This window comes from Dactylosporangium cerinum (assembly GCF_042653625.1).
GTDB classification, from domain to species: Bacteria; Actinomycetota; Actinomycetes; order Mycobacteriales; family Micromonosporaceae; genus Dactylosporangium; species Dactylosporangium cerinum.
Window position 1 is genome coordinate 235,856 of sequence record NZ_JBHSIU010000086.1, and the last position, 47,491, is coordinate 283,346.

At 71.4% G+C, this 47,491-nt stretch carries 44 protein-coding genes and 1 pseudogene (1 of these 45 only partly in view); 28 read left to right on the forward strand and 17 right to left on the reverse strand.

Annotated elements, in window-relative coordinates:
- Nucleotides 1–1,001, forward strand: partial view of a cystathionine beta-synthase gene (locus ACFPIJ_RS50080; RefSeq protein WP_380126545.1) — the 3' portion only. Its footprint begins 364 nt before the window's first position; the window shows 1,001 of its 1,365 coding nt (coding positions 365–1,365); its start codon lies off the left edge, out of view; the stop codon is at nt 999–1,001.
- A 21-nt stretch (nt 1,002–1,022) separates the two neighbouring features.
- On the opposite strand, the gene ACFPIJ_RS50085 is transcribed toward ACFPIJ_RS50080, so the two are convergent.
- Both ACFPIJ_RS50085 and ACFPIJ_RS50090 read right to left on the reverse strand, forming a co-directional pair.
- A complete protein-coding gene (locus ACFPIJ_RS50085) occupies nt 1,023–1,952 on the reverse strand; it encodes a S1C family serine protease (RefSeq protein WP_380126546.1) in 930 nt (309 codons plus the stop codon).
- 38 nt (nt 1,953–1,990) lie between these two features.
- Entirely contained in the window at nt 1,991–3,664 is a 1,674-nt protein-coding gene (locus tag ACFPIJ_RS50090; RefSeq protein ID WP_380126547.1) for an aminotransferase class V-fold PLP-dependent enzyme, read from the reverse strand.
- A 151-nt stretch (nt 3,665–3,815) separates the two neighbouring features.
- Between ACFPIJ_RS50090 and ACFPIJ_RS50095 the strand changes: the two genes are divergently transcribed.
- Nucleotides 3,816–4,139: a hypothetical protein gene (locus tag ACFPIJ_RS50095; protein WP_380126548.1), complete on the forward strand. Its 324-nt coding sequence runs from the start codon at nt 3,816–3,818 to the stop codon at nt 4,137–4,139.
- A gap of 292 nt (nt 4,140–4,431) precedes the next feature.
- On the opposite strand, the gene ACFPIJ_RS50100 is transcribed toward ACFPIJ_RS50095, so the two are convergent.
- Entirely contained in the window at nt 4,432–5,628 is a 1,197-nt protein-coding gene (locus ACFPIJ_RS50100) for an IPT/TIG domain-containing protein (protein ID WP_380126549.1), read from the reverse strand.
- 279 nt (nt 5,629–5,907) lie between these two features.
- Between ACFPIJ_RS50100 and ACFPIJ_RS50105 the strand changes: the two genes are divergently transcribed.
- Together ACFPIJ_RS50105 and ACFPIJ_RS50110 are read left to right on the forward strand one after the other, a co-directional pair.
- On the forward strand, nt 5,908–7,563 hold the full coding sequence (locus ACFPIJ_RS50105; RefSeq protein ID WP_380126550.1) for an IPT/TIG domain-containing protein: 1,656 nt from the start codon (nt 5,908–5,910) through the stop codon (nt 7,561–7,563).
- Nucleotides 7,564–7,688: 125 nt separating this feature from the next.
- Nucleotides 7,689–9,476, forward strand: a complete 1,788-nt coding sequence (locus ACFPIJ_RS50110) for a phosphate ABC transporter substrate-binding protein PstS (RefSeq protein ID WP_380126551.1) — start codon at nt 7,689–7,691, stop codon at nt 9,474–9,476.
- A gap of 41 nt (nt 9,477–9,517) precedes the next feature.
- On the opposite strand, the gene msrA is transcribed toward ACFPIJ_RS50110, so the two are convergent.
- Complete coding sequence (gene msrA, locus ACFPIJ_RS50115) at nt 9,518–10,114, reverse strand: peptide-methionine (S)-S-oxide reductase MsrA (RefSeq protein ID WP_380126586.1); 597 nt, start codon at nt 10,112–10,114, stop codon at nt 9,518–9,520.
- A gap of 258 nt (nt 10,115–10,372) precedes the next feature.
- On the opposite strand from msrA, the gene ACFPIJ_RS50120 reads away from it, so the two are divergent.
- Genes ACFPIJ_RS50120 through ACFPIJ_RS50140 form a run of 5 tightly spaced genes read left to right on the forward strand, consistent with a single transcriptional unit; the run spans nt 10,373 to nt 16,020 of the window.
- Nucleotides 10,373–11,515, forward strand: a complete 1,143-nt coding sequence (locus tag ACFPIJ_RS50120; RefSeq protein ID WP_380126552.1) for a cystathionine gamma-synthase — start codon at nt 10,373–10,375, stop codon at nt 11,513–11,515.
- A gap of 37 nt (nt 11,516–11,552) precedes the next feature.
- The gene (locus ACFPIJ_RS50125; protein WP_380126553.1) at nt 11,553–12,938 is read left to right on the forward strand and encodes an amidase; all 1,386 of its coding nucleotides are present in this window, start codon (nt 11,553–11,555) and stop codon (nt 12,936–12,938) included.
- Between the two features lie 2 nt (nt 12,939–12,940).
- Nucleotides 12,941–13,654 (forward strand): hypothetical protein, encoded by a 714-nt coding sequence (locus ACFPIJ_RS50130; RefSeq protein WP_380126554.1) that lies wholly within the window; start codon nt 12,941–12,943, stop codon nt 13,652–13,654.
- Between the two features lie 8 nt (nt 13,655–13,662).
- The gene (gene ilvA / locus ACFPIJ_RS50135; RefSeq protein WP_380126587.1) at nt 13,663–14,877 is read left to right on the forward strand and encodes a threonine ammonia-lyase; all 1,215 of its coding nucleotides are present in this window, start codon (nt 13,663–13,665) and stop codon (nt 14,875–14,877) included.
- Nucleotides 14,878–14,886: 9 nt separating this feature from the next.
- Entirely contained in the window at nt 14,887–16,020 is a 1,134-nt protein-coding gene (locus ACFPIJ_RS50140; RefSeq protein WP_380126555.1) for a M48 family metalloprotease, read from the forward strand.
- Nucleotides 16,021–16,023: 3 nt separating this feature from the next.
- Here ACFPIJ_RS50140 and greA read toward each other — a convergent pair whose 3' ends face one another.
- Together greA and ACFPIJ_RS50150 are read right to left on the reverse strand one after the other, a co-directional pair.
- Nucleotides 16,024–16,524 carry a transcription elongation factor GreA gene (gene greA / locus ACFPIJ_RS50145; protein WP_345003526.1) on the reverse strand — a complete coding sequence of 167 codons (501 nt, stop codon included), beginning with the start codon at nt 16,522–16,524 and terminating at the stop codon, nt 16,024–16,026.
- A gap of 108 nt (nt 16,525–16,632) precedes the next feature.
- Nucleotides 16,633–17,049 carry a DUF4307 domain-containing protein gene (locus ACFPIJ_RS50150; protein WP_380126556.1) on the reverse strand — a complete coding sequence of 139 codons (417 nt, stop codon included), beginning with the start codon at nt 17,047–17,049 and terminating at the stop codon, nt 16,633–16,635.
- A gap of 123 nt (nt 17,050–17,172) precedes the next feature.
- Between ACFPIJ_RS50150 and mca the strand changes: the two genes are divergently transcribed.
- The 8 genes from mca (at nt 17,173) to ACFPIJ_RS50190 (ending at nt 25,005) form a co-directional block, all read left to right on the forward strand.
- Nucleotides 17,173–18,018: a mycothiol conjugate amidase Mca gene (mca, locus tag ACFPIJ_RS50155; RefSeq protein ID WP_380126588.1), complete on the forward strand. Its 846-nt coding sequence runs from the start codon at nt 17,173–17,175 to the stop codon at nt 18,016–18,018.
- Nucleotides 18,019–18,022: 4 nt separating this feature from the next.
- Nucleotides 18,023–18,262 (forward strand): hypothetical protein, encoded by a 240-nt coding sequence (locus ACFPIJ_RS50160; RefSeq protein WP_380126557.1) that lies wholly within the window; start codon nt 18,023–18,025, stop codon nt 18,260–18,262.
- A gap of 186 nt (nt 18,263–18,448) precedes the next feature.
- Entirely contained in the window at nt 18,449–20,884 is a 2,436-nt protein-coding gene (locus ACFPIJ_RS50165) for a putative bifunctional diguanylate cyclase/phosphodiesterase (RefSeq protein ID WP_380126558.1), read from the forward strand.
- Nucleotides 20,885–20,970: 86 nt separating this feature from the next.
- Nucleotides 20,971–21,936: an ABC transporter ATP-binding protein gene (locus ACFPIJ_RS50170; protein WP_380126559.1), complete on the forward strand. Its 966-nt coding sequence runs from the start codon at nt 20,971–20,973 to the stop codon at nt 21,934–21,936.
- A gap of 28 nt (nt 21,937–21,964) precedes the next feature.
- Nucleotides 21,965–22,738, forward strand: a complete 774-nt coding sequence (locus tag ACFPIJ_RS50175; RefSeq protein WP_380126560.1) for an ABC transporter permease — start codon at nt 21,965–21,967, stop codon at nt 22,736–22,738.
- Nucleotides 22,739–22,823: 85 nt separating this feature from the next.
- Nucleotides 22,824–23,609: an ABC transporter permease gene (locus ACFPIJ_RS50180; protein WP_380126561.1), complete on the forward strand. Its 786-nt coding sequence runs from the start codon at nt 22,824–22,826 to the stop codon at nt 23,607–23,609.
- Between the two features lie 98 nt (nt 23,610–23,707).
- Entirely contained in the window at nt 23,708–24,286 is a 579-nt protein-coding gene (locus tag ACFPIJ_RS50185; protein WP_380126562.1) for a TIGR03086 family metal-binding protein, read from the forward strand.
- A gap of 56 nt (nt 24,287–24,342) precedes the next feature.
- Nucleotides 24,343–25,005: a hypothetical protein gene (locus tag ACFPIJ_RS50190; RefSeq protein WP_380126563.1), complete on the forward strand. Its 663-nt coding sequence runs from the start codon at nt 24,343–24,345 to the stop codon at nt 25,003–25,005.
- Between the two features lie 458 nt (nt 25,006–25,463).
- On the opposite strand, the gene ACFPIJ_RS50195 is transcribed toward ACFPIJ_RS50190, so the two are convergent.
- From ACFPIJ_RS50195 to trpB, 3 genes are read right to left on the reverse strand one after another with little or no spacing between them, the layout of a single operon-like run.
- Nucleotides 25,464–26,240, reverse strand: coding sequence for a GntR family transcriptional regulator (locus ACFPIJ_RS50195; protein ID WP_380126589.1), 777 nt, complete (start codon nt 26,238–26,240; stop codon nt 25,464–25,466).
- The gene (gene trpA / locus ACFPIJ_RS50200; protein ID WP_380126564.1) at nt 26,203–26,934 is read right to left on the reverse strand and encodes a tryptophan synthase subunit alpha; all 732 of its coding nucleotides are present in this window, start codon (nt 26,932–26,934) and stop codon (nt 26,203–26,205) included. The genes ACFPIJ_RS50195 and trpA overlap by 38 nt, the downstream gene beginning before the upstream one ends.
- Nucleotides 26,931–28,088: a tryptophan synthase subunit beta gene (gene trpB / locus ACFPIJ_RS50205; protein ID WP_380126590.1), complete on the reverse strand. Its 1,158-nt coding sequence runs from the start codon at nt 28,086–28,088 to the stop codon at nt 26,931–26,933. The genes trpA and trpB overlap by 4 nt, the downstream gene beginning before the upstream one ends.
- Nucleotides 28,089–28,294: 206 nt before the next feature.
- On the opposite strand from trpB, the gene ACFPIJ_RS50210 reads away from it, so the two are divergent.
- A complete protein-coding gene (locus tag ACFPIJ_RS50210) occupies nt 28,295–29,773 on the forward strand; it encodes a hypothetical protein (protein WP_380126565.1) in 1,479 nt (492 codons plus the stop codon).
- Between the two features lie 2 nt (nt 29,774–29,775).
- On the opposite strand, the gene ACFPIJ_RS50215 is transcribed toward ACFPIJ_RS50210, so the two are convergent.
- Nucleotides 29,776–31,251 carry an AAA family ATPase gene (locus tag ACFPIJ_RS50215; RefSeq protein WP_380126566.1) on the reverse strand — a complete coding sequence of 492 codons (1,476 nt, stop codon included), beginning with the start codon at nt 31,249–31,251 and terminating at the stop codon, nt 29,776–29,778.
- Between the two features lie 120 nt (nt 31,252–31,371).
- Between ACFPIJ_RS50215 and ACFPIJ_RS50220 the strand changes: the two genes are divergently transcribed.
- The 4 genes from ACFPIJ_RS50220 to purE all read left to right on the forward strand — a co-directional run bounded on the left by ACFPIJ_RS50220 (nt 31,372) and on the right by purE (nt 35,726).
- Entirely contained in the window at nt 31,372–33,339 is a 1,968-nt protein-coding gene (locus tag ACFPIJ_RS50220; RefSeq protein WP_380126567.1) for a thioredoxin domain-containing protein, read from the forward strand.
- A 130-nt stretch (nt 33,340–33,469) separates the two neighbouring features.
- Nucleotides 33,470–34,018: a hypothetical protein gene (locus ACFPIJ_RS50225; RefSeq protein ID WP_380126568.1), complete on the forward strand. Its 549-nt coding sequence runs from the start codon at nt 33,470–33,472 to the stop codon at nt 34,016–34,018.
- A gap of 65 nt (nt 34,019–34,083) precedes the next feature.
- A complete protein-coding gene (locus ACFPIJ_RS50230; RefSeq protein ID WP_380126569.1) occupies nt 34,084–35,214 on the forward strand; it encodes a 5-(carboxyamino)imidazole ribonucleotide synthase in 1,131 nt (376 codons plus the stop codon).
- A complete protein-coding gene (gene purE, locus ACFPIJ_RS50235; protein ID WP_380126570.1) occupies nt 35,211–35,726 on the forward strand; it encodes a 5-(carboxyamino)imidazole ribonucleotide mutase in 516 nt (171 codons plus the stop codon). Before ACFPIJ_RS50230 ends, purE begins: the two co-directional genes overlap by 4 nt.
- Here the strand turns inward: purE and ACFPIJ_RS50240 are convergent.
- From ACFPIJ_RS50240 to ACFPIJ_RS50255, 4 genes and pseudogenes are all read right to left on the reverse strand, one after another.
- Nucleotides 35,695–36,180 (reverse strand): AbfB domain-containing protein, encoded by a 486-nt coding sequence (locus ACFPIJ_RS50240; RefSeq protein WP_380126591.1) that lies wholly within the window; start codon nt 36,178–36,180, stop codon nt 35,695–35,697. The genes purE and ACFPIJ_RS50240 overlap by 32 nt on opposite strands.
- A 90-nt stretch (nt 36,181–36,270) precedes the next feature.
- Nucleotides 36,271–36,327: pseudogene (locus ACFPIJ_RS50245) on the reverse strand (hypothetical protein); the annotation flags it as partial.
- Complete coding sequence (locus tag ACFPIJ_RS50250; RefSeq protein WP_380126571.1) at nt 36,324–36,995, reverse strand: sugar-binding domain-containing protein; 672 nt, start codon at nt 36,993–36,995, stop codon at nt 36,324–36,326. The pseudogene ACFPIJ_RS50245 and the gene ACFPIJ_RS50250, both read right to left, overlap by 4 nt.
- A gap of 112 nt (nt 36,996–37,107) precedes the next feature.
- Nucleotides 37,108–37,311 carry a cold-shock protein gene (locus ACFPIJ_RS50255; protein WP_203845255.1) on the reverse strand — a complete coding sequence of 68 codons (204 nt, stop codon included), beginning with the start codon at nt 37,309–37,311 and terminating at the stop codon, nt 37,108–37,110.
- A 310-nt stretch (nt 37,312–37,621) separates the two neighbouring features.
- Between ACFPIJ_RS50255 and ACFPIJ_RS50260 the strand changes: the two genes are divergently transcribed.
- Nucleotides 37,622–38,749, forward strand: coding sequence for a glycosyltransferase (locus ACFPIJ_RS50260; RefSeq protein WP_380126572.1), 1,128 nt, complete (start codon nt 37,622–37,624; stop codon nt 38,747–38,749).
- A gap of 154 nt (nt 38,750–38,903) precedes the next feature.
- Entirely contained in the window at nt 38,904–40,016 is a 1,113-nt protein-coding gene (locus ACFPIJ_RS50265; RefSeq protein WP_380126573.1) for a glycoside hydrolase family 53 protein, read from the forward strand.
- Here ACFPIJ_RS50265 and ACFPIJ_RS50270 read toward each other — a convergent pair.
- Nucleotides 39,988–40,719, reverse strand: coding sequence for a DeoR family transcriptional regulator (locus ACFPIJ_RS50270; protein ID WP_380126574.1), 732 nt, complete (start codon nt 40,717–40,719; stop codon nt 39,988–39,990). The genes ACFPIJ_RS50265 and ACFPIJ_RS50270 overlap by 29 nt on opposite strands.
- Nucleotide 40,720: 1 nt before the next feature.
- On the reverse strand, nt 40,721–42,688 hold the full coding sequence (locus tag ACFPIJ_RS50275; RefSeq protein ID WP_380126575.1) for a beta-galactosidase: 1,968 nt from the start codon (nt 42,686–42,688) through the stop codon (nt 40,721–40,723).
- Between the two features lie 188 nt (nt 42,689–42,876).
- Here ACFPIJ_RS50275 and ACFPIJ_RS50280 point away from each other — a divergent pair, with 188 nt between their 5' ends.
- The 4 genes from ACFPIJ_RS50280 to ACFPIJ_RS50295 are packed head-to-tail and all read left to right on the forward strand — an operon-like array spanning nt 42,877 to nt 46,962.
- Complete coding sequence (locus ACFPIJ_RS50280) at nt 42,877–44,178, forward strand: ABC transporter substrate-binding protein (protein ID WP_380126576.1); 1,302 nt, start codon at nt 42,877–42,879, stop codon at nt 44,176–44,178.
- On the forward strand, nt 44,175–45,092 hold the full coding sequence (locus ACFPIJ_RS50285; protein WP_380126577.1) for a carbohydrate ABC transporter permease: 918 nt from the start codon (nt 44,175–44,177) through the stop codon (nt 45,090–45,092). The genes ACFPIJ_RS50280 and ACFPIJ_RS50285 overlap by 4 nt, the downstream gene beginning before the upstream one ends.
- On the forward strand, nt 45,089–45,925 hold the full coding sequence (locus ACFPIJ_RS50290; RefSeq protein WP_380126578.1) for a carbohydrate ABC transporter permease: 837 nt from the start codon (nt 45,089–45,091) through the stop codon (nt 45,923–45,925). The genes ACFPIJ_RS50285 and ACFPIJ_RS50290 overlap by 4 nt, the downstream gene beginning before the upstream one ends.
- A gap of 20 nt (nt 45,926–45,945) precedes the next feature.
- A complete protein-coding gene (locus tag ACFPIJ_RS50295; protein WP_380126579.1) occupies nt 45,946–46,962 on the forward strand; it encodes a LacI family DNA-binding transcriptional regulator in 1,017 nt (338 codons plus the stop codon).
- Here ACFPIJ_RS50295 and ACFPIJ_RS50300 read toward each other — a convergent pair.
- Complete coding sequence (locus tag ACFPIJ_RS50300) at nt 46,959–47,351, reverse strand: SRPBCC family protein (RefSeq protein ID WP_380126580.1); 393 nt, start codon at nt 47,349–47,351, stop codon at nt 46,959–46,961. The two genes, ACFPIJ_RS50295 and ACFPIJ_RS50300, sit on opposite strands and share 4 nt — an antisense overlap.
- Nucleotides 47,352–47,491: the final 140 nt, after the last annotated feature.

The following is a 47,491-nucleotide window of genomic DNA, read 5'->3' on the forward strand; positions in this document are numbered from 1 at the left end:
CCGAGGACCCCCGGTCCTACTACAACGTCTCCGACCGGCTCGCCCGGGACATCCCGGGCGCCTGGAAGCCCGACCAGTATGCCAACCCGGCCAACCCCCGCTCGCACTACGAGACCACGGGACCCGAGGTCTGGGACCAGACGGCCGGCAAGGTGACGCACTTCGTCGCCGGCGTCGGCACCGGCGGCACGATCTCCGGCGTGGGCCGTTACCTCAAGGAGGTCTCCGGCGGCGCGGTCCGTATCGTCGGCGCCGACCCCGAGGGCTCCGTCTACTCGGGCGGCACCGGCCGGCCGTACCTCGTCGAAGGCGTCGGCGAGGACTTCTGGCCCACCACGTATGACCGCGACGTCTGCGACGAGATCGTCGAGGTGTCCGACAAGGAGTCCTTCGACCTGACCCGCCGCCTCGCCCGCGAGGAGGGCCTGCTCGTCGGCGGTTCCTGCGGCATGGCGGTCGCCGCGGCACTGAAGGTCGCCCGCGCGGCCGGCCCCGACGACGTCGTGGTCGTCCTGCTGCCCGACGGCGGCCGTGGCTACCTCAGCAAGATCTTCAACGACGGCTGGATGGCCCGCTACGGCTTCCTGCGCACCGCCGCTGAGCTGCCGACCGTCGCCGACGTGCTGGTCGGCAAGGACGGCGGCCTGCCGCAGCTGGTGCACGTGCACCCCAACGAGACGGTCCGCGACGCCATCGACTACATGCGCGAGTACGGCGTCTCCCAGCTGCCCGTCCTCAAGGCCGAGCCGCCCGTCGTGACCGGCGAGGTGGCCGGCTCGATCGCGGAGCGTGACCTCCTCGACGCGCTGTTCACCGGCCAGGCCCACCTCCACGACATCGTGGAGCGGCACATGGGCGACCCGCTGCCGATGATCGGCGGCGGCCAGCCGGTGAGCGAGGCCGTCGCCCTGCTCGAGAAGGCCGACGCCGCGGTGGTCCTCGTCGACGGCAAGCCCGCCGGCGTCATCACCCGGCAGGACCTCCTGGCCCACCTGAGCTGAGCCACCCCGGGCCGGAACCTCTTATGACAGGGGTTCCGGCACGGCCACCACGTCCACCAGGGCTGCCTTGCGCAGGACGGTGATCTGCAGGCGCTGCCCGATGGCCGGGCCGAGCATGAGCCGCTGCACGTCCTGGACCCCCAGGATCGGCCGGCCGCCGGCGGACAGCATCACGTCGCCCACGTAGAGGCCGGCCTGGCCCGCGGGGCTGCCCGGCACCACCTCGACCAGCCGCAGGCCCTTGCGCTGCCCGGCCCGGTCCGCGACGGGCTGGGGGAGCGTCACCGGGGTGCCGGCGACGCCGAGCCAGGCGCGGCGGACCTTCCCGGTCGACATGAGCTCCGACATGATCAGGCGGGTCGTGCTGTTGACCGGCACGGCGAGGCCGAGCCCGATGCCGGCGACGGCGGTGTTGATGCCGACGACCTTGCCGGTCGAGTCGGCCAGGGCGCCGCCGGAGTTGCCGGGGTTGAGCGCGGCGTCGGTCTGCACCACGTCGTCGATGAGCCGGACGTGCCGGCCGTCGCGGACCGGCAGCGACCGGCCGAGGGCGCTGACGACGCCGGCGGTGATCGAGCCGGCCAGGCCGAGCGGGTTGCCGACGGCCACGACGAGCTGGCCGATGCGCAGGTCGTCGGCGTTGCCGAGGGTCGCCGGCGGCACCCCGGTGTCGTGGATGCGCAGCACCGCCAGGTCGGCGAGGGGATCGGCGCCGACGACGTCGAAGCGGCTGGAGGTGCCGTTGGTGAATTCGGCGACGCCGCCGTCCGCGCCCGCCACGACGTGGGCGCTGGTCAGCACGAAGCCGTCCGGGGTGTAGACGACGGCCGAGCCGGCGCCCTCGCCGCGGTGGCTGCGCACGGTCAGGCTGGCGACACTGGGCAGCAGGGCCGCCGCCACGCTGGTGACGACCCGGCTGTACGCGTCGAGCGCGTCGGTTTCGGGTTCCATGTCGCTGGCAACACCACGCCCGCGACATCCATACCCGGTTATGCCGTCAGCGATATCGCGGGCAGGTCGAACCAGCGCAGGGCCTCGAAGTTCGTGGAGACCACGCCGTCGGGCTGCTCCTGCTGCTCGACCGCCTCGACGATGCGGGCCGCCTCGAGCAGGTAGCCGGCGAGGGCCGACTCCGACGCCCGTTCGTGGCGGGCCGGCCAGCGCAACTCGCCGTCGGCGTCGTAGTGCAGCTCCGACAGCCGCAGGGGCGGCTCCACCAGGCCGTCGCGATGCTTCCAGAGTCCGGTGTACGGGTCGAAGCGGTACTGCGGCAGCAACGACCAGCCGTGGGTGGCCACGAAGTGCACGGCGTCGACGATGTAGCGCAGCACCGCGTCGGAGATGAAGTAGTTGAAGCTGACCCGCACCCACCCGGGCTTGATCCCCTCGCAGCCGGCGATGATCTCCTGCTCGAAGCGCTGCGAGCGCTCGATGTCGATGCCGAGCAGCCGGTGACCGTACGGGCCGGCGCACGAACAGCCGCCCCGCGCCTGGATCCCGAACAGGTCGTTGAGCAGCGACACCACGAAGTTGTGGTGCAGGTACCGGCCGCCGGGTCGTTTGACCACGAACGACACGATCGACAGCCGGGACGCGTCGAGGTTGCCGAGGATCTCGATGTTCGGGTTCGTCTTCCACGAGGTGATCGCCTCGCGCAGGAAGCCCTCCTCGAGCTCCCGGATGGTGTCGGTGCCGACGGCCTGCTTGAGCTGGAACACCAGGCCGGCCCGGATCGACTCGACGATCGCCGGCGTGCCGCCCTCCTCGCGGTGCGCGGCGTCGGCGATGTAATGGTGGGCGGTCGGGTTGACATAGTCGACCGTGCCGCCACCGGGCACCGTGGGCACGCGGTTGCGCAGCACCTCCCGCCGCACGACGAGGACCCCGGGCGTCCCGGGCCCGCCGACGAACTTGTGCGGCGAGATGAAGACCGCGTCCTTGTACTGGCCCGGCCCGGACCCGTACATCGCCACGTCGACGTACGGCGCCGCGGCGGCGAAGTCCCAGAACGACAGCGCCCCGTGCTCGTGCAGCAGCGCCGAGATCGCGTGTGTGTCGCTGACGATCCCGGTCACGTTGGAGGCCGCGGAGAACGACCCGATCTTCAGCGGCCGGTCGGCGTGCCGCGCGAGCTCCGCCCGCAGGCGCGACAGGTCGATGTGACCGTTGTGATCCTCCGGGATGACGACGACGTCCGCGATGGACTCCCGCCACGGCAACTCGTTGGAGTGATGCTCGAACGGCCCGATGAACACCACCGGGCGCTCGGCGGGCGGGATGTGCGCCGACAGGTCGTACCGGTCCTCGAGCTCGGCCGGCACCCGCAGCCCCAGGATGTGCACCATCTTGTCGATCGCGGCGGTCGACCCCGAACCGGTGAAGATCACGACGGTCTCCGCGTCGCCGCCGACCGCGTCGTTGACGATCTGGCGGGCGTCCTCCCGCAGCCGGGTCGTCTGCAGCCCGGTTCCGGAGGACTCGGTGTGCGTGTTGGCGTACCGCGGCAACACCTCGTCAAGGATGAACCGTTCGATGAAGTCCAGCGCCCGTCCTGACGCCGTGTAGTCGGCGTAGGTGACGCGGCGCGCGCCGTATGGCCCCCACATCACCTGGTCGTCGCCGATGACGGCATCGCGGATCCGCTGCAGCAGGGGGCTCTCCATGGCCGCCATTATCCGCGCCGCCACTTTCGGGTGGTCACACCGGAATCGCACAGGCTGTCCGCCCACGCGTGCACCTCGACTGTTTAACGTTTCGTCCGGAGGTTCTCCGGAGCCATCTGTCGGGATCATGCAGAGTTTGGGGGTAGGGAAGTTGGTCAGTGTTGACCAGTCCGAGCCAACAGACGTCGTCGATTGGCTGCTGTGGCGCGACGCCACGCAGATCCTGAGCCGGCACAACGAGTCGGACGGTGACGGACAGTGCATCTGGTGCGGGCGGGAGTGGCCCTGCGCGCCGCGCCGGCTCGCCGAGAACGCGGAGGCCGCCTCCCGGCGGCCGTGGAACGAGGCCTGGACCGCCCGGCACGACCTCTACAGCCTGCGGACGATGCCCGACTGGCGGATCGACCTCGGCGCCGCGCAGCGGTCCCGGGGTGGATGGCACCGCGCCGGCGGCAACCGGGGAACCTTTCTCTAGCACGATCGTTGATCTCAGCGGTGACCTCGGCGCGCCCGCCACGCCCTGCGGACACCGCGACACAAAGACCCGCCCGGGCACGGTTGTCGGCATGCCTCCGCCGACTCCGAACGCCTCCGGCCAGGCGTCCTCCCCAGGGATCGGGCGGGTCTACACGGCAGGCGAGGGCACACCTTCGTGGTTCCCCCGCATATATCGCGACAGTGTGCCCTCGCCTGCCAAAACCTCATGCCGAACGGCCCGGCCCCCATTGCGGGGACCGGGCCGTTCCCGGTGTCCGGGGTGCGGGTGCCTACTCGTTGAGGAACGCGAACGAGGTCGCTCCGTTGAGGGGACTGACCCACGATCCTTCCTGGATCGACACGGGGCAGACGCCGGCGTAGTTGGTGGCCCCGACGCCCAGGGCGTCGGCGGTGACGTTCGGCGTGATGACGGTGATGACCGTGCCGCCGCTGTTGACCGCGGGCGTGGCCGGCGACGTGACGCCGTAGTTGTCCGCCTCGATGCCGCAGAACATCACCTTGACGGTGTTGCTGCCGTCATTGGCGTACGCGCTGAGCGTCTTGTTGAAATTGGTGCCGGTGATGGCGACGACGGTCCCGCCGGTGGCCTTGCCGGACGTGACGTTCATCGAGGTGATGGCCGGGCCGACCACGACGTCGGCGCCGGTGTCCGCCTTGAGGAACGACTTGCTCACGCCGTTCTGCGTGATGATGATCGTGTCGTTGTTCGCGTCCATGCCGGCCGCGGTCTTGAAGGTCAGGTAGTTGCCGACGTCGGCGGTCACCGTCTGGTCGGTCGCGGTGGCGGCCGTGCGCTGGGTGAGGCCGGTGGTGGCGTCGTAGACCTTGACGTCGGTGCCGTCCTTACCGCCCAGGTTGGCCTTCAGGCCGGCGGTGGTGCGTGGGTCGAAGGCGAAGTCGGCGGCGGCCTTGACCCGCACGACCTGGGCGCCGCTGGTGAGGAACCGCTGCGCCTGCTTCGTGACGTCCGAGATCGCGCTGCTGTTGTCGTTGATCACCGGCTTGGTGGCCAGCAGGCCGAGCTTCGGCGGGGACACGAACGTGATGGCCGACGCCTTCGCGATCGTGTCGGGCGACGCGATGTCGTTGAACAGGATGGCGACCTCCTCCGCGGCGCTGCTGGCGATGCAGCCGGTCGAGGGGGTCTTGACCGTGATCGTCGTCGCGCTGGTGACGACGTAGTTCGTCAGGTCGTCGCAGTTGGGGTCGGCGCCGAGCTTGACGGCGACGACGTTGTCCTCCGACAGGGCGGTCGCGCCGGTCCCGGAGACGGTCAGGGTGACGACCTGGTTCTTCGTGAGCGCGGCGAGCTTGCCGTTGGCTGGAGAGGTCAGGGCCAGCGTGCCGGGCAGGGTTGCGGCATGGGCGGGAAGTGGCTGGACGACCACCAGGAGAGTCGCCGCGGCGGCGCCGATGCTCACGGCTCTGGCAAGGCGGGAGTGCCGCCAGGAATGGACATGGGACATTGAGCGAGGTCCTCTCGAGTGCTGTACGGCGCATCCGGTGCGGCCGGCCGCACGATCCACTGGACAACTCAAAGTAACATCAGAATTACGCTGTGTAGCCGGTTTAGGTGGCCGCCTGCGGCGCTACCGCCATGACGGGTCCACCCGGCCAGTTGGGCGAAAGTGAGTCACTCTCAGCATTTGTGCTGTTACGTTTCGTGACGTTGGGTGTACTCACGGTCCTTTGGTGATCGCGCGCCCTCATTCGCTCATGCCGTGGTGACCACCGGAGGAGACCACATGCATTTCCGATCACTCACACGCTCGAAACTCGCCCGCGCGGGGGTGGTGCTGGGCGTCGCGGTCGCGGCCATCGTGACGACGGCAAGTCCCGCATCAGCGGCGGTCGCATTGACCATCACCCCGGGCACCGGCCCGGCGAACTCGGCCACTGGTCCGACGGTGACGATCAACACGACGACGTCCGTGTTCACCGGCACGCCCTATGTCAGCTTCCAGCTGGCCGGCGCGGTGGCACCGGGCGCGGCGGCGGCCGCACCGACCGTGGCGCTCAATGCGTGCTGGCCGACGTACGCGGCCCCGATTGCCGCGGCGAACCCGGTCACGACCACCATGCCGTTCGTCGTCGCGGCGTCGAGCGTCGCCCTGTACTCGCCGACCAAGCTGTACGTGAAGGTCCCGAGCCTGCCGATCGTCGGCACGGCACCGACCAAGTACAACGTCTGCGTCTACGGCGGCAACACGCCCTGGGCCTCGGTCGGCAGCCCGGGTGACGCCCTGGTCGCGGGCCTCGCGAGCGGCTACTCGGTTTCGGCCTCGGCCACCGTCACGGGCGTCAGCCCGATCAGCGGCCCCGCCCGGGGTGGCACTCCGATCGTCGTGACCGGCACGAACCTGACGGGCGCGACGGTCATGCTCGGCGGTGTCTCCATGACTCCGACGATCGCGAGCGACGGCCTCAGCTTCACCGCGATCACGCCCCCGCATGCCGCGGACGGCCAGCCGGTGACCCTGTCGGTCACGACGACCGGCGGCACCGTGAACAAGCTGGCGGCGTTCACCTACTCCAACGGCATTGTCGCGACACCGAACACGATGCCGAGGACCATGGCGAACACCGGAAGGTTCGTCGAGATCCAGGGCGTCGGCTTCGCGTCGCTCAACCCGGCGAACACCGCCGGCGGCGCCACGCCGGACACCGCGGGCGCGCACGTCTTCCTCAGCCGCGGCGCCTACAACGACGCCACAATCGCCGGACACAAGGCCAACCCGCAGGTGTCGGAGTGCTCCGACGTCCTGGTCATGAACGACGGCCTGCTCATCTGCAAGGTGAACCTGCAGCCGTACACCAGGAAGGTCGAGGACGCCACGATCAGCGGCACCACCACGCTGACCTCGCCCACGGCGGCCTTCAACGCGGCGGACGTCGGCGTCACGATCACCGGCACGCAGTTCGGCACGCCGGTGGGCTCCGGCCTCACCGCGGCTGGCACCACCATCGCCGCGGTGCTCAGTCCGACGACGGTGACCCTGTCGACCGCCGGCACCAACGGCCCCGTCGACACCACCACCATCGGCAACTCGCGGACGATCGCGTCCGCCACGACGGCCACCGCCGGCGGGGTCACCACGCTGACCGCAGCGGTCGGCACCGGCCTGTTCACCAACGCGGACGTCGGCCGCCTGCTGAACAGCACCGGCGTCTCCATCACGTCGATCACGGACGCCGACACGGCCATCCTGTCCGGCCCGCTGGGCACCGACCTCTCGGCGGCGGCGGCGACCATCAAGAGCGTCATCCCCGACGGCGCGTACACGCTCACCGTCGTCAACGACGGCCGTATCAACGCGAAGGTCAACAACCCCAACTTCAACCAGTCGATCATCTCCAGCGGCGCCACGTTCACCATCGGTGACTACGTGACCACCAGCTGACCCTGTCGGCACGAGCGCGGCCCGGGAACCACCTCAGGTTCCCGGGCCGCTGCGCCGTTCACCCCGTGTCCGCCGCACGCCGGTCGTTTCTGCCCCGTTCACCCGGCCGCGATCGGATCTTGCTCATGCGGGGGAAGAGCATCATCGCGTCGTGCCTGGCGGCCGTCCTGGTCGTGGCCACCAGTCCCGGGACCGCCCGGGCCGCTCCGGCGCACGCCCGGATCGAGGGCACCGGTTCGACGTTCGCGGCGAACGCGCTCAACGACTGGGTCGCCGGAGCGCAGCTCCAGGGTCTGCAGGCCGACTACACCCCGACCGGCTCGGTCACGGGGCGCAAGGACTTCGCCGCCGTGGCGAGCGACTTCGGCGTCTCCGACCTGCCGTTCCGCGGCAGGGATCCGAAGACGGGCCAGATCGACGACGCGCAGGGCCGGCCGTACGCGTACGCGCCGCTGGTCGCGGGCGCGCTCGCCTTCCCGTACCAGGTGCGCATCGGTGGCGCCCTGGTGCGCGACCTGCGGCTGTCGGGTCTGACGCTGGCGAAGATCTTCCTCGGGCAGATCACGAACTGGAACGACCCGCAGATCACCGCCGACAACGCCGGGCGGAAACTGCCGTCGCTGCCCATCATCGTCGTTGTCCACTCGGAGGCGTCCGGTGCGACCGCCCAGCTGACCGCGTACCTCGCGAAGCAGTACCCGAGCCTGTGGCAGCAGTACAACGGCACATCGGCGTGGACCGAGTACTTCCCGACCACGCCGCGCACGGGCACCCGCCCCCGTCCGATCGCCGTGAACGGCTCAGACGGTGTGATGAACACCGTCTCCGCCGGCAGCAGCAACGGCGCCATCGGCTACAGCGAATACTCCTACGCGTTCGGCGCCGGCTATCCGGTCGCGAAGGTCCGCAACGCCGCCGGCTACTTCATCGCGCCGGATCCGCTCAACGTGAGCCTCTCGCTGACCCGCGCGACCCTGAACCCGGACCTGACCGTGAACCTTGACGGCGTGTACGCGTCCGCGGACCCCAGGGTGTACCCGCTGTCCGGGTACACATACCTGATCCTGCCGACCGGCAACGACGCGCGGATGGACACCGGGAAACGACAGACGATGGTCGACTTCTTCTCCTACACCGCGTGCGGCGGCCAGCACAACGTGAGCTCGGCGGGCTACGCGCCGTTGCCGCTGAACCTGGTCCGCGCCCAGTTCGACCAGCTCAGGAAGCTGCACGACATCGACCCCGCGGTCGACGTGAGCACGCTGGACCCGGCCCGGTGCAACAACCCGACCTTCTACGCCGGCGACCTGGCCCGGGACCGGCTCGGCGAGATCGTCCCGCTGCCGTCGGGCGCCGCCGCACCGGAGCCCGTCACCGTGCCGGCACTGGCGCAGAACGACACCGCGCCGTACGCGGGCGAGGTCAGCATCCGGGTGACGCTCGGCACGCGGGTGTCACTGACCCAGTTGGACCCCGCGACCCCGGACGGCCACCCGGCACAGGCCACCGATCCGACCGGGCACCGCCACGCGTGGGTCTTCCAGGGTGACCTCGGCGGGATCGCCGTCGCCGACACCCGGCCGGGGCAGCCCGGCTGGACGGTGACCGGCCAGGCGACCGACATGGTCAACGGCACCACGACGGTCGCCGCCGGCAACCTCGGCTGGTCACCCGCCCTGGTGCGGGCCGGCAGTGACGCGGAGGGCACGGTGACCGCCGGTCCGCCGGTCCGCCCGGCCCTGCAGACCTCGACCAGCCCCGGCCTCGCCGAGGCGGCCGTTCTGGCGGGCGCGCCCCGGGGCGCCGGCCTCGGCGTGCAGTACGTCGCCGCCACCGTGCACCTGTGGATGCCCGACACCTCTCCGAAGGGCCAGTACACCGGCACCCTGACCCTGACGCTGATCAGCGCCTGACCCGCCGCGATGGCCGGGCGGGTCTGCCCTCGGCCGGAGCCTCAGGCGGTGGGCAGGGAGCCGACGCCGATGGGGCAGGTCATGCCGTTCGGGCCGTGGTTGCAGTAGCCGTAGGGGTTCTTGACGTCGGACAGGTACTGCTGGTGGTAGTCCTCGGCGTAGTAGAACGGGCCGGCGGTGGCGATCTCGGTGGTGATCTCGCCCTTGCCGGCGGCGCGGACGACCGGGGCGAACGCCTCCCGGGACGCGGCGGCCGCGGCGGCCTGGGCGGGGGTGGTGGTGTAGATCGCCGAGCGGTACTGGGTGCCGACGTCGTTGCCCTGGGCCATGCCCTGGGTCGGGTCGTGGTTCTCCCAGAATGCCTTCAGCAGCGTCTCGTAGGAGACCTTCAGCGGGTCGTAGACCACCTGGACGGCCTCGGTGTGGCCGGTCTTACCGGAGCAGGTCTCCTCATACGTCGGGTTGGCGGTGAAACCGCCCTGGTAGCCGACGGCGGTGGAGTGGACGCCGGGGATGCGCCAGAAGATGCGCTCCGCGCCCCAGAAACAGCCCATGCCGAAGTACGCGACCTCCAGGCCCAGGGGCCACGGTCCGCGCAGCGGGGTGCCGAGCACGGTGTGGGTCGCGGCGACCGGCATCTCGGCGTCGCGGCCGGGCAGGGCGGTCTCAGCGGTGGGCAGGTCGAGCGGCTTGCGGGACCACGGGAACACGATCAGCTCCTATACAACTTGAGGTGCTTGGGCTCAAGTCTGCCTCGGGAAAACGCCGTCCGCCTTATCAAGCCATTACGGCGTCAGGCCATTCCGGCCGCGATCCGGGGCCGCGAACCCCGACGCGATCGGGCAGAAAAGACGGCCCGTGACCCGGCTCACGCGATCCCCCACTATGGTCGGTCCATGACGCACGGCTTCGAGACCCTCGCCATCCACGCCGGCCAGGAGCCGGACCCCGCCACAGGTGCGGTGGTCCCGCCGATCTACCAGACCAGCACGTACGCGCAGGACGCGGTGGGCCACCCCCGCCGCGGCTACGAGTACAGCCGGACCACCAACCCGACCCGTGACGCGCTGCAGGAGTGTCTCGCCGCGATCGAGGGCGGCCGCAGGGCCCTGGCGTTCGCGTCCGGGCTCGCCGCCGAGGACACGCTGCTGCGCACGGTGTGCCAGCCGGGCGACCACGTGGTCATCCCCGACGACGCCTACGGCGGCACGTACCGGCTGTTCGCGAAGGTCGCCCAGCGCTGGGGGCTGGACTTCACGCCCGCGTCGATCCACAGCGTCGACGCGGTCCGTGACGCGATGACCGACCGCACGAAGATCGTGTGGCTGGAGACGCCGACGAACCCGCTGCTCGGCATCGCCGACATCGCCGCGCTCGCCCAGGTCGCGCACGACCGGGGTGCGCTGCTGGTGGTCGACAACACGTTCGCCTCGCCCTACCTGCAGCAGCCGCTGCACCTCGGCGCCGACGTGGTGGTGCACTCGACCACGAAGTACATCGGCGGGCACTCCGACGTGGTCGGCGGCGCGCTGGTCGGCGACGACGACGAGCTGCTCGGGCGCCTCGCGTATCACCAGAACGCGATGGGCGCGGTCAGCGGCCCGTTCGACGCCTGGCTGACGATGCGCGGCATCAAGACGCTCGGCGTGCGGATGGACCGGCACTGCGACAACGCGGAGAAGGTCGTCGAGTTCCTGACCCGGCACAAGGCCGTGGGCCAGGTGCTGTACCCGGGGCTGCCGGACCACCACGGGCACGAGATCGCCGCGAAGCAGATGCGGCGCTTCGGCGGCATGGTGAGCTTCCGGGCCGCCGGCGGCGAGGAGGCGGCCGTGGACATCTGCAACCGGGCGAAGCTGTTCGTGCTCGGCGAGTCCCTCGGCGGCGTGGAGTCGCTGATCGAGCACCCGGGACGGATGACGCATGCGAGCGCCGCCGGCTCGCCCCTGGAGGTCCCCGGCGATCTCGTCCGGCTCTCCGTCGGCATCGAGACGATCGACGATCTCCTTGCCGATCTGGAGCAGGCCCTCGCTCGTTGAGACACTCAGGGTCATCAACGGCCGGAAGGTGTTTCAGATGCTGCACCGCTCCACCACCTGGGTCGGCACCACCGCGCGGGAGATCGCCCGCGCGGTGCGCCGCGGTGACACGTCCGCCACGGAGGTCGTCGCCGACCACCTCGACTCGATCCGGGCCTATGACCGGGTCGTCGGCGCGTTCCGGCAGGTCCGGGCCGGCGAGGCGATCGCCGAGGCGGAGATCGTCGACGATCAGCCGGAGCTGCGCAACCTGCCGCTGGCCGGAGTGCCGATCGCGGTCAAGGAGAACGTCGCGGTCACCGGCCTGCCGACCTGGAACGGCTCGGCGGCCGCCCGTGGGCCCGTCGCCGACGGCGACCACGAGGTCGTGCGGCGGCTGCGGGGCGCGGGCGCGATCGTCGTCGGCGTGACGAAGATGCCGGAGCTCGGCATCTGGGCGCTCACCGACGACGCCGACGGGATCACCCGCAACCCGTGGCGCACCGATCGGACCCCCGGCGGCTCCTCGGGCGGTTCCGCCGCCGCGGTCGCCGCCGGGCTGGTGCCGATCGCGCACGGCAACGACGGGCTCGGCTCGATCCGGATCCCGGCCGCCTGCTGCGGGCTCGTCGGGCTGAAACCCGGCCGGGGCGTGGTCCCCGCCGGCATCGGCGCCAACGACTGGCACGGGCTCGCCGAGAACGGCATCCTCGCCACCACCGTGGGCGACGCGTCGCTGGGCTTCTCGGTCCTCGCCGGGCGTGCCCCGGAAGCCCTGAAAACTCCCGGCAAGCTGCGCGTGGCGGTGTCCCCGCGCAGTCCCGCGGCCGGTGTCCGGCCCGACGCGGGCGCGCGCAAGGGGCTCAGCGACGCCGCGCGGCTGCTGCTGCGCCTCGGCCACGACGCGGTGCGGGCCGACCCCGTCTATCCGCCGGCGCTGGCCGCGAAGGTCCTCGCCACCTGGTTCGCCGGCGCCCACGTCGACGCGGAGGGCCTCAACCCGATCCGGCTGCAGCGGCGCACCCGCCAGCACGCGAAGCTCGGTGAGCGGGCGATCCGGCGCGGCCTGGTCAGGGCCGCCGACCGCGACGAGTGGCGCGAACGCTGCCACAACTGGTTCATCGGCGGCGGCTTCGACCTCCTCGTCACCCCGGCGCTCGCCACCGCGCCGCCGCGCGCCTACCGCTGGTCGGAGCGGTCCTGGTCGGCCAACATGCTGGTCAACGCCCGGTACGCGCCCTACAGCGCGCCGTGGAACTTCGCCGGCTTCCCGGCGATCGTGGTCCCGGTCGGGGTCCGCCCCGACGGCCTGCCCGTCGCGGTCCAGTTCGTCGGGCCACCGGGCAGCGAGCTGCTGCTGCTCGCCGTCGCGGGGCAGCTGGAGCAGGCCGCGCCCTGGCGACGGCACGCGCCCGGCTGGCCGCGCGTGGCGGCCCGGCGGTAGGGATGCGGCAGATCAGAGCCATCTCGAGCTGGGCGACCGCGGCGATGCTCGCCGTCGCCGCGGCCGCGCTCACCCACCTGTGCGTGGCGTTCCTGCCGCTCATCGACGTCTGGGCCGCGCACCGGCCGGGCAGCGACGTGGGCGCCGTCCGGCTCGCCGCCTGGGCCGTCCTCGCCGCCACGGTGGTCACGGCCTGGGTGGTGTTCGCCGGGTGGTCCAGACGGGCCCGGTCCAACCTGGTCGCGTTCGGTATCCGTACCACATCCAAAATGCCGTTGATGGACGTCGCGGTCGGCAGTGTCGGCCGGGCACCGGCCCTGCGTCGCAGGATGACCACGCTGACCTGGCTGTGGTGGATCAGCCTGCTGCTGGCCCTGACCGCCGTCGGGCTGGGCGTCCTCGCCGGGCTCGACAACCTGCGCGAGATCGACGACGTGCGCGAGCGGGTCGCGGCCGGCGGGACCGTCGACCGGGCACTGGTGTCGCACCTGTTCGGCCGGCAGCTGCTGCTGCGCCTGCCCGGGGCCGCGCTGGGCATCGCCGCGGCCGCGTTCGCACTGGTGCTGATCGCGAGGGTGACCAGCGCCCAGTACGGCCGCGTCGCCCGCATCCGGGGCGCCGCCGTGCCCCGGGCGACGCTGCGGGCGCTGCGGTCCACCGATGAGGACTGGACCGTGGTGCTGCCGCTTTCGGTGGGTGGCACGATCAGGGAATGACTGAACCTGTGTCTGGGCTCGTGACGCTCGCTGACATCGAAGCGGCGCGTGATCTGCTGTCCGGTGTGATCCGCCGGACGCCGGTCGAGCCCAACCGGCCCCTCACCGCGAAGCTCGGCGGCCCCGCCTGGCTCAAGTGCGAAAACCTGCAGCGCGCGGGATCGTTCAAGGTCCGCGGCGCCTACGTGCGGATCGCCCGCCTCAGCGACGACGAGCGGCGCCGGGGCGTGGTCGCGGCCAGCGCCGGCAACCACGCGCAGGGCGTCGCCCTCGCCGCCGGCCTGCTCGGCACCACCAGCACCGTCTTCATGCCGGTCGGCGCGCCGCTGCCGAAGATCGCCGCGACCAAGGGCTACGGCGCCGCGGTCCAGTTCGCCGGATCGTCGGTCGACGAGGCACTCGTCGCCGCGCACGAGTTCGCGGAGCGGACCGGGGCGGTGCTCATCCACCCGTTCGACCACCCCGACATCATCGCCGGGCAGGGCACGCTCGGCCTGGAGCTGATCGAGCAGCTGCCCGAGATGCGGACCGTCGTCACCGGCGTGGGCGGCGGCGGTCTCATCTCCGGGCTCGCCGTCGCGATCAAGGCGTTGCGGCCGGACGTGCGGATCATCGGGGTGCAGGCGGCCGGCGCCGCCGCGTTCCCGGGGTCGCTGCGCGCCGGGCGCCCGGTCCGGCTGGCGGCGCTGGGCACGATCGCCGACGGCATCGCGGTCGGCCGGCCCGGCGACCTGACGTTCGCGCACGTCAGCAAGCTCGTCGACGAGATCGTCACGGTCACCGACGAGGACATCTCGCGGGCGCTGCTGATGCTGCTGGAGCGCGGCAAGACCGTTGTCGAGCCGGCCGGCAGCGTCGGCGTCGCCGCCCTGCTCGCCGGTGCCGTCCAGGTCGAGACGCCGGTCGCCGCCGTGCTGTCCGGCGGCAACATCGACCCGATGCTCATGCTGCGGGTGATCGAGCACGGCCTCGCCGCCGCCGGCCGCTACCTGACCTTCACCGTGCGCTGCGGCGACCGCCCCGGCCACCTGGCGAAGATCCTCGCGCAGATCGCCGAGCACGGCGCCAACGTCGTCGACGTCGCACACCGGCGGCAGGACCCGCGGCTGCAGCTCGGCGAGGTCGAGATCCACCTGTCGGTGGAGACGCGCGGCTCCGAACACTCCGACCGGCTGGTCAACGCGCTCCGTTCGGCTGGATACACGGTGACGTTCGGCGCGTAGAAGATCAATGTGACTCTCGGCTGGCTCGACCGCGTCGCACACCGCTCCGCCCGTCGCCACACCCTCGCCACCTTCGAGGCGTTCAGCGGCGGCGCCGGTCGTGCCGGGACGGCCGGATCCCGTGTGCTGTTGATCTCGTCGATCCTGTTGTACGGCCTGATCCTCGCCCTCCTCGCGGCCGGGATCTGGCTGTGCACGATCTCGGTTCCCGGGGCGATTGCCGGCCTGCTCGTGATCGGCGTCGCGGTCCTGCTACGCCCCCGGTTCGACCGGGTGCCGAAGTACGCGACCGAGGTCACCGAATCGGCGGCGCCACAGCTGCACGCGCTGGTGCGGGAGGTGGCCGGCGCGGCCGGCGCGCCGGTCCCGCGGATCTACATAGAGGGCGACGCGTTCGACGCCGCGGCCGGACTGGTCGGCCTGCGCCGGCGGCCGGTGCTGGTGGTGGGCCTGCCGCTGTGGAACGCGCTGCCGCGGCAGTCGCGGGTGGCGTTGCTGGGCCACGAACTCGGCCACTTCGTCAACGGCGACCCGCGCCGCCGCCTGCTCACCCAGCCGTCGCTGATCGGCCTGGCCGAGCTCGACGCCCTGCTGGAGCCCGAGTCCGCGCGGGACACCGGCGGCTGGTCCGACGGTTTCCTCGTCGTCTGGATCGTCCGACCGCTGCTGAACCTGGTCAAGCTGGTGCTGCGGGCGCTGCTCTGGGCGCCCCGCACCGCGCTGGCGGTGCTGGCGCTGCGGGAGGGACAGCGGGCGGAATACCGGGCCGACCTGGTCGCGGCGCGGATGGCGGGTCGCGCGGCGACCGTCGAGTTGCTTGACACGCTCGTCGTCATGGACAGCCTGGCGATGCTGATCATGCGGGACGCCCGGGCCGGCCGGCCGGTCGCCGAGTGGCCACAGACCACCGTGCGGCTGCTCGCCGAGGTCCGCCCGCAGCTGGCCGTGCGGCGCGAAGCCGCGACGCTGCGCGAGACCGCGCTCTTCGCCAGCCACCCGCCGTCGGGACTGCGGGCGCGGCTGGTCGATGCGACCGCGCTGGAGTCGGCGGCCGTGGTGCTCGACCCGGTCCGCAACGAGCGGATCGACGCCGAGCTGGCCAAACACAGCGCCAGCTCGGCGCGGACCCTGAAAGCGCTGTGAGGCTCAGCCGCCGAACGGCTCGAACTTGATGATCTTCACCTTGATCTGGGCGCCGCTCGGGGCGGTGTACTTCACCTGGTCACCCTTGCTCGCGCCCAGGATCGCCTTGCCCAGCGCGGACTCCGGGCTGTAGACGGTGAGATCCGTCGTCGCCGCGATCTCCCGGGAGCCCAGCAGGAACGTCTCGGTGTCGTCCTCGTCGTCGTCGAACTGGATCGTGACGACGGTGCCGGGCGCGACCTTGTTGGTCGTCGGCGCATCGCCGACGACCGCCTTGCGCAGGAACTCCTTCAGGTACAGGATGCGGCCCTCGGCCTTGCCCTGCTCCTCGCGGGCGGCGTGGTAGCCGCCGTTCTCGCGCAGGTCGCCCTCTTCGCGGCGTGCGTTGATCTCCGCGGCGATCGCCGGCCGGTTGGCGATGTGCTCGTCCAACTCGGCCTGCAGCCGGTCATATGCTTCCTGCGACAGCCAGGTTGTCCCCTGGTCGCCGTCGGTGGTCGACACTGAAGATCTCCTTACGGGCACGCTGGGTCAAACCACCAACGTACCAGTGAGGCGCATCACCACCGACATGGAAAATGCCGGGTGCCGCCGCGGGCGCGGGCCGGATGGTCAGCGGGCGCGGCGCGGACCGCAGGCCGGGACCTCCACCGTGACCGGCCGGTCGCTGGTCGCCAGGCGGTAGGTGACCAGTGCCTCGGCCCCCTGGGGCACGGGCACCTCGGCCAGACCGACCTCTTCGCCGCTGGCGGATCGGGCCCGGACCCGGCAGGTGGCCTCCTTCTCCGCGTCCTTGCGGACCACGAAGTCGACCGTGATGCCGTCGTCGCTGATCGCGTAGAAGCGCTGGACCTGGGGCTCGTACTCCTGCGGTCCGTACTGCTGGAACAGCTTCACCGCGATGAGCACCCCGGCGACGGCGGCGATGGCGGCGACGAGCGCGACCAGCCAGGTGCGGCGCGGTCGGGGCTCCCGGCGGCGGCCGTAGCGGCCGGGCGGGTACTTGGCTGTGGCGTGCGTCTCGGTCACGGGAAGGAGGTCCTCGTCGTTTCGTCGGAGGTACCGACCACAATAGGGTCGTAACCCGGGGCGCCCCGGCAGCGGGGTTGACGGACACCTTGAGGAGAGCTCGTGAGCGAGCAACTGCGATTGATGGCGGTGCACGCGCATCCCGACGACGAGTCGAGCAAGGGCGCGGCCGCGATGGCGCGCTATGCCGCCGAGGGCGTCGAGGTGCTGGTCGTCACGTGCACCGGCGGCGAGCGCGGCAGCGTGCTCAACCCGAAGCTGGACCGGCCCGAGGTCTGGGAGAACATCGCGACGATCCGCCGCGCCGAGATGGACCGGGCGCGGGAGATCCTCGGGGTGGATCAGGCGTGGCTGGGTTTCGTCGACTCGGGCTTCCCGGAGGGTGACCCGCTGCCGCCGCTGCCCGAGGGGTGTTTCGGCCTGATGGACCCGCAGGACGCGGCGGCGCCGCTGGTCGAGCTGATCCGGAAGTTCCGCCCGCACGTGGTCACCACGTATGACGAGGAGGGCGGCTACCCGCACCCCGACCACGTCATGACGCACAAGGTGAGCATGGTGGCGTTCGAGGCGGCCGGCGACGCGACCCGCTATCCGGACAAGGGTGAGCCGTGGCAGCCGCTGAAGCTCTACTACAACATGGGCTGGTCCAAGGCCCGCATGCACGCCCTGCACGAGGCGATGATCGAGGCTACCGGTGAGTCGCCCTACACCGAGTGGATGAAGCAGTGGGACGAGGAGCGCACCGACAAGGGTGACCGGGTCACCACCCGCGTGCCGTGCGGCGAGTTCTTCGAGGCCCGCGACGACGCGCTGCGTGCGCACGCCACCCAGGTCGACCCGGACGGCTTCTGGTTCGCGGTTCCGCTCAACATCCAGCAGAAGGTGTGGCCCACCGAGGACTACGAGCTGGTGAAGTCGCACGTCGACACCCGCACGCCGGAAGACGATCTTTTCGCGGGCGTAAGGTAGCGGTATGCACGCCCTGCAGATCCTCGCCGAGAACAACTTCGGGGACACCCGCTCGGGCGGTTTGGCCGGTCCGATGGGACTGCTCATCATCGTCCTGCTCGCGATCGCGACGGTGTTCTTGATCCGCAACATGACCGCCCGGATTCGCCGCCTTCCCGCCGAGTTCCCGGATCCCGACAAACCCGCCACCTCGGCCGACGAGCGCGACCTCGGCGGCGGGCCGGAGCCAGAAGCGCGGCTCTGACCACTGTTGTGCCTTTCTTCCGTGCTTTAGCCTTCACGGGGTGCGCGTTCCTTTCGCTGGACGCGTCTCCCTGTGGGGCAGGGAAGGGGGGCAAATGGTGGACACCCCGTTTGTCCATATATCTGCTCACGCTGCGCATTCACGCCAGCGCTTAGCGTTATTGTCGTTCATCGATCCGGCGCATCGATGAGACCCGTGCCGGTGCGGCTGACCGCCGCCGTGGCGTCCGCCGCTGCCGTCAGCGTGGTCCTCGCCGTGTTGCTGACCGCCGGGTTCCCGGCGAACCGATACGCCGCTTCCCAGGATGTCCTCGCCGCCGTCGCCGCGGGTTTCGGCGTGGTGGTCATCGCGCAGCTCGCCCGCCTGAGGGTCCGCGCCGGAGCCGGGCACGCCACCCTCGCCTGGGGCGAGGCGGCGATGGTCGTGCTGTGTGTGAACCTGCCGCCCGCGGTGATCCCGCTGGTCGTCCTCGCCGGCGTGGGCGTGTCCCACGCCGTCCTGCGCGTCGTCGACGCCCGCGCCGGTCGCGTCCGCAGCGCCCGCGACCTGCTCTACAGCGTCTCCGCGCTCACCGTTGCCGGCAGCCTCGCCGCCCTCACCACGGTCCTCGTCCAGCCGGTGCACGACGTCCCCCTCACGACCAGAGGCGTCCTCGCCCTGTGCGCCGGCGCGCTGGTGTACTGCGTGGTCGCGATCAGCCTGGTCGCCGCGCACGTCGCGACCTCGCGCGGTGGCCGGCCGGCCACCGTCGCCGTCGAACTGCTGCGCGGCAAGCTGCTCATGGTCGTCGGCAACATCGTGGTCGGCCTGGTCATCGTCTGGGCCTGCGTCACCGACGCGCTCCTGCTGCTGCTCCTGCCGCCCGTGCTGTGGCTGCTGCAGCAGCTCTACGCCACCCGCATCGGTGACCGTGAGGAGCGCCGCACCTGGCACGAGTTCGCCGAGGCGACCCGCGACCTCAACCGGCTCGACGTGCGCGGCACCGCCGACGCCGGCATCGACGGGGCCCGGCGGCTCTTCGGCGTCACCGGCGCGCGGGTGATCCTTGCCGACGGCACCGTCTTCGGCACCACCTCCGCCGCGCCCTCCACCGCCCCGGTCGGGCACCCCCTCGCCGTCGGCGCCCTCGCGGTCGGGGAGCTCGAGCTGGCCGGCCTCGGCCGGCTGCGGCCCCGCAACCAGCGGATGCTCGACGCGTTCGGCGACGCCCTCGCCGCCGCGCTGCACGACGCGATCACCCAGGACGAGCTGCGCACGATGAGCGAGCGCACCACGTACGACGCGATCCACGACCCGCTGACCGGTCTGCTCAACCGGGCGGCGCTGCTGTCGCGTGGCAACGCCCTGCTGCGCCGCCGCGGCGTCGACGACCCCGTCGCGATGCTGCTGCTGGACGTCAACGACTTCAAAGAGGTCAACAACGCCCTCGGTCACGCCGCCGGCGACGAGGTGCTGCGCGTCATCGCCGGCCGGGTCACCGAGGCCGGCAACGCCGGTGACCTGCTCGCGCGGCTCGGCGGCGACGAGTTCGCGCTGCTCATCACCGACCTGGACACCGGCGGCGCCGACCTCGCCCTCGCCGCCGCCGTCGAACGCGCCCGCAAGCTCGGCGTGCAGATCGCGGTGCCGATGCGGATCGACGGGGTGCTGCTGTCGAAGGAGCCGTCCATCGGGGTGGTCGTCGCCGCGGCCGGCGAGGTCGACCTCACCGAGCTCCTGCGCCGCGCCGACATCGCGATGTATCAGGCGAAGCGCGCCGTGCAGCCGGTCGCCTGGTACGACGCCGGCCGCGACGACGCCAGCACGGACCGCCTGGCCCTGCTCGCCGAACTGCGCGAGGCGCTGCACTCCGAGGAGCAGCTCACCGTCGAGCTGCAGCCGGCCGTGTCCCTCGCCGCCGGCGCCCAGCAGATCACCGGCGTCGAGGCCCTCATCCGGTGGCGGCACCCACGGCGCGGCCGGCTCGCCCCCGACCAGTTCCTGCCGGTCGTGGAGGCCAGCGAGCTGATGGGCCCGCTGACCAGGTGGGTCCTGGACCGGGCCATCGGCCTGGCCTCCGGCTGGCGGCGCGCCGGCCTGGCCGTCCCGGTGTCGGTCAACATCTCCGCCCGGAGCCTGCTGGAGCGGCAGTTGCCGGAGACGATCGGCGACCTGCTCGCCCGGCACCGCCTCCCCGCCGAGCTGCTCGTCCTGGAGATCACCGAGACGGTGATGCTGTCCAAGTCGCCGGTCATCGACGACGTCCTCGCTCGGGTGCAGCGCCTCGGCGTCCAGCTCGCGGTCGACGACTTCGGCACCGGGTTCTCGTCGTTCACGGTGCTCACCCGGCTGCCCGTGCAGGAGGTGAAGATCGACCGTGAGTTCGTCTCCCAGATGATCGACTCGCCGAAGGCCGAGGCGATCGTCCGGGCCACCGTCGAGCTGGGGCTCCGGCTCAACCTGCGGGTCGTCGCCGAGGGTGTCGAGAACCCGGATCAGCGCGCCGCCCTGGCGTCGCTGGGCTGCACGTCCGCACAGGGCTTCCTGTTCCACCCGCCGCTGTCCGCCGACCGGCTCGCCGCCGTCCTGCGCGAACGCCGCCAGGTTCAGCGCCGCCACCTGCGGGCCGAAGGCGCCAGTTAGCGACCGGTCACCCTCCGCATCGAGGGACCTCGGTGTCTGGGCGCTGGTGTTAAGGTCGCCGCATCATCCTTGAGCGGGGGCTGGGATTGCGTGTCATCGATGTGTCCGACCTGGGGCGGACGTTCCGCTCGCGCAGCGGCCTGCGCCGCACGGAAAAGGTCGTCGAGGCGGTGCGCGGCATCTCCTTCCAGGTCGAGCGGGGCGAGCTGTTCGGTCTGCTCGGGCCCAACGGCGCCGGCAAGACCACCACGATCAAGATGCTCATCACGCTCCTGCTGCCGACCAGCGGCCGGATCGAGGTCCTCGGCCACGACGTGGTCGCCAGGCCCCGCGAGGTGCGCCGGCGCGTCGGTTACGTCTTCGGCGGCGACCGCGGCCTGTATGAGCGGCTCTCCGGCCTGGACAACCTGCGGTACTTCGCCGAGCTGTATGCGGTGCCCGCCCGCGAGCAGCGCGCCCGCATCGGCGAGCTGCTGGAGCTCGTCGGACTGACCGGCCGCGAACGGGAGCGGGTCGAGGGCTATTCGCGCGGCATGCGGCAGCGTCTGCACATCGCCCGCGGCCTGCTGCACCGTCCCGAGGTCCTGTTCCTCGACGAGCCCAGCATCGGCATCGACCCGGTCGGCGCCCGCGAGCTGCGGCAGACCGTCAAGGCCCTCATCGAGCAGGGCACCACGGTGCTGCTCACCACGCACTACATGTTCGAGGCCGACGAGCTCTGCGACCGCATCGCCGTGCTCGCCGGCGGCCGGATCGTCGCCGAAGGCACCCCCGAGCAGCTCAAGCAGAAGGTCAGCCTCGGCAGCGTGGTCGAGGTCGAGGTCTTCGGCCTGCCGGGTGGCACCGACGAGCGGATCCGTGCGCTGCCCGGGGTGCGCTCGCTGGTCGTGGAGGAGCGCGGCCCGGCCCAGGTCCTGCTGGTCCACGCCGAGCCCGGCTCCGAGCTGACCCAGCCGGTGCTCAGCGCCCTCGACGGCGCCCAGGTCGGCCGGGTCTCGACCCGCCAGCCGACCCTCGAGGACGCCTACGTCGAGCTGGTCGGTAGGGCGTGACGCATTCCGGCGCGGCGGAGGTGGCGGCGTGACGGTCTTCCGCGTGATCGGCGTCGCGTGGTGGTTGCAGCTGAAGATGCGCAGCCGCTCCGCCTTCGACGGCGTGCTCGGCATCCTGTATCCGCTGTTCTTCTCCACCGTCGTGTTCATGATGTTCACCCACGGCGGCGCGCAGGGCCCGGCGCTGCTCAGCGCCGCCGTCGGCGCCAGTGTCATGGGGGTGTGGTCCTCGACCAGCACCACCGCCTCGGCCGCACTGCAGCAGGAGCGCCGCCAGGGCACGCTGGAGCTGCTGGTCGCGGCGCCGACCCCGCTGCCGGTGGTCATCCTGCCCGTCACGCTGTCGATGGCCACCATCGGTGCCTACAGCCTCGTCGTCACGCTCCTGTGGGGCCGATTCGTGTTCGGCGTCGACCTCATCGTCCAGCGCCCGGTCCAGTTCGTCGTCGCGGTGGTCGTCACCGTCGTCTCGATCGGCGTCCTCGGCTTCCTGCTCGCCGTCTCCTCGGTCCGATACCGCACCGCGTGGGCGCTCGGCACCGCCCTGGAGATGCCGGTCTGGCTCATCTGTGGCTTCCTGGTGCCCCTCGACCTGCTGCCCACCTGGATCCGGCCGGTCTCCTGGCTCCTCGCGCCGACCTGGGGCATCGACGCGATCCGCGCCGCCGCGGAGGGCCGGAACGCCCTGCCGGCGCTGGCCGCCTGCCTCGGCCTCGCCGCGGCGTATGGCGTGCTCGGCTCCCTCCTGGCGATCCGCCTCGTCGACGCCGCCCGCCGCCACGCCACCCTGGCGCTGACATGAGTGGTCCGGAGCGCAGCGGAGGGGCCGCTCATCAGGAGCGCAGGGTTGGCTCAGGTCGGCGCCGGAGCGCAGCGGAGGTGACGGCGTGAGCGGTTTCCGGTTGTTTCTGCTGGGCGGGCTGACCAGCTATCGGGCGCTGTTCTCGTGGCTGAGCCCGTGGATTCTGATCCCCACGTTCATCGTCGGGCCGATCGCACAGATCCTCTTCTTCGCCTATGTGGGCCGTGCCGCGGGCGTCGGCGACGACGCGTTCTACGTCATCGGCAACGCCGTGCAGAACGCCGCGATCCCGTGCATCTTCGCGATGGGCATCACCGTCGGCGACGAGCGCCGCCAGGGCACCCTCGGGCTGCTGCTGGTCTCGCCGGCGCGCCGGATCCCGCTGTTCCTCGGCCGGGCGCTGCCGGTCGTGGTCAACGGCCTCGCCGTCGCGCTCGTCGCGCTGGGCGCCGGGTCGGTGCTGCTGGACGTACCGATCCATGCTTCGTCGTTGTTGTCCCTCACCGGTGTGGTGGCCGTGTCGGCCTTCGCGTGCACCGGTCTGGGCCTCGCCAACGCGGCCCTGTCGCTGCGCGTCCGCGAGGTCGCCGTCCTGTCCAACCTGGTCGTCGGCGTCCTGCTGGTCTTCGCCGGCGTCAACGTCCCGCTGTCCGACCTGCCCGGCTGGATGGCCGCCGTCGCGCAGTGGCTCCCGTTGACCCACGGCATCGCCGCGGCCCGCGAGGTCGCGGCCGGTGCGGGCCTGGCCTCCGTCCGCGACGACGTGCTCGCCGAGGCCGCCCTCGGCACCCTGTACGTGCTGGTCGGCCTGGCCCTCCTCGCCTGGTTCGAGCGCGAGAGCCGCCGCAAGGCCACCCTCGACGTCGCCTGACCGTCACCGCCCCGGCCCGGAAAGTCTGCGGCCAAGTATTGGAATGGAGTATTCCGTTCTGATAGACTGATTGCAGTCACCGAGTTGAGGAGTGCGCGATGAGCTCGAACACCTGGACCGTCCTGGACGAGTCGCACGCGGCGTTGCGGGCGGTGCTCGCCGGTCTGCGGCCGTCGGACCTGCACCTGCCGACGCCGTGCGAGCGGTGGAACGTCACCCAGGTCCTGCAGCACGCAGCGGGCGACCAGCTCGGCTTCGCCGCGACGATCACCGGCGAGGGCTGGCCGACGTACGACCCGTTCGCCCCGTCGGGCGAGCTCGACGGCGACTTCGACGCGTTCGTGGCGTACGTCGAGGAGACGATGCGGGCGTCCGCCGCGGCCTGGGCGACCATCCCCGCCGACGCCGCGGAGGCGCCCACGCCGCTGCCGCAGGGCAAGCTGGCCGGCTGGATCGGCGCCGGTGCGTGCGGCCTCGACGCCGCCGTCCACGCCTGGGACGTCGCCGTTGCCACCGGGCAGCCCTCGCCGCTGTCCGACGCCCTCGCGGAGCAGCTGCTGCCGGTCGCGCGGGAGATCGTCGAGCCGCTGCGGGCGTACGGTGCCTACGCCCCCGCCCTGCCGGCCGCCGGCGGGCCGGCCGTGACGCTCCTGCGCTACCTGGGTCGCGCCGCCTGACGTTCGGCCTGCGTGGCGCCCCGGCCAGGGGTGATAGCTCCGGTACCGTCGGCCTCATGCGCGGGGAGCGGACGGTACTCGCCGTCTTCGTGGTCGGGGTGGTAGCGGTCGCCGCCTTCGTGGTCCTTGACCGGTACGGGGGGTCGGCCCAGTTCGCGGACCTGCCGGGCGACGCCGACGTGAAACTCGTCGGCAAGTTCACGCCACGGCAGGTCGACCGGCTGGCGTCGTTGCCTCAGGCGGCGGCCGTCGAGTGCGGCACCACCCTGTACGGCGTCACGGCCGTCACCTCCCGCGGCCTGCTCAACGGCGCCACGGTCCTGACCGCCGCGAACCGGCCGGGGCTGCGCTGGTCGGAGCTGCGGTCGGGGGCGTACCCGGCGACGGACGCGCAGCTGCTGATCGACGAGCGGACCGCAGCCGCCCACGACATCCGCGCCGGCGAGCGGGTCACCCTCTCCCGCGGGCGGATCGTGACCGAGGCGATGGTCGTCGGGATCGCGGCCCGCCCCTCGGACCGCGCCGTCGGCGCCCGCGAGGCGGTGTTCCTGCTCCCGTCGGGTGCGGTGGCGGCGCTGGAGGGCGGGGCGCCCTGCGACTCGGTGACGGTGGAACTGCGCCGGCGCCGTGATGCGAGCACGTTCAGCCGGGCGGCCCACGACCTGCTCGACACCCCACCCGCAGTCATCTACGACGAGTCCCTCCGCGGCCACGTCTGACCGTCCCGCGCAGCCGTTGCCCGCGTCCCGCCGATCGAAGGCGTGGGCTGATCGTGGGGGCCGCGCCGATCCTTCGATCATGGCGTCGAGTCTCTCCGGGGCCGCGTCTGACTCTCCCGCGCAGCCTTCGGGCGTGTTCCGCCCGCGGAGTGGATCTTTCGGGTGATCGAAATCGCGGGATGGTCGTCGGGACGGCCGCGCGACGACTTCGACCTGCTCAAAGATCGGTGCAGCGCGACCGCCGGCCGCCCACGTCGGTGTCATGGTGGCGCGGGTGTCGTTGTGGCGCCGCGCGCCTGCCGGGCCCGCGTGATCGAAGCGGGCAGCCGGCTGGTGATCACCAGGGGAGATCCACTCCCGGCGCAGCGCACGCGAGCAACGAGGCTGATCCGGCGGCGGGTCGGCGTGCGGGCCAAGGTCGCGCCGCCGCCGGGTTGCCGAAGAGGGCGCGGGTCGCGTTACGGCTGGGAACCGGACCAGGTCAGCGACAGCCCCGTCGCCGCGCGGGCCGCCCGGATCTCCATCATCTCGCCCAGGATCACGGCCCGGTCGACGACGACCAGGGTGTCGTCCAGGGAGTACGTGGTCCGGTCGCTGACGAAGACCGGCGTGCCCACCGCCGCCCGCAGGTGCCCCGCCAGGGTCTCGTCCAGCACGTCCGGCCGGATCGTCTCCGCCGCCCGGGCGACCGCGACCCCGGCGTCCGCAAGGGCCGCGTAGAGCGACTTGGTGGTGAAGTCGACCGCACGCAGCCGGTTGCCGAACGGCTTGCGGACCCACGACACCTGGTGCACGGCGGCCCGCCCCGCGAACTCCCGCACCCGCTCGAGCCGCAGCGCCGGTGCTCCCAGCTGGACCGCGACCGCGGACGGCGGGCGGCGCAGGCTGCTGTCCAGCACCCGGGTGTGCACCTCGTGCCCCTGGTCGCGCAGGTCGTCGGCGAGGCTGCGCAGCGACCCGAGCCGATACGCGAGGTGCGGCGGCGACACGTAGGTGCCCTTGCCCGCCTGCTGGACGATCAGCCCCTCGTCGCTGAGATGGCGCAGGGCCTGCCGCAGCGTCATCAAAGTCACGCCGTAGCTGTGGCTGAGGTCCCGCTGCGCGGGCAGGGCATCGCCCGGCGCGTAGTGGCCGGCGCGGATCTTCTCGGCCAGGTCGGCGGCGATGCTGCGATATCGCGGCTCGGAGCTGATCGGCTCACCCTTCGTCCATGGCCTCCCGGATCGACCGGAGATATGCCCCGAGCTCGGCCGGTGCGGCGCCGTCGAGCACCCGGCGCATGATCGCGGCGCCGATGACGACACCGTCGGCGAGCTGGGCGGCCTGCGCGGCCTGCGCCGGGGTGGAGATGCCGAATCCTAGCAACACCGGCAGGTCGCTGCGGGTGGTGAGCCGCCGGGCCAGGTCGGCGGCGGACGCGGCCAGCGTCTCGCGCTCGCCCGTGGTGCCCATGACCGTGACCGCGTAGACGAAGCCGCGGCTGCGGCGGGCGATCTCGTCGAGGCGCTCGTCCGTCGTGGCCGGGGACGCCAGCAGCACCAGATCCAGGTCCTGGTTCTCGAACTCGGCGCATTCCTCGAGCGGTAGGTCGGGCACGATCAGCCCGTCGAAGCCCGCGTCGCGGAGGTTGCTGCAGAAGGCGCGGTCCCGCACGACGAGGTTGGCATACGTGCTGGCGACGAGCGGCACGGTGCCGGCGACCTCCGAGACGCGGGTCAGGATGCCGCGCAGGGTGGCGCCCCGGGTCAGTGCCGCGTGGGTGGCCTCCTGGATCGTGGCGCCGTCCAGCGTCGGGTCGGAGAACGGCAGGCCGATCTCGATCGCGTCGGCGCCGGCGTCGACGAGCGCCCGGAGGTGATCGGTCCAGTCGGCGACGGCGCCGCCGGTGAGATACGGCATCAGGATCTTGTGGTCGCTCGGCAGTTTCACAGCAGCTCCTTCAGCGCGGAGATGTCCTTGTCGCCCCGGCCGGACAGGGTCAGCAGCACGGTCGAACCGGCGGGCAGCGTGCCGTCGGCGGCGGCACGGATCACCCACGCGACCGCGTGCGCGGACTCGAGCGCCGCCACGATCCCCTCGGTGCGGGCGAGCCGGACGACCGCGTCAACGACCTCGGCGTCGTCGACCGTGACATAGCGCGCCCGGCCGAGGTCGCGCAGGTGCACGTGCTCGGGGCCGATGCCCGGGTAGTCCAGGCCGGCCGCGATCGAGTGCGCCTCCAGCACCTGGCCGTCGTCGTCCTGCAGGAACATCGAACGCACCCCGTGCAGCACGCCGAGGGTGCCGCGGGTGGCGCCGGCGCCGCCCTCGGCCTCGACCCCGACCAGCTTCGCCGTGGTGTCGACGAACCCGGCGAACGTCCCGGCCGCGTTCGACCCGCCGCCGACGCACGCGACGACATAGTCGGGCACGGCGGCCGGCAGGGCGGTGGCGCACTGGCGGCGGGCCTCGTCGCCGATGACCCGCTGGAACTCGCGCACCATCCACGGATAGGGCATCGGGCCGAGCACGGAGCCCATGCAGTAGTAGCTGTCCTCGGTGGCGCCGACCCAGTGGCGCATCGCCTCGCTGGTGGCGTCCTTCAACGTCCTGGCGCCGGTGCGGACCGGCACGACCTCGGCGCCGAGCATCCGCATCCGGAACACATTGAGCGCCTGCCGCTCGATGTCGCGCTCGCCCATGAACACGGTCGCGGACAGCCCGAACATGGCCGCCGCGGTCGCGGTCGCCACCCCGTGCTGCCCCGCCCCGGTCTCGGCGATCAGCCGTTTGTGCCCCATCCGGGTCGCGAGCAGCGCCTGGCCGATCACATTGTTGATCTTGTGGGAGCCGGTGTGGGTGAGGTCCTCGCGCTTGAGCAGCAGCGTCACGCCGAGCTCGGCGGACAGCCGCACCGCCGGCGTCAGCGGCGTCGGCCGGCCGACGTGCGTGGCGAGCAGGCCGGCGAGCTGGTTGCGGAACGCGGGGTCGGCCCACGCGGACCGGAACGCCTCCTCGACCTGCCGGCAGGCACCGATCAGCGACTCGGGCACATAGCGCCCGCCATATTCCCCGAACCTGCCCAGCGGTCCCGGATCGTCCATCAGCTGCACGCGGGCCGGCGTGCGGTGCGGCCGGATCAGCAGATCACCCATGGTGTGATCACTCCAAGAGTTCTAGAACTGTTGTGACTGTTCTAGAACAGTGGCAGACTCGGGCGGAGATGTAAAGCGGCCGGGGCAGCGGGCACCTGTCCCGGTGGCGTACTGTCCAGCGTCGATCGGATTGTTCGAGCAGCACGGGGGAAGACATGGACGCATCGACCTTCCAGGTGCCGCCGCGGGTCGCGGCGCTCGCCCAGCGCCAGCAGCTCGGCAGCCTCGTCGCCGTGCACAAGGGCGACCACCCGCTGGTGGAGTGCGTCACCGGCCTCGTTATCTCGGCCGTGCTCTTCGGCGCCGCCGCAGGCATCAGCTGGATCGTCTCGAACGTCGAGTTCCTGCAGTTCAAGCTGCTCGCCATGGCGGTGGTCCTGCTGGCGATCGGCGGCCTCGCCGCGGCCGGCTACTCCTTCTTCCGGCTCTTCGGCACCTACGTGATCGTCCACCACTACCAGCACGGCCTGGTGTGGACCCGCAACCGCCGCGTCGACGCCGCCCAGTTCTCGTGGATCGACGAGATGTACGTCACCCGCAAGGAAGTCACCGGCGACGCCGCGACCGGCTCGAAGATCACCGCCGCCGGCCTGGTCACGCTCGACGGGCGTGCCGTCGACATCACCGGCGCCGACAAGGCGGACTACGCGGCCTTCGTCGAGCGGATCGAGGCGGAGCTCACCGCCCGCAGCCGCCTGATCCTGCCCGAGCGCCGCAAGCCCCCGACCCGCGGCGCCGTCGGCCTCGGCATCAGTGACAAGGCGGTCGCCGCCATCGCCGTCATCGGCGGTGGCATCCTCATCGCCGCGGTCGCCGTCCCGCTGGCGAAGGCCGGCCTGCCCGGCGCCGTCGCCGCGGTCATCGGCTTCCTGGTCATCGGCACCGCCACGGGCCTGGTCGGCGCGCGACTGGACCCACGCTTCGCCGTCGTCGGCGGGATCCACGCCTCCATCGGCGGCCTGGTCGCCATGATCGCCGCCGCCCGCGCCCTGCCACAGCTCAACGGGTACCTCGTGGCGACCGTCGTCCTCATCATCGAGATGGGCATCCTGGCCGCCGTCCTCAACGCGTACCGCAGCCTGCCGGCCCTGTCGCCCACCGGCGGCCGCAAGCGTCTCGCGGCCCGGCAGAGCTGGGAGTTCCTGCCGTCGCTCGCGGTGCCGGTGCCCGGTCCGCAGTCGGCCCGCAAGCTCCTGGGTGTCCAGGAGGGCGCGCCGTCGGTGGAGCTGTTCGACGTGGTCAGGGGCGCCGTGAACGGCGTGCCGGTGCTCGCCGGCGACCGGTACCGTCGCAAGCCCCGCCGCTCAGACCCGGTGCAGACCGTCTGGATGGTGCCCCTGCCGGCGCCGGTGCCGTTCCTGGCACACACGTCCTTCGACAACACCGGCCAGGTCGCCGCGACCGCCCCCGACCCGGCCCTGGCCCAGCTGTTCGCCGGCCACGTCCCCACCCCGGTGGCGATCTTCGACACGGTCCCGCCATGGTGGATCGAGGGCCAGTACCTGCTGTGCGAAGGCGGCACCGGCGACCCCGACACGATCCTCGCCTGGGCCACCACCCTGACCCGCGCCGCGACCGCCATGCCCTGGGACGCAGTCCGGGCCCGACCGGCGGGCAGCAACGGAGCCGCCTGAGGTCAGAGGGGCCGATACAGGCGATCGAGGTCGACGAGCAGGATGCGGTCATCCCTGGCCGCCGCCGCGGTCAACTCGTCGGTGAATCCCGTGCCGCCGTAGAGCGTGAGCACCGTCTCGCCGGTCTCGTAGCCCCTGAGGCTCAGTAGGTCGCGTGCCCTGGTCAGGCGGTTCAGGTGGTGATGGCCGATGGTCTCGCCCCACTTCGCCTCGCCCAGGGAGACGATGCGCCTCGCTGTGTTCGGCTGCCGTGGGGCGAGAGCGACCACGTCGACCTCGATCTGCGTGCGACGTTGTGGATCGCTGACCGCGCCCGAGCCGACCTCGCCCGGCTGATCCCCGAAGAGTTCGGCTCCGGAGTCCAGCGCGAACGCCCGGCACAACGCTTCGAAGTGCGGGCCGACGACCTGAGCGAGGAACGTCTCCCGGGTGGCGGACCAGACCTGCTCGGCGCGGTGGATCTCCAGCTCGGCCCACCGGCTGCGCATGATCGCCTCATAGAAGGTGATCAGGGGTTCGACGATCCGGTAGCGGGATCGGCCCTGCCGGAACAGGTCCGGCTCGCGGCCGATCAGCGCGCAGTCCTCCAGGACGTTGAGCGGGTGCGTGATCTGGTCGGACTTCCTGCCGATGAAGCTCGCGATGCCGCCGTTGGTGTTGTTGCCGCTGGCGATTGCCGCCAGCACCGAGTGGTAGAGCGCCGGATCCCGGATGGCCGACTCCTCTGCCAGCAGGTATCGCGCCTCCCTGAACAGCGGTGTCTGCGGGTTCAGGACCGTTCGGATGACCCACGGAGCGAAGTCGTCGAGGTCGGCGGGCCGGTCGCCCTGGGTGAACTCGTAGCGGTACGCCGGGGTGCCGCCGACGACCGCGTGGACCAGGACGGCGAGCCGGGGATCCGTGATGCCCCAGAAGGCCGCGGAGTCGCGGTATCCGAAGGGATGGATGACCAGCTCAAGGCTTGCGCGGCCGCGCAGCGGTGCCTGGCCGGACAGGAGCTCTCCCATCACCGACATCGCCGATCCGCACAGCACGAGCCGCGCGGAACTCGTCTGCCCCGCGCCTCCCGGGCCGAGCTCGCGCTGGATGATCGACGGCAGCGCGGGCGACGTCCTGACCAGGAACGGGAACTCGTCGATGATCACGACGGCCGGCCGGTCGCGGAAGCTGCGGAACAGGTGCGCGACGGCCTCGTGCCAGTCGCGGAAGGGGGCGTCGGCCACCACGCCGGTCTGACGGGTGAGCGACGCGTTGAACAGCCGCAACGACTCCGCCTCGGTGGCCTCGGTGGCCGCGAAGTACATGCCGCCGCAGGCCTCGGCGAGTGACTGCAGGAGGAAACTCTTGCCCTGCCGGCGGCGGCCGCTCACCACGCCGAGCGCCGCAGCGCCCCGGGTCGCGCCGAGCGGAAGGCCGGTGAACCTGGTCAGGCCCTGCCACTCCCGGTCCCGAGCGAAGATCTTTTCAGGCTTTTCCATCGCCGCCCCCACCTGGTGGTCAGAATACAGAAGTATAGTTCCGGGAAGTGTACTTCTGTGAACCAGGCTGCCATGTCAAGTGCCGACGTCCGAGCGTGTCGTGCATGAGAGGCTGAAGGCATGGCCAACCGTCTTGCCGACGCGACCTCGCCCTATCTGCAGCAGCACAAGGACAACCCGGTCGACTGGTGGCCGTGGGGGGACGACGCCTTCGCGGAAGCCCGGCGGCGGGACGTCCCGGTCCTGATCAGCGTGGGTTACTCGGCGTGCCACTGGTGTCACGTGATGGCGCACGAGTCGTTCGAGCATGAGGGCGTCGCCGCGCTCGTCAACGAGCTGACGGTGCCGATCAAGGTGGACCGGGAGGAGCGGCCCGACGTCGACGCGGTGTACATGACCGCGACGCAGGCGATGACCGGGCAGGGCGGCTGGCCGATGACGGTGTTCGCCACGCCCGACGGGGAGCCGTTCTTCTGCGGCACCTATTTCCCGCGCGACGCGTTCGAGCGGCTCGTCAGGGCGGTGTCCGACGCGTGGCGCGGGCAGAACGAGGCGGTGCGGGAGCAGAGCGCGAAAGTGGTCGACGCGATCCGGCAGATCGCCGCGAAACCGCCGGCGAACCCGATGCACGAGGGCGTGCTGGACGCGGCGGCGCAGAGCCTCGTCAAGAGCTACGACAAGGAGCACGGCGGGTTCGGTGGCGCGCCGAAGTTCCCACCGCACATGAACTTGCTCTTTTTGCTGCGGTACCACCAGCGCACCCGTGACGACGAGGTGCTCGACATCGTGCGGTACACCTGCGAGCGGATGGCCCGTGGCGGCATGTACGACCAGCTCGCCGGCGGTTTCGCGCGGTATGCCGTGGACGGCACGTGGACGGTGCCGCACTTCGAGAAGATGCTCTACGACAACGCGTTGCTGCTGCGGGTGTATGTGCAGCTGCACCGCATCGCCGGTGGCGGCACCGCTCGGCGGGTCGCCGGGGAGGTCGCCGACTTCCTGCGGCGTGACCTGCACGACGGGCACGGGTTCATCTCGGCGCTGGACGCGGACACCGACGGCGTCGAGGGCCTGACCTACGCGTGGACGCCGGCGCAGATCGACGAGGTCCTCGGCGAGATCGACGGCGCCTGGGCCCGCTACCTGCTCGAGGTGACCGCGGACGGCACGTTCGAGCACGGCGCCTCGGTGCTGCAGCTGCCCGAGGACCCGCTCAACCTGGAGCGCTGGCTGGACATCAAGCAGCGCCTGCTGGCCGCCCGGGACGCCAGGCCGCAGCCGGGCCGGGACGGCAAGATCGTCGCGGCGTGGAACGGGTTGGCGATCACCGCTCTGATCGAGTTCGGCCAGGTGTACGGCGATCCGCCGGCCGTTCAGCTCGCCGTCGACACGGCCAGGTATCTGGCCGACGTGCACATCGTGGACGGCCGGCTGCGACGGGTGTCCCGTAACGGTGTGGTCGGGACGCCCGCCGGCGTGCTGGAGGACTACGGCGCGGTCGCCGAGGCGTTCTGCGCGGTGCACCAGGCGACCGGCGACGGCGAGTGGCTGACCCTGGCGGGACGGCTGCTGGACGTGGCCCTGGAGCGGTTCGCGGACCCGGCCGGCGGGTTCTTCGACACCGCCGACGACGCGGAGCGGCTGGTCAGCCGGCCCGCCGACGTCACCGACAACGCGACCCCGTCCGGCCTGTCCGCGATCGCGGCCGCGCTGGTCACCTACTCGGCGCTGACGGCGGACGTGACCAGGCGGGAGGCGGCCGAGCGGGCGCTCGCCACGGTGGCGATGGTCGCGGCGACCCACGGCCGGTTCACCGGCTACGCCTGCTCGGTCGGCGAGGCGCTGCTGTCCGGCCCGTATGAGATCGCGATCGCCACCGACGACCGCAACGACCCGCTCGTCGCCGCCGCCTGGTGGCACGCGCCGCCGGGTGCCGTGGTCGTCGCGGGCCCGCCGGACGCGCCGGGGGTGCCGCTGCTGGAGGCGCGGATCCAGCGCGACAACCTGCCCACCGCCTACGTCTGCCGCAACTTCGTGTGCGACACGCCGGTGACCGCCCTGGAGGACCTGGTCGCGGGTCTGGGCTGAGCAACAAGCGGTTCAGCGACCAAGCGGGTTCAGCGAACAGTTCAGCGTCAGGCGAACACGCCTGCCCTTGGCATGCCCTTGTAACGGTGTAATCGTGTAATCAGCGATACGCGAGCAAGGGAGTAAGCACATGCGACGAGGAGAATGGCGGCCCCGCGCCGAGCAGCCACCGCCGGCCACCGACGCGCCCGCCTGGATCGGCGGCGCGCTGCCCGAGGGCTGGTTCACCGGGCCCGCCGAGATCACCATCGACCGTGACGAGATCACCATCGTCGGGCGGCTCAGTGAGCCCACCCTGGCGGACGACGCGAGCGACGGCGACCGGGCCGCCGCCGAGCAGGGCCGCATCGCCGGGTTCCGGGAGACCACCCGGGACCAGCGGATCGGCATCGCGCAGCAGCTGGAGCGGCGTTACCAGCGCAAGGTGGCGTGGGGCGTGCGGGTCGGCGAGACCCGCGAGCTGTTCACCACGTTCTCCGCGCCGGTGATGACGCGCCTCCGGCAGGCGGAGCGGCAGGTCCTGGACACGCTCGTCGACTCCGGCGTGGCCAGGTCCCGCTCCGAGGCCCTGGCCTGGTGCGTCGCCCTGGTCGGCCAGCACACCGAATCCTGGCTGGCCGAGCTCCGCCAGGCCATGACCCAGGTGGAGGAACTGCGCAAGCAAGGCCCCTCAGTGTGATCCGCGCCGGTCGCGGCGCCCGCGAGGAGGGCGCCGCGACCGGAAAACGTTAGGCTCACCAGCCTATGGACTCGCGAACCGGACTCCCCGTCGTGGGCATGGTGGGCGGCGGCCAGCTGGCCCGCATGACCCACCAGGCCGCCATCGCCCTCGGCCAGTCGCTGCGGGTGCTCGCCGTCTCCGCCGACGACGGGGCCGCGCTCGTCGCCGCCGACGTGGTCATCGGCCGGCACGACGACCTCGACACGGTCCGGGCCTTCGCGAAGGGCTGCGACGTGGTCACCTTCGACCACGAGCACGTGCCCGGCGACCTCATCCGCACCCTCGCCGCCGAGGGTGTCACCCTGCTGCCCGGCGCGGACGCGCTGCGGTTCGCCCAGAACAAGCGCGAGATGCGCACGCACCTGGCGGAGCTGGGCTTCCCCGTGCCCAAGTGGACGGCAGGGGACATCAAGGCCTTCGGCGACGAGGTCGGCTGGCCGATCATCGTGAAGACCGCCACCGGCGGCTACGACGGCCGCGGCGTGTTCAAAGCCCACTCAAGCAAAGACCTCCCAGACCACCAGGACCTGATCGGCGAGGAACTGGTCCAGCTCAAGCGGGAGCTGGCCGCCGTCGTCGCCAGGTCGCCGCTGGGCCAGGTCGCCGCCTACCCGGTCGTCGAGACCGTCCAGAAGGACGGCATCTGCGTCGAGGTGCTCGCGCCCGCCCCGGACCTGGACGAGGACCTCGCGATCGAGGCGCAGCGGCTCGCCATCGACCTCGCCACCCGCCTCGGCGTGGTCGGCGTGCTCGCCGTCGAGCTGTTCGAGACGACCGACGGCCGGATCCTGGTCAACGAGCTGGCGATGCGCCCGCACAACTCCGCGCACTGGACCATCGAGGGCGCCAGGACCTCGCAGTTCGAGCAGCACCTGCGGGCCGTGCTCGACTACCCGATGGGCGACACCCGGCTCACCGCACCGGCCGTCGTGATGGCCAACGTCCTCGGCGGCGCCCCCGGCGGCATGTCGATCGACGAGCGGCTGCACCACCTCTTCGCCGAGGAGCCCGGCGCGAAGGTCCACCTCTACGGCAAGCAGGTCCGCCCCGGCCGCAAGATCGGCCATGTGACGGTCCTCGGCGACGACCTGGAAGACTGCCGCCGGCGCGCCGCCAGGGCCGCCCGCATCCTCGAAGAAGGGTATGAGCATTGACCGACGTCGGCATCATCATGGGCAGCGACTCGGACTGGCCCGTGATGCGCCTGGCCGCCGAGGCGCTGGACGAGTTCGGCATCGCCCATGAGGTGCGGGTCGTGTCCGCGCACCGGACGCCGCACCTGATGCTCGACTACGCCGGCCAGGCCGCCGACCGCGGGCTGAAGGTCATCATCGCCGGCGCGGGCGGCGCGGCGCACCTGCCCGGCATGGTCGCCTCCGTGACCCCCCTGCCGGTCATCGGCGTCCCCGTGCCGCTCAAGTATCTGGACGGCATGGACTCGCTGATGTCGATCGTGCAGATGCCGGCCGGCATCCCGGTCGCCACCATGGCGATCGGCGGCGCCCGCAACGCCGGCCTCATGGCCGTGCGCATCCTGGCCGCCGCGGACCCCGCCCTGCTGGCGAAGGTCCGCGACTTCCAGGATGCGCTGCGAACGATGGTGGCGGAGAAGGACGCCGCCCTCAGCCAGCAGGTCACGGCGACGAAAACTCGCTCCAAGGGTTAGCCAGGTTCCAGCTGCTGTCGGCCGAGAGGGCCTGTGGCCGCTGGAAACCGGTGCCGTTGCCGGCGGAGATGTACACCGCTGACTCGAAGTGCCGCAGGTATGAGCCCGCGATGTTGATCGACTCGAACGTGATGCCGGTGCCGCCGACGCCCGGGCGGGCGCAGAAGGTGGCGTCGGCGGAGAACAGGGCCGAGCCGTCGTTCACCGCGTTGCGGACCCGGCTGTCGGCGTGCCGCAGGAACTGGCCCGGGAAGTTCACCGACTCGAACGAGTAGCACGACGAGTCGGCGAGGCCCCGGCGGACCGTGTACGTGGCGTCGGCCTTCAGCAGCGCGCTGCTGCCACCGTTGACGATCTCGGTGTACGCGAGGCTGTCGGCGTGGCGCAGGTAGCGGTCGGTGAAGCCCCACGTGGTGACCTGCAGCGACTTGCGCACGTCGGTCTGCAGCAGCACCGAGCTGCGCCACAGGGCCGGGACGGCCGTGTTCCAGGTCGCGTCGGCGGCGAAGCCGGTCGCGGTGTCCCAAGCGTTCGGGCCGCCGCTGCGGGCGAGGTAGACGTCGTCGGCGTAGTGGCGGAGGTACGAGCCGGGGAAGTTCAGCGACTCGAACGACGTGCCGCCGGCGGCGAGCCCGTGAACCCGCCGGTGGCGGTGCCGACGACGGTTGAACCGTTGAGCGCCTCGGCGAAGACCGTGTGGCCGGTGACGTTGCCGCGGGTGAACACCCGGACCCGGGCGGTGTTGCTGGCCAGGTTGGCGTAGATGTCGACCGAGTAGATCGACGACACGGGGGTCGGCTCCAGCCAGACCGTCTGCCAGATCCCGGACGTCGGGGTGTAGAAGATGCCGCTCGGGTTGTTGGTCTGCTTGCCGATCGGCTGCTTCTCGCCGCGGCCGTCCGTCGGGTCGTAGACCCGCACCACGATCTCGTTGACGCCGCCGTTGAGCTGCGGGGTGATGTCGACCTCGAACCGGTTGTAGCCGCCCTTGTGGGTGGTCACCTGCGTGCCGTTGACCCAGACGGTGGCCTCGTAGTCCACCGCGCCGAAGTGCAGCTGGACCCGGCGGCCGTTCCAGCCGGCCGGCACGGTGAACGTGCGCCGGTAGAACATCAGGTCGCGGTTGTCGTTGCGCATGATGCCGGACAGCGCCGACTCGACCGGGTAGGGCACCAGGATCCGCTCGGGCAGCGTCTGGCCCAGCGGCGGCGCCGCGTTGCGGTTGACGTTGCCGGCGCCGTCGGTGGCGGGGTTGAGAAACTCCCACAAAATCCCTCACGCGAGGGCATGAAAAAAGCTCACGCACCCGCGGCGCGGGTGCGTGAGCTTTCAGCGTGGTCTGTCTTGTCCTTGAGTGATCGCCGGCCAGGGCCGGCGAGGCTCAGACCGGGCGGATGTTCGAGGCCTGCGGGCCCTTGGCGCCCTGGGTCACCTCGAACTCGACCCGCTGGTTCTCCTCCAGGCTGCGGAAGCCGCCGGTGGCGATGGCCGAGTAGTGCGCGAACAGGTCCGCGCCGCCGCCGTCCGGCGTGATGAATCCGAAGCCCTTTTCGGCGTTGAACCACTTCACGGTGCCGACAGTCATTTGATGCTCCTCGCAGGTTGATGGTGTCCACACCGTGTGGACACCGCGTCGCTGCGGCTGATTACCCTCATCCCAAGACAGGGCTGGAACGCAAAAAAGCGCCCAGGGCATCTGATACCCACCCAGGCGCTGGCAAAGTATGCGGAAACCAAAACTGCAACGCTTCACACTCTACCACTACAAAAGGCGCCTAACAGCCAGAACGAGGGAACCGGACGAGGGCCGATCCAGGCGACGGGTGTACCGTGACCCCGGAAGGTCCGGCCATTTTCATCCCTGGCGCCGAGCCCGCCGACGAAAGGTGGGCGCGGTGAACACGTCCTTCGGCCTGTTGAGCACATACCCGCCGACCCAGTGCGGTGTCGCCGCCTTCGCGGGGGCGCTCAGCACCGCGCTGTCCGCCGCGGCGGGCGTCGACCGGGTCGGTGTCGTGCGGGTCGTCGACTCGCCGACCTTCACCGACCGGCCCGAGGTGATCGCCCACCTCCAGGCCAACGCGGCCGGCTCCGCCGAGGTCGCTGCCGCCGCGCTGGACCGGCACGACGTGGTGATCGTCAACCACGAATACGGCATCTTCGACGGCAACGACGGCGACGGCGTGCTCGACCTGCTGCACCGGCTCCGGTCGCCCAGCATCATCGTGCTGCACACCGTGCTGCGCCGGCCGACCCCGCACCAGCAGTGGGTCCTGGAGACCGTGGCCTCGCTCGCCGGCGCCGTGGTCATCACGACCGAGTCGGCCAGGACGCGCCTGCACGAGACCTACACGGTCGACCCGGGCAAGGTGCACGTCATCCCGCACGGTGCGCTGGTGCAGCCGGCGATCCGCACGATCAGCTCGTCCGGTGAGCCGATGGTCCTCACCTGGGGCCTGCTCGGCCCGGGCAAGGGTGTGGAGTGGGCCATCGCCGGGATGCGCGAGGTCAGGCACCTCGCGCCGCGCCCGCGCTACGTGATCTCGGGCCAGACGCATCCGAAGGTGCTCTCCGAGGAGGGCGAGTCCTACCGGTTGGGGCTGTACAAGAAGGTCCGGGCGTTCGGCGTGGCGGACCTGGTCAGGTTCGAGCGCTCGTATGCGGACCCGCCGGCGCTCGCCCGCCTGGTCGACCGGGCCGACGTCGTGGTCCTGCCGTATGACACGACCGATCAGGTGTCCTCCGGCGTGCTGCACGAGGCGGTCGCGGCGGGCAAGCCCGTCATCGCGACCAAGTTCCAGCACGCGGTGGAGCTGCTCGGCACCGGCGCGGGCCTGCTCGTGCCGCACCGCGACGGCCCCGCGATCGGTGCCGCGCTCAAGCGGCTGTTCACCGACCCGGACCTGGTGGCGGGCATGCGGGCGGAAGGCCTGCGGCGCACCGCCGGCACCGACTGGGACACCATCGCCACGCGCTATCTCGCGCTGGCCGCGACGCTGCAGGACGCCACCTCCAAGGCCTGAGCACGTCCGCACCCGGACCCGCCCCACGGCGGGTCCGCGTGCCGTCGCTCCGTGAGCGCTCCCGGGATCTGAGCGCCATGTGGATCCTTGACACATGTAGATAGCCGAATTGAGACTGGGAGCGTTCACGGAACATCACCCCGAAGGAGTTCCTGTGCGCCGAAGTCCCCGCCTTGCGGCCCTCGTGGGCGCGCTCCTGCTGGGCGCCGCCGCCCCAGCGCTGACCCCGGCCGCGCCCGCCACCGCGGCCACCACCCTCACCATGCGCGGCGCGGACGTCTCGTCCCTGCAGCGCAGCCTCGACCTGGGCGCCAAGTACTACACCGCGGCCGGCACCGCCGCCGACCCGCTCGACGTGCTCAAGGGCGCCGGCGTCAACTACGCCCGGCTCCGGATCTGGAACAACCCCGCCAGCGGCTACAACAACCTCGCGAAGGTGCTGATCGACGCCAAGCGGGTGAAGGCCAAGGGGCTCGCGCTGATGGTCGACTTCCACTACTCCGACACCTGGGCCGACCCGGGGAAGCAGTACAAGCCGGCGGCGTGGGCGAGCCACGGCATCGCGGCGCTGCAGACCGACGTCTACAACTACACGTACAACGTCTGCACCGCGCTCAAGGCGCAGGGCACCACGCCGGACAGCGTGCAGATCGGCAACGAGATCAACGTCGGCATGCTGTGGAACGACGGCAAGGTCGTCAACAACAACTTCACCAACCTCAGCCTGCTGCTGAAGGCCGGTTACAACGCGACCAAGGCGTGCAACGGCGGCACGAAGGTCATCATCCACACGGCCGACGCCGACAGCCAGGCCAACGCCCGCTGGTTCTACGACGGCATCACCGCCAAGGGGGTCGCCTGGGACATCACCGGGCTGTCGTACTACTGCATGTGGCACGGCACGCTGTCGAACCTGGCCACGGTCATCACCGACGTGCGCACCCGCTACGGCAAGCCGGTCGTGCTCGCGGAGACCGCGTATCCGTTCACCTCGGCCAACGCCGACGGCGAGGCCAACTCGGTGAACAGCACCTGCTCCGGCTACCCGGCGACCTGGGCCGGGCAGGCGGCCAACTTCACCGCCGTGCAGAACACCGCCCGCGGCGCCGGCGCGATCGGGGTCTTCTACTGGGAGCCCACCTGGTATGCGGTCCCCGGCAACGGCTGGGACCCGGCGAACATCAACGGCACCGGCAACCAGTGGGACAACATGGCGGTCTTCAACTGGACCGGGCAGGTCAACCCGAACGTGGTCTGGACCCCGTAGCGCTCTGCACGAACGCGGCGGCGGTGGCGCGCTGGACCAGGGCCAGTTCGGTCTGGGCGGCCAGCGCGTCACCGGTCGTCGCCGGGTCGCGCAGCTCCACGACCGCCAGGTCGAGGTTGAGCTGCGCGAGGGTCGCCTGGGCGAGCGGCCCGGCGTGGCTGCCGCTCGGCGTGCGCACCCCGCCGACCAGCACGACGACGGTCGCCCGGTTGCGCACCGCCGCGGCAATGGCGACGACCGGTGTCACCACGGTCAGGTCGGCCACGTCGTCGAGCAGCTCGGCGAGGCGCACGGCCGCCGAGCCGCCCGAGACGCCGACCGCCATCCCGGGTGTCACCAGCGCCGCGGCCTCGGCCGGTGACAGCACCGGCCGCGCCACGTAGACCTCGCCGGCGACCCCCGCGCCGGCGACCCCCGCGCCGGCGACCCCTGCGCCGGCGGCGTTCTCGACAGGGGCCGGAACCGAAGCGGGCGGGTGCGTCACAGCGGTGCGCATCCTGACCGGGCCCCGCTCCGCGCGGGCGCGCACCGCGACCGCACCGCCGTGCACCCGCTGGACCAGGCCCTGGTCGGCCAGGGCGGACAGGTCCCGGCGGATCGTCGGGATGGACACCGCGAACCGGTGGCTCAGCTCCCGCAGGCTGACGCCGCCCTGCTCCCGGGCGTCGGCGAGGATCTGGGCGCGGCGCAGGTCGATGAGCACGTCACCCCTCCTCGACCACGGCGACGGCACCGGCCTCGACGGTGACACCGTCAACGTCGACCGGGCTCGTGCCGTGGTTGATCGCGAACCGGAACGGTGGGCGGCGCACGAGCTCGAGGGTGTCCGGCAGGTCTGGTCGCGCGTCCAGCCCGGCACCGTCGTACACCTGCCGCATCAGTCGCCCGAGAGCCTCCTCGCCGAGGCGGGTGGAGACGTACCAGGCGGTGCCGCGCCCATGGGCGTGCCGGGTGACGGCCGGGCCGCCGGGTGCCGGGCCGTCGACGTAGTGCAGCACCGTCTCGGCGCCGGCCGGGAGCACGGCCTCGGCCCAGACGTCCGCGGCGGAGCCGTCGCTGAGCTCGACCCGCTCGCCGGCCCGCAGCGGCAGGAACTCCTCGACGGTGAGGCCGAGCAGGTCGCGCAGCGCTCCCGGATACGGGCCGTCGGGCACGGTGTCGTTGGCGTCGACCACGCCGGAGAAGTACGACACCAGCAGCGTCCCGCCGCAGGTGACGTAGGCGTCGAGGTTCTTCGCGGCGGCCTCGGTGGTCAGGTACAGCGTCGGCACCACCACCAGGCGGTAGCGGCCGAGGTCGGCCTCGGGGTGCACGAAGTCGACGGTCAGGTGGTCCCGCCACAGCTGCCCGTAGTAGGCCTCGATCCGCTCCCGGAACTGCAGGTCGACCGACGGGCGCCACTCCAGCTCCAGGGCCCACCACGACTCCCAGTCCCAGACGACGGCGACGTCGGCCGCGACCCGGGTGCCGCGCAGCGCGCCGAGCCCGGCCAGCCGCCCGCCGAGCTCGGTGACCTCGCGCCAGATCCGGGTGCCGGTGCCGCCCTGCGGCAGCATCGCCGAGTGGAACTTCTCCGCGCCGAAGCGCGAGGCCCGCCACTGGAAGAACAGCACCCCGTCGGCGCCGCGGGCCACGTGGGACAGGCTGTTGCGGGCCAGCTCGCCGGGGCGCTTGGCGATGTTGCGCGGCTGCCAGTTGACCGCGCCGGTGGAGTGCTCCATCAGCAGCCACGGCTCGCCGCCGGCGAGGCTGCGGGTGAGGTCGGCGCACATGGCCAGCTCGACGTGCCGGTCCTCGCGGGCGGCGTCCAGGTAGTGGTCGTTGGCGACGATGTCGACCTCGCCGGCCCACTTCCAGTAGTCCAGCCACTTGCAGTTGGCGATCATGAAGTTGGTCGTGATCGGTACGCCCGGCGAGTGCCGCCGGAGTGCGTCGCGCTCGCGCCGGTAGTTGGCCAGGTGCGTGTCGGAGCAGAACCGCAGGTAGTCCAGCTGCTGGGCGGGGTTGACCGCGGTCGGCGCGGCCCGCGGCGGCTCGATCTGGGCCCAGTCGCCGTAGCGCTGGCCCCAGAACGTGGTGCCCCACGCCGCGTTGAGCGTCGCCAGGTCGCCGTGCCGGTCCCGCAGCCACTCCCGGAAGGCGGCCGCGCACGTGTCGCAGTAGCAGTGCGCGTTGACCCCGGCGAACTCGTTGTGCACGTGCCACAGCGCGACGGCGGGGTGCCCGCCGTAGCGCCGGCCGAGCTGCTCGGCGATGGCGGCGGAGGCCCGGGCGTAGTCCGGCGAGCTGGGGCAGAAGCTCTGCCGGCCGCCCTGGCCGAGGACGTGCCCGGCGCGGTCGACCAGCCGGGCGCCGGGGTGGTGGTGCGCGAACCAGGGTGGTGGCGCCGCCGTCGGCGTGGCCAGATCGACCCGGATCCCGTTGCCGTGCAGCAGTTCGAGGGCGCGGTCGAGCCACTCGAACGTGTAGCGGCCCTCGTCCGGCTCGATCAGTGCCCAGCTGAAGATCCCGATGCTGACGAGGTTGACCCCGGCGACCCGCATGAGCTCGACGTCCTGCGCCCAGACCTCCTCGGGCCACTGCTCCGGGGCGTAGTCACCGCCGTACGCGATCGCGTCCAGCCCCCGTGGATACGGCCACCCCGAGGGCCGCGGCTGCTCCGCTGGCGCCATCTTTGTTGCTCCTCATCGCGCGAACCGTGAACGTTCCCAGACCTCGTCCGGATTCAGTATCGCATGTTGTACCGGTCGAATTCAGAGATGCGCAACGTCTTGACACCGTGCATAGCACGGCCAAAACTGTGAGCGCTCACGGTCGTTCACCCCCGTTCACGCGACGACGATCGCAGTTGGAGACCCTCATGAAGCCGAAGATCCGCGCGTTGCTGCTCGCGGCCACGGCCGGCACACTCCTGCTCTCCTCCGCCTGCAGCACCGGTGGCGACGACGCCACCGACGCGGGCGGCAAGGTCGAGCTGACCTTCTGGTCCTGGGTGCCCGGCATCGACAAGGTCGTGGCGCAGTGGAACACCGCCCACCCCGACATCCACGTCACCGTCAGCAAGCAGGCGCAGGGCGACGAGGAGGTCACGAAGGTCCTCACCGCCCACAAGGCCGGCAACCCGCCGGACCTCTTCCAGGCCGAGTACCAGGCGCTGCCGACCCTGGTCAGCAACGGCGCCGCGGCCGACCTCACCAAGCACGCCGGCGACGCCAAGTCGAAGTTCGCGCCCGGCGTGTGGAGCACGATCACGCTCGGCACCGACGCGGTCTACGCGATCCCGCAGGACTCCGGGCCGATGATGCTGTACTACCGCGCCGACCTGTTCAAGGACCTCGGCCTGCAGGTCCCCAAGACCTGGGACGAGTTCGCCCAGGTCGCCAAGCAGGTGAAGCAGAAGGACCCGAAGCGGCGCCTGACCACGTTCTCCGCCGGTGACCCCGGCTGGTTCGCCGGCCTCGCCCAGCAGGCCGGCGCCCAGTGGTTCGGCGTCAGCGGCGACACCTGGTCGGTGCACGTCGACGACCCGGCGACCAGGAAGCTCGCCGACTACTGGAGCGGCCTCGTCGCCGCGGGTGACGTCGACAGCCAGCCGATGTACACCCCCGAATGGAACAAGGCACTCAACGACGGCACCCTGATCGCCTGGCCGAGCGCGGTCTGGGGCCCGGGCGTCCTGGCCGGCAACGCACCCGACACGGCGGGCAAGTGGGCCATCGCCGAGCTGCCGCAGTGGACCGCCGGCGAGCACAAGACCGGCAGCTGGGGCGGCTCGTCCACCGCCGTGGCCGCGAAGAGCAAGCACATCGCGCAGGCCACCCAGTTCGCCGTGTGGCTCAACACCGACCCGGCCGCCGTCACCGGCCTGATCACCGAGGGCGGCATCTACCCGGCCGCGACCGCCGCGCAGTCCGGCGGGGCCCTCGCCAAGCCGCCGGCGTTCTTCAGCAACCAGCCCGAGTTCTACACCCTCGCCCAGCAGTTCGCGGGCACCGCCGCCGGCGTCACGTGGGGCCCGAACGTGAACGTCACCTACGCCACGTACAAGGACGCCTTCGCCAAGGCCATCACGGGAAAGACCGCCTTCGGTCCGGCCGTGGACCAGATGCAGAAGGCCACCGTCGACGACCTGAAGAAGAACGGCTTCAAGGTCTCGGGATGACACGACGTCCGACGCGTACGGCGCCCACCCGGGTGCCGTACGCCTTCCTCAGCCCGGCCATCGTGCTCTTCGCCGTCTTCATGGTCGTGCCCATCGGCTACACCGTTTACCTGTCGCTGCGCCGGGTGAAGGTGTCCGGGCTGGGGCTCGGCGCCGCCGCCCGCAGCGAGTCCTTCGCCGGCCTGGCGAACTACCGGGCCGTGCTGGACGACGACGAGTTCTGGCGCAGCGCGGTGCGGGTGCTCATCTACGGCGGGCTGCTCGTGCCGACGATGCTCGGCCTCGCGCTGCTCTTCGCGCTGCTGCTGGACCTGCCCAGGGCCCGGGCCCGCAGGTTCTCCCGGATCGCGATCTTCCTGCCCTACGCGGTGCCGGCCGTCATCGCCAGCCTCATGTGGGGGTTCATCTACCTGCCGTCGGTCGGCCCCGGGCAGTGGCTGCTGGTCCAGGCGGGCGGCGACCCGGTGAACCTGCTCGGCCCCACCAGCATCTACTTCTCCATCGCCAACATCGCCGTGTGGGGCGGCACCGGGTTCAACATGATCGTGCTCTACACCGCGCTGCGGGCGGTGCCGACCGAGATGTACGAGGCCGCCCGCCTCGACGGTGCCACCGAGGCGCAGATCGCCTGGCGGATCAAGATCCCGATGCTCACCCCGGCGCTCATCATGACCTTCGTCTTCTCGCTCATCGCCACCCTGCAGGTGTTCAGCGAGCCGACCACGCTGCGCCCGCTGACGAACGCCCTCCCGTCGAACTGGACCCCGCTGATGAAGATCTACCAGGACGCGTTCGCCCGCGACGACATCCACTCGGCGGCCGCCGCCTCGGTCGTGCTCGCCCTGGTCACGCTGGTGTTCTCGTTCGGCTTCCTGCAACTGGTGCAGCGCCGCGCGTTCGGATCCGAGCAATGACCGCCCGCCGCTCTTCGTGGGTGCCCACGGCGGTGCTGCTGATCGGCGCGCTCTACTGCCTGCTGCCGATCGTCTGGGTCATCACCGCCGCGTCGAAGACCAACGCGGAACTGTTCCACAGCTTCACCCTCGCCCCCGGCACCGCGCTGCTGGACAACCTCCAGGACCTGTCGGAATACCAGTCCGGCATGTACTGGCGCTGGATCCTCAACACGGCGCTGTACGCCGGGGTGGGCGCGCTGCTGTCCACCGCCGTCTCCGGGCTCACCGGGTACACCCTCGCCAAGTACCGCTTCCCGGGCCGCTCGGTGGTCTTCAACGTCCTGCTCGCCGGGGTGCTCGTGCCGGCCGTGGTCCTGGCGATCCCGCAGTATCTGCTCCTGGCGAAGTTCCAGCTCACCGACAGCTACCTGTCGGTGCTGCTGCCGAGCGTGCTGAGCCCCTACGGCATCTACCTCGCCCGGATCTACGCCGCCGCCGCGGTGCCCGACTCGCTCATCGAGGCGGCCCGCGCCGACGGCGCCGGCGAACTGCGGATCTTCGCCAGCATCGCGGTGCCGTCGATGATCCCCGGGCTGGTCACCGTGTTCCTGTTCCAGTTCGTCGCGATCTGGAACAACTTCCTGCTGCCGTTCATCATGCTCACCTCCGACGACCGGTTCCCCGTCACCGTCGGGCTCTACACGATGCTCAACCAGGGCAACACCACGCCCGCGCTCTACACCCTGGTCGTCACCGGGGCGCTGCTGTCGATCCTGCCGCTGGTCGTGCTCTTCCTGACCCTGCAGCGGTACTGGCGGGTGGACCTGCTGTCCGGAGCAGTAAAGGGCTGAAGCTGGTGCAGAATGTCGTCGTGCCCGAACCACGTCGCCGCCCCGCCCGCCGTCCCACCATCAACGATGTGGCGGCGGCGGCCGGGGTGTCCCGGGGCACCGTGTCCCGGGTCCTCAACGGCGGCCGCGACGTCAGCGACGCCGCCCAGGAGGCGGTCGAGAAGGCCATGCGCAAGACCGGCTACGTCGTGAACCAGCACGCCCGCAGCCTCGTCACGCAGCGCTCGCAGTCGGTCGCCTTCATCTTGTCCGAGCCGCAGGACCGGCTCTTCGAGGACCCCAACTTCAACGTCCTGCTGCACGGCTGCACCCAGGCGCTGGCCAAGCACGACATCACGCTGCTGCTGACCCTCGCCAGCAGCCTCGAGGACCGCAAGCGCCTCGGCCGCTACCTGACCGGCGGCCACGTCGACGGCGCCCTGCTCGTCTCCACGCACAGCGGCAACCCGCTCATCCCGGAGCTGCTCAGCCGCGGCCTGCCGGTCGTCGCCTGCGGCAAGCCCCTCGGCTACGAGCGGCAGGCCGCCTACGTCGCCGCCGACGACCGCGACGGCGCGCGGCAGATGGTCGAATACCTGCGCTCCACCGGCCGCCGCCGGATCGCCACGATCACCGGCCCCCTCGACACCCCCGGCGGCATCGAACGCCTGGCCGGCTACCGCGAGGCACTCGGCGAGTCCGACCCGGCCCTGATCGCCCACGGCGACTACACCCGCGCCGGCGGCGAGGCCGCGATGCGCCGCCTCCTTGCGCAGGCCCCGGACCTGGACGCGGTCTTCGTCGCCTCGGACCTCATGGCCGCCGGCGCCATCACCGTGCTGCAACTGGCGGGCAAGCGCATCCCCGAGGACGTCGCGGTCGGCGGCTTCGACGACAGCCAGGTCGCCCTGACGACCCAGCCGCCGCTGACGACGGTGCGCCAGTCGTACCCCCGCATCAGCGCCGAAATGGTCCGGCTCCTGCTGAGCCTCATCGACGGGGAGAGCCCAGCCGCCGTCATCGTCCCCACCGAACTGGTCGTCCGGGAGTCGGCCTAACCCTGCAGAATGTCCCGCAGCGCGTCGAGGTCGGCCTGGACCGCGGCGCAGTCCCGGTCAAACTCCGCGTCGGTCATCTCCGGCTGCCGCCGCACGCTGAACACGACCTCACTGCCGTCGCCGTCGGCCGTCACCCGCATCGGGTTGTAGAACGTCTGCCCCGACGGCACCGTCACGTGATGGTCGAGCACCCCGTACGGATTGTCCGGCGCCCAGTCCAACAGGATCCGCCCCATGTCCGAGTCGGCCACCCACTGCCCGTCGACCTGCTCCACGGACTTCAACAACCCGGGCGCCCACGCCGGCAGGTTCCTCGGATCCGACGCATAGGCATAAACCTCCGCCGCCGACCGATCGATGTGGGTGCTGACATGCCGCGACTCCGTCATCCCCCGATCCTGCCCCGCCCCCACCCCTTCCGCGACCCACCCACCACAACTCCACCACGAATCGACTTGTGATCCCGAGGTGGAGCGAAGGTCCCCCACGGGGGAGCGAAGGCGAAGCCGAGCAGCCACCCAGAGCCCAC

What these genes read in the sequence shown, in the direction of transcription:
- ACFPIJ_RS50085 (WP_380126546.1), bottom strand. Translation starts at nt 1,952, where the DNA reads ATGGAACCCGAAACCGACGCGCTCGACGCGTACAGCCGGGTCGTCACC.
- ACFPIJ_RS50090 (WP_380126547.1), bottom strand. Translation starts at nt 3,664, where the DNA reads ATGGAGAGCCCCCTGCTGCAGCGGATCCGCGATGCCGTCATCGGCGAC.
- ACFPIJ_RS50100 (WP_380126549.1), bottom strand. Translation starts at nt 5,628, where the DNA reads ATGTCCCATGTCCATTCCTGGCGGCACTCCCGCCTTGCCAGAGCCGTG.
- ACFPIJ_RS50105 (WP_380126550.1), top strand. Translation starts at nt 5,908, where the DNA reads ATGCATTTCCGATCACTCACACGCTCGAAACTCGCCCGCGCGGGGGTG.
- ACFPIJ_RS50110 (WP_380126551.1), top strand. Translation starts at nt 7,689, where the DNA reads ATGCGGGGGAAGAGCATCATCGCGTCGTGCCTGGCGGCCGTCCTGGTC.
- msrA (WP_380126586.1), bottom strand. Translation starts at nt 10,114, where the DNA reads ATGCCGGTCGCCGCGACCCACACCGTGCTCGGCACCCCGCTGCGCGGA.
- ACFPIJ_RS50120 (WP_380126552.1), top strand. Translation starts at nt 10,373, where the DNA reads ATGACGCACGGCTTCGAGACCCTCGCCATCCACGCCGGCCAGGAGCCG.
- ACFPIJ_RS50125 (WP_380126553.1), top strand. Translation starts at nt 11,553, where the DNA reads ATGCTGCACCGCTCCACCACCTGGGTCGGCACCACCGCGCGGGAGATC.
- ACFPIJ_RS50130 (WP_380126554.1), top strand. Translation starts at nt 12,941, where the DNA reads ATGCGGCAGATCAGAGCCATCTCGAGCTGGGCGACCGCGGCGATGCTC.
- mca (WP_380126588.1), top strand. Translation starts at nt 17,173, where the DNA reads ATGGCGGTGCACGCGCATCCCGACGACGAGTCGAGCAAGGGCGCGGCC.
- ACFPIJ_RS50160 (WP_380126557.1), top strand. Translation starts at nt 18,023, where the DNA reads ATGCACGCCCTGCAGATCCTCGCCGAGAACAACTTCGGGGACACCCGC.
- ACFPIJ_RS50165 (WP_380126558.1), top strand. Translation starts at nt 18,449, where the DNA reads ATGAGACCCGTGCCGGTGCGGCTGACCGCCGCCGTGGCGTCCGCCGCT.
- ACFPIJ_RS50185 (WP_380126562.1), top strand. Translation starts at nt 23,708, where the DNA reads ATGAGCTCGAACACCTGGACCGTCCTGGACGAGTCGCACGCGGCGTTG.
- ACFPIJ_RS50190 (WP_380126563.1), top strand. Translation starts at nt 24,343, where the DNA reads ATGCGCGGGGAGCGGACGGTACTCGCCGTCTTCGTGGTCGGGGTGGTA.
- trpB (WP_380126590.1), bottom strand. Translation starts at nt 28,088, where the DNA reads ATGGACGATCCGGGACCGCTGGGCAGGTTCGGGGAATATGGCGGGCGC.
- ACFPIJ_RS50210 (WP_380126565.1), top strand. Translation starts at nt 28,295, where the DNA reads ATGGACGCATCGACCTTCCAGGTGCCGCCGCGGGTCGCGGCGCTCGCC.
- ACFPIJ_RS50215 (WP_380126566.1), bottom strand. Translation starts at nt 31,251, where the DNA reads ATGGAAAAGCCTGAAAAGATCTTCGCTCGGGACCGGGAGTGGCAGGGC.
- ACFPIJ_RS50220 (WP_380126567.1), top strand. Translation starts at nt 31,372, where the DNA reads ATGGCCAACCGTCTTGCCGACGCGACCTCGCCCTATCTGCAGCAGCAC.
- ACFPIJ_RS50225 (WP_380126568.1), top strand. Translation starts at nt 33,470, where the DNA reads ATGCGACGAGGAGAATGGCGGCCCCGCGCCGAGCAGCCACCGCCGGCC.
- ACFPIJ_RS50230 (WP_380126569.1), top strand. Translation starts at nt 34,084, where the DNA reads ATGGACTCGCGAACCGGACTCCCCGTCGTGGGCATGGTGGGCGGCGGC.
- ACFPIJ_RS50255 (WP_203845255.1), bottom strand. Translation starts at nt 37,311, where the DNA reads ATGACTGTCGGCACCGTGAAGTGGTTCAACGCCGAAAAGGGCTTCGGA.
- ACFPIJ_RS50275 (WP_380126575.1), bottom strand. Translation starts at nt 42,688, where the DNA reads ATGGCGCCAGCGGAGCAGCCGCGGCCCTCGGGGTGGCCGTATCCACGG.
- ACFPIJ_RS50280 (WP_380126576.1), top strand. Translation starts at nt 42,877, where the DNA reads ATGAAGCCGAAGATCCGCGCGTTGCTGCTCGCGGCCACGGCCGGCACA.
- ACFPIJ_RS50285 (WP_380126577.1), top strand. Translation starts at nt 44,175, where the DNA reads ATGACACGACGTCCGACGCGTACGGCGCCCACCCGGGTGCCGTACGCC.
- ACFPIJ_RS50290 (WP_380126578.1), top strand. Translation starts at nt 45,089, where the DNA reads ATGACCGCCCGCCGCTCTTCGTGGGTGCCCACGGCGGTGCTGCTGATC.
- ACFPIJ_RS50300 (WP_380126580.1), bottom strand. Translation starts at nt 47,351, where the DNA reads ATGACGGAGTCGCGGCATGTCAGCACCCACATCGATCGGTCGGCGGCG.